Genomic DNA, 57,671 nt, shown 5'->3' on the forward strand with positions numbered 1-57,671 from the left:
CACCGTGCCAGCGCCACCCGCTGGCGTTGTCCGCCGGAAAGTTCCGCCGGTTTGCGCTGGCCGTAAGGTGTCAGGGCAACCGTTTCCAGACACTCCGCCACACGGGCGGCCACAGCGCCCCGCTTTCCGCCTGCCGTCTCCAGCGGAAAGGCGACATTGCCGGCAACATTCATATGCGGCCACAGCGCATAGGACTGAAACACCACCCCTACCTGGCGCTGCTCGGGTGGCAGATGCAGGCCCTTGCCGGCAACAGCCTGCCCACCGAGCGTGATCTCACCCGCATCGACAGGCTCCAGTCCGGCAATGGCACGCAGCAAGGTCGACTTGCCGCAGCCGGAGGGGCCAAGCACGACGAAGAACGTGCCGTCCTCAATGGAAAGCGACACATTGTTCAGCGCCTTATGCGCACCGAAGGACTTGGAAACGGAAGCAAGCTGGATGGACATGCCTCCCGTTAGCGCTCTCCCATGACAGATTGATTACAAGCGCTGCGAACGCGCGTCATCGTCCGCGCAAACGCAACAGCAGGTCGACTTCCTCTTCCAGCGCACGGCCATAGGCGCGTGCAGCCGGAGCGTTGGAATGCATCAGGGTTTCATGCCGGAACAGGCAATAGGCCGCCAGGCACCAGTGATAGGCGCTGCGTTCCTTCAGGAAATGCTCGACCGTCTCCTGAACCGGGTAGCGCATCAGAAACATTTCTTCTGCATGGGCAACCAGCGGATGAAGGCCATAGAGCGTTGCAAGACCGGGCGAGACGAAACAGGCGATATCCTCCACCGGATCGCCAAGACCGGCAAATTGCCAGTCGATCAGCCGCGCACCGTCTCCTGTCGCCAGGATCGTGCCGAGACAAAAACTGCGATGAACGAGCGACCGCTTGATCTCGCGTTTTTCGACCGCCGCGTCGGCAGGGCGCAGGCGTTTCAGGTTGGCTGCCTTGCGGCTATCGGGAATGAGCGCCAGCATGGCATCGCCCCGCGCCAGCACTTCATGATACCCGGCCGGAAAGGTCTGGTGTCCCGCAATCGGTTCGCCTAATGCGGCAAACCGCCCAATCAGTTCAGCCGCCTCGCCGACATCGATCTCATTGTCGACCGGGGTCGGATAGCCATAGATCAAGAGCGGTGTATTCGCCGGGCTGCTGGTGAAAGCTTCCAGTTCCGGCGAAAGGCGATGGCGGAACAACACGGCAAGGGCATCAGCCTCCTGACGCGGCAAGGTCGGATAAAGCGGGTTGTCCTCGTTTTCGGGAAAAAACTCCTTGATGACGTAGCTTCGCCCCGGCGTGTCGAGGCGCCAGAACCGAGAGGTATAGGCAACCGGCAACGGCCGCAGCCGCGCCGCCGCCCAGTCCTTCACCGGCAGCAGCGTTTTCAAATAGGCCAGAAGGTCTGTATCCGACAGCGACAGGTGCACGAAGGGGTCCCTTCAAAAAATCTCCTTGTTCTGATCGCCGTGAAGGCCCTTTGCGTCAAGCCCCGTTTGATCCGCAAGGGCTGATGAGCCAGACACCGGACGCCGATGTCGGAGTTGTAGCACTGGCCGTCGTTCTGAGACCGCCCGCCGAAAGCGCCGTCTCAAGTAACGTCGGATGGAATGGCACCGGACCGCACTCCGGCTTTCAGGAACAGGGGCGGACGACATGACGCATGACATCGAAACGGCCCCGCTTGCCGAGACGACCCCGGCACGGCGTGGGCGGCGGCGCAGGGGCGGCGACAAGGCCGGACCGGATCTCTTCCCGCAAAAGCCGTTCAAGCAGCCCCGGCATATCTTCAAGCCACTGGAAGCCGTCTCCGCTGACGAACTGGAGGCGATCCACGACGCATCCATGCGCGTTCTGGAAGAGATCGGGATCGACTTCCTGCACGAGGAAGCCAGACAGATCCTGAAAGACGCCGGGGCCGACATCACGCCGGGTGCGGACCGTGTGCGCATGGACCGTGCGATGGTGGAAGAGCTTGTTTCAAAGGCGCCGGCCGAATTCACGATCCGCGCCCGCAACCGGGCGCATGATCTGCACGTGGGCGGCGATGCCCTTGCCTTTTCCTGCGTTGCCAGCGCGCCCAACGCCGTCGACCGCGACCATGGCCGCCGCCCTGGCAACCAGGAGGACTACCGCAACTTCCTGAAGCTGTCGCAGTTCTTCAACATCATTCACTGCATCATGGGTTATCCGGTCGAACCGGTCGATATCCACGCCTCGGTGCGCCATCTCGACTGCGTTGCCGACATGCTGCGGCTGACCGACAAGGTCTATCACATCTATTCTCTGGGCAAGGAGCGCAACCTAGACGGACTGGAGCTGACCCGGATCGGCTATGGCCTCACGCGGGAGGAATTCGTCGAGACCCCATGCGTGGCAACGGTCATCAACACCTCCTCGCCGCTGCGGCTCGACACGCCGATGCTGCAGGGCCTGATCGAAATGGCCAGGGCCGGCCAGGTCTCCATCGTCACGCCCTTCACCCTCGCCGGAGCCATGGCGCCCGTAACAGTGGCCGGTGCACTGACCTTGCAGAACGCAGAAGCTCTTGCCGGGATCGCCTTCGCCCAGCTTGTCCGGGCAGGCGCACCAGTGGTCTATGGCGGCTTTACCTCCAACGTCGACATGAAATCCGGCGCGCCCGCCTTCGGCACACCGGAATACATGAAAGCGGCAATCGTCGGCGGCCAGCTTGCCCGGCGTTACCATCTTCCCTACCGCTCGTCAGGTGTTTGCGCCGCCAACACCGTCGACTATCAGGCGGCGCTGGAAACCACCCTGTCGGAATGGGGCGCGATCAATGGCGGTGCCCATATCATCAAACATGCCGCCGGCTGGCTGGAAGGCGGATTGAGCGCCGGGTTCGAGAAATTCATCACCGACATCGACCTGCTGCAGAAGATCGCCGAATACCTGACGCCGCTTGACGTCTCCGAAGCCGCCCTCGCGGTCGATGCGATCCGCGAGGTCGGGCCTGCGGGACACTTCTTCGGCACCCAGCACACCCAGGACCGCTACAAGGACGCTTTCTACGCCCCCATCGTTTCCGACTGGCGCAATTACGAGACCTGGGCAGAAGCCGGCAGTCCGACCGCCTACGACAAGGCGAACAGGCTCTACAAGAAGGCTCTGGAAGCCTACGAGCCACCGCCGCTCGATCCCGCCATCGACGAGGAAATCACTGCCTTTGTCGAAAGGCGAAAGGCCGAGGGCGGCGCCCCCACCGACTTCTGATCATTTCATGTCCAACGATTGAACACGGCCTGCCGTGCAAGAGCAGGCGCTTCCGGAGCAGATTGCATGAATACCCACACTCAGGTTGTTGTCGTTGGCGGTGGCGTTGTCGGCTGCAGCGTTCTGTATCACCTGACCAAGCTCGGCTGGAAAGACGTGACGCTAATCGAACGTGACGAACTGACTTCCGGGTCGTCCTGGCACGCGGCCGGCGGTTTTCACACCCTCAACGGCGACCCAAACGTTGCCCAGCTGCAGAGCTACACCGTCGATCTCTACAAGGAGCTGGAGGAAATCTCGGGCCAGTCCTGCAGCCTGCATCTGACCGGCGGCGTCATGCTGGCCGACACGCCCGAGCGCATGGACTTCCTGCGTCTTGCCCAGGCCAAAGGACGCTATCTCGGCATGGATCTGGAGCTGATTTCCGTAGCCGAAGCCAAGAAGATGTTCCCACTTCTGGACGAGAAACACTTCATCGGCGCGCTCTGGGACCCGATCGAAGGCCATCTCGACCCCTCCGGCACCACCCATGCCTATGCCAAGGCCGCCCGCATCAATGGCGCGACCGTCCTGCGCCACACCAAAGTGGAAGACCTGGTGCAAACGCCGGATGGCACCTGGGATGTCATCACCAACAAGGGCACCATCCATGCCGAACATGTGGTCAACGCCGGTGGCCTGTGGGCGCGCGAATGCGGCCGCATGGTCGGTTTGGAGTTACCGGTGCTCGCCATGGAACACATGTACCTCCTGACCGATGAAATGGAGGAAGTGACGTCCCACAACGAAGCCACCGGCAAGGAACTGATCGGCGTGCTGGATTTCGGCGGCGAGATCTACACCCGCCAGGAAGGCAAGGGCGTGCTGCTCGGCACCTATGAGCAGAACTGCCGCCCGTGGAGCCCGCGCCAGACCCCCTGGGACTTCGGCCATGAACTGCTGGCGCCGGATCTCGACCGGATCGCGCCTGAACTGGAAGTCGGCTTCGAGCATTTCCCAGCCCTGCAGAAAGCCGGCATCAAGCAGATCATCAACGGCCCCTTCACCTTCGCCCCGGACGGTAACCCGCTGGTCGGCCCTGTGCGCGGCCTGCGGAACTACTGGGTCGCCTGTGGTGTCATGGCCGGGTTCAGCCAGGGCGGCGGTGTCGGCCTGACGCTGGCCAACTGGATGATCAACGGCGACCCCGGCTACGACATCTGGGGCATGGATGTTGCCCGCTATGGCACCTGGGCAACGCTCTCCTATACCAATGCCAAGGTGCAGGAGAACTACCGCCGCCGGTTCCGGATCCGGTTCCCGAACGAGGAGCTGCCCGCAGGACGCCCGCACCAGACCACACCGCTTTACGACAGGATGCTGGCGCAAGGCGCCGTCATGGGCGACAGCTGGGGCCTGGAAACCCCGCTGTGGTTCGCTCCGGATGGCGTGGAAGCCAGCGACGTCGTTTCCTATCACCGCTCCAACGATTTTGAGCACATCGGTGCCGAGTGCCGCGCCGTGCGCGAGAGTGTCGGCGTGACCGAAACCGCCAACTTCGCCAAATATGAGATTACCGGGTCAGGCGCGGAAAGCTTCCTGTCGCTTTTGATGACCAACACCATGCCGAAGATCGGCCGCATCGTTCTGACGCCGATGCTGAACGAGAACGGCAAGCTGATCGGTGACTTCACCATCGCCCGGGCCAGCGAGCAGACGTTCTACATGTGGGGCTCGTCCCAGGCAGAGATCTATCACATGCGCTGGTTCGAGAAACACCTACCCGAGGATGGCTCGGTGACGATCCGTGCGATCAATCTCGGCTGGGTTGGTCTGTCCATCGCCGGCCCGAATTCACGCAAGGTTCTTGAGAAGGTTACCGGCGAGGATGTCTCGGGCGAAGCCTTCCGCTTCATGGACTTCCGCGAAATGGACGTCGCCAATGCGCCCTGCAAGGTCAACCGCATCACCTACACGGGCGACCTCGGCTACGAGATCTGGATGGCACCGGAGTATCAACGCCAGGTCTATGATGCCCTGATGACGGCAGGGGCCGAATTCAACATCGTCAACTTCGGCATGCGCGCTCTGCTCTGTCTCAGGCTGGAAAAGAACTTCGGCACCTGGTTCCGCGAATTCCGCCCGATCTACGGTCCATTCGAAGCCGATCTCGGCCGTTTCGTGAAACTGTCCAAGGACGCTTTCATCGGCAAGGACGCAGCCCAGAAGGAATTCGACGAAGGACCGAAGCGCCTGCGCGTCAGCTTCGTGGTCGACGCTTCGGACGCCGACGTCATGGGCGATGAGCCTGTCTGGCACGACGGCAAGGTGATCGGCTGGGTGACTTCCGGCGGCTATGCCCATTACCTGCGCAAATCCCTTGCCCAAGGGTATATTCCGGCGGACCTGGCAACAAACACACAGGAAAGTGCTTTCGAGATCGAAATCCTCGGCGAGCGCCGCAAGGCCATCATCATCAGCGAACCGCTGTTCGACCCGAAAGCCGAACGCATGCGCATGTGAGCGCTTGGTCTGGCCGGGCAACCCTGCCCTGCCTCACTCCGCCCCGGGGTAACTCCTGCCGGAACACAGGCTGAAGTCTGTCATTGATTTGCGTGCTGGGGGCTATCCAAACACGTCCTGAGCCTCGTCCTCACGATCTCATCGCGTGGAGGCGCATTGCGCCATATCGAAGGATAGGCGGCGACCTCCGAAGCAAGCGGCCCATCCGTCGAGACGCGCGCAAGCGCGCTCCTCAGGATGAGGCTGAGGCGGTGGTCTTGGATTGGGACTATCGAGTGTCGGAAGATGGATTTCCGGCAGGATCGCTCGGATAAACCGGTCCATCGCTCGCTCAGAACCTGCGTATCACAAGCCTAACGGTTCAACAGGCTAAAACCGGGAACACGCTCACCCGACAAGGATGCGCGCCGTCCTTTCCTCATCCCAATCTGAATTCCGCTCCCCGCGACCTCATCCTGAGGAGGTGCGAAGCGCCGTCTCGAAGACAATCTCAACAGATAAGGATAGGTGGCGACCTCCAGAGCAAGCGGCCTGTCCTTCGAGACGCGCGCAAGCGCGCTCCTCAGGATGAGGCGGAGGTCTTGGATAGGGAGTATCGAGTGTCCGAAGATGGGTTGCGGGCAGGAACGCTCGGATCAACCGGTCCATCGCTCGCTCAGAACCTGCGTGTCACAAGCCTAACGGTTCAACAGGCTAAAACCGGGAACACCCTCACCCGACAAGGATGCGCGCCGTCCTTTCCTCATCCCAATCTGAATTCCGCCCCCCACGACCTCATCCTGAGGAGGTGCGAAGCGCCGTCTCGAAGGATGGGCGGCAAGCGCCAGTGCAATTGGTCCATCCTTGGAGTCGGGCTTCCAGCCCTCTTCAGGATGAGGCTTTCAGGGGATGGTGCAGACCTGTCGTGTGGCAGCGGCAAACCGACGGGACGAGCCTAACAGACCACACTCACAGACCGGCTCTCGACGTTTACTTCAGCCGAATGATTTTCGCACCGAGCGCCCGCGCGTAGTCGCTCTGGTTGGCGAACATCATCACGTTGGTTTCGGTCACTTCGGTCTGCTTCAGTTCCAGCGGCGTCTTGCCGCCCGGATTGACGATCACCTTGCGGGTCGGCGGCAGGCCGCGGAAGACCAGCACACCGGCTTCCTTGGTGACGATGGCGCCGTAGGGTTCGTCATGGACAATGCGCGTCGTGCCGCTTTCGGCCTGTGCCGCGGCCCCAAGGGCGATGCTCATGCCGGCCGCGGCCAGCAGGGTTTTGCAGAAAGAATGCATGACACGTCTCGCTGTTAACGCTTCATTTACCATGAATCGTAACCGCTCGTTAACTTTTGCGCCAGAGCTTCTGCGGGTTTGTCCCGTAAAACGGCATTTATGGTTAACGCACGCGACGACCGTCAGGCAGAGACGCCGTGGCTGAGATCCTTGAAGCTATCGGCGACATGTTTGGCAAAAGCGTGTGTGGCCTTTCCCGCGTGGGCTCGCTCGGCCATAAGGATGTGGTAGTCGCCGATCTCCGGCAGGCCATGCCGTTCGTCCAGCGCCATCAAGGGGGCTTCAACAACGCTTGCCGGAAAGGGAGCTACCGCAAGGTCTGCCAGCAGCGCGGCTTCCTGACCGGCGCTGTGAAAGCTTGTGTAGGACACACGATAGGGCTTCTGGGCATCGTCCAGCGCAACCCGTGCGGCCCTGCGCCAGGGGCACCCGGGCGTGGAAACGGCAAGCGGCAGCGGATCGCGCTCGTAGGCGATACCGCCTTCCAGCCCCACCCAGACCAGAGGCTCGGTAAAGACGATTTCCCCGCCCCGCGCCAGCGCAGTGCCTGGACGGGCGGTAAAGAGCGCCAGGTCCAGCTCTCCTTTTTTCACCTTCTCATCCAGCATCGGACTGCCTTCCAGATGCACATCCACATTCACACCGGGGTGGGAGCGCGCAAAGCGCGACAGGATGTTGGGCAGAAACCTTGTGCCGAAATCCGACGGCGCCCCGAACCGCACCTCACCTTCCACCTCTGGAGATAGAAACAGGGAGACAGCTTCCTCGTTCAGCATCAGGATTCGCCGGGCATATCCCAGCAAAGCCTCGCCCTCCGGAGTCATACGTACTGTGCGCCCTTCGCGTGCAAAAACCGCGACACCGAGCATCGTTTCAAGTTTTTTGATCTGCATTGACACTGCCGAAGGCGTGCGCCCTACAAGCTCGGAAGCCTTTGAAAAACTTGACGTTTCTGCAATCACCAGAAAGGTCCGGTAAAGGTCCAGGTCGATAAGTGGCATGCCGCTGCCGGGCAGCTTTTCCATAGCGTTGGTATTCCGGTGCTTCAGATCAATTTTTTTGAACGAATGGATGAATACTATTCGATTGATTGAACCGCAAGACCCGCCCATACAGCAAGCAAGCGGCCTCGTCTTCAGGCAGTGGCCCGCGCTTTCTTGATACAACCGAACCAACTCAGGATTGGCAACGCCATGACCTATCTCGCACAAGCCCTCGGCGCTACTCTCATGGGTGTCGTCCATGGACTCTCCCCGGCAGAACTGGCTCGCATGAACCGAGCCCTGCAACAGCGCGAAGCCCAGAAGCCGAAGACACGCTGATCTGACGATCGGATTGAGTGTCGTTTGTCGGCCAAAGGCCGGCAATCAGGCATCGGTCCCAGGTATCGGAAACCAGCGTCAAGCCAGCTCGGGATAGCCGCGTTCGGTTGCCTCGGCTTCCATGTGCAAGATCACCGAATAATCGTCCGCAGACAGTTTTGAAAAGCCGTGAATGCCAAGGCGTTCGCGGCTTTTTTGCGTTTCAGGTGCGGTGAACACCTCGGCAACGGCCTCGGCAATACCGCCGTGTTCCGCATCGCTGAAGCGGCGGGACGTGATCAGCGGCAATCCCGGTGCGGATGCGGTTCGTGCTAGCGGGCGAACTTGCGCTGCCAATTCTGGCACCTCCCGGCAAGACAGATCCCAGCAGATTGCGTCGATGGAGGCAATGTCGGCCTTGCCGTCTGCAACAGCCTTCAACGATGCCAGATGGCTGCCGCTCTCACTCACATCTGAAAAGAAGCATCCGCCGTTTTCAATCTGCGCCACCGCATGACGAAAGGCGTTCATGCCCGACTGACTGTCCGGACCGTTGAAGACCGCCCGCTTTCCGCGCAAGTCTTCCAGGGTCTGATGGGCGCTGTCGCGCTTGACGATAAGCTGGCTGCAATAGCGCGGGCCATCACATCCTTCGGCATCATAATGCGGCGTCCCAACCAGCCTGACCTTGCCTGAAAGCGCATGGGTCAACGGGTAGCCGCAGGTTTGCGACAGGAGAAGTTCCGGATCTGTCCAGGCCTCCACAAGGCTCTTCCCCTCCGGCCAGGGCCGGATGTTGTGCTCGGTAAGATTCAATGCACGGCAAAGCGCGTTCTGAAGCGCACCTTCAAGATCCCGCGTCGCGTCGCGCACTTCCGGCCAGTCATACATCGGCAGCCGGACTGCGAGAAAAGAACGCTCGCTCAAGACACCGCCTTTTCCGCGACGGGAAAGGCGCTTGTTTCCTTGTGTTTGATCGGGTGCACGACGGGCTCCTTCACCTTGAAAAGATATTGTCTGGCCAACTGGAAGTAGCTGGAAAAGACATAGCCGCCGTTCCGCTCGTGCCATTGGGTTCGCGCAGCCCGATAAAGCGACGGCAGACGATACCAGGGCGCGCGCGGGTTGGCATGGTGAACGACATGGAGATTATTGTTCAAAAACAGCAGCGAGAACACCGGGCAGAACTCGACGATGATGGATCGCGCTTCGGCCTTCTCATGCGCCCGGTGCTCCGCATAGGTGCGCAGCATCAAGAGGCTCATCCCCGGATAGGCGACACCGAGGGCGTAAAGCCAGAACGGCATGCCGCCGACCAGAGTGACAAAGGCGACCACCGGCACCAGACCGGCGGCATGATGCGCCCAGGCCCGCATGACCGCCCTGTCCCCCGCCAGCATCATCCGGATTTCCGCCCCGACGAAACCGGTCACGGAAACCGCCGGACCGATCAGCAACCTGCCGATCAGCGTGTTGTTGATCGTCAGCACCAGTTGGATCGGACGCGGGAGCTTCTGCCAGTCAGCCCAGGCAAGATAGAAGCTTTCCGGGTCGTCATAGGGGTCCGTCAGCCGGTCGTTGTTGTGATGGCGAAGGTGAAGAGACTTGAAGCGGCGATACGGCACGCACAGGCCGAAGGAACAGTAGACAAGGGCCTCGTTGAGCCCTGGCCTGCGCGTTGGGTGTCCGTGCAGCACCTCATGCTGCAAAGAGGATTGCAGAGTGACCAGGATCGCCCCCAGGGGGCAGACCACCAAAGGACCAAGCTCGGAATAGAACCCGATCACCAAAACCCAGGCCAACGAGGTGGCCAGAACAAGGGCCAGTGTCGGCCACTCGCAGAATGTCGCGCGCGGCAAGGAAATCTCCAAATGTTTGAAAAATCGGCGCAAACCGAATCGAACAACTCAACTGTGCGCGCTGGGTATCGTCAGAACAATTTGAGACTTGGGAACAAATTCTACGTTATTTCTCAAATTCATCATCATGTTCTTAATTATAAACATATGATGATTTTCCAAAAGAGATTGTTGCCTTTCCGGCAAACTGGATGACCGGTTCGGAACATCAATTGGCGGTTTTGCTGCTAGACAAGAAAGCGGCTGTCCTCTGTTCTGGACGAAACGCCGGAAGGAAGGACAGTCATGCCAACACCGAACGAAACGCCGAACCATCATGACGTGATTATCATCGGCGCCGGCATTATCGGCTGCGCGATTGCCCTGTCGCTTACGCGCAAGGGCTACAAGACGCTGAATGTCGACGCGTTACCGGCCGCCGGCTATGGCTCCACCTCCAGCTCTGCCGCGGTGGTCCGCACCTATTATTCCACACGCGATGGCACCGCCATGGCCCTTGAAGGCTATCACGACTGGAAGAACTGGCAGGACTATCTGGGGGCCGAAGACGCCGGTGCTCTGGCCCATTTCATCGAAACCGGAACCCTGGTGATGAAAACGGCGTCCGATAACTACCAGAAACATGTTCTGGAACATGCCGATGCGCTTGGCATCCCCTATGAGCACTGGTCGGCTGACCGCATCACGCAGGAACTTCCAGGCTACAATCTGAATTGCTTCGCCCCGGCCAAGACCATGGCAGACGACGACTTCGGCATGCCGACCGGCGGCGCGCTTCAGGGCGGTGTCTTCTTTCCGGCAAGCGGTTATATCGACGATCCGCAGATTGCCGCCCGCAATCTGAAGGACGCGGCTGCGAAGCTTGGCGCCCAGTTCCGCTTCAAGACCAAAATCGTCAAGATCCCCGTGGAGAACAACCGTGTTACCGGCGTGGTTTGTGAAAGCGGAGAACACCTTCCGGCAGGGATCGTCATCAATGTGGCCGGTCCGCATTCCGGCAAGGTGAATCTGCTTCTCGAAGGGGAAACCGGGCTCAGGATCGGCCATCGTCCGCTGCGCCAGGAAGTGGTCCAGATCGCTCCGCCGGAAAGCCTCAAATACTCCCGCGAAGGCCTGATTGTTTCCGACAACGACATCTCGGTCTACGTCAAACCGGGCGGTGGCGGCCAGTTGATGATCGGCAGCCAGAACCCGACCTGCGATCCGCATCTTGAAGAAGATCCTGACGATTTTGCCATGGACCTCACCGACCGCGGCCTCACCTATGCTTACCGCTACTCCCAGCGCGTTCCGGAACTGGGCGTCTCCCAGCACCCGGTTGGCGTGGCAGCGCTCTATGACGCCACGGACGACTGGCTGCCGGTCTACGACCGGACCGACGTCGACGGCTATTACCTGGCCATCGGCACCAGCGGCAACCAGTTCAAGAACGCAACCGTTGCCGGACGCCTGATGGCCGACCTGATCGGCTACTGCGAAGCCGGCAACGACCACGACGCCCAGCCACTGCAATTCAAGCTGCAGCATGTCGCCCACACGCTCAACACGGCCACATTCTCCCGCAAGCGCGCGCTGACGAAGGAAAGTTCATTCTCGGTGTTGGGGTAGAGTTTCCGATTATCAAACCTCACTCAGGCCACTCATCCCAATCAACCTCATCCTGAGGAGCGTACGAACGTACGCGTCTCGAAGGATGGGCCAATTGCTCCGTCGCCTGCAGCCCATTCTTCGAGACGGACCTGAAGGTCCTCCTCAGAATGAGGTGGGGGTTGAGGCAAGTTTTCTTGTGACTGAGGTGAAAGTCCGGCAGATGCGCTCCAACAGCCGGCACCACACCTGAACTCTCGAACCACAAGCAAATCCGCCAGGAGACAAACCTGTCGATTTCCGCCGTGGTCGAATCGCCCGTTTCGGGGTAAGCAACCGGGTCTGATCCTGAAGGAGCATTTCCGTGGCCTGGTCCCCACAACAAGACGAAGCCCTGAAAGAAGCCGCTGCCTGGCTGAAGCGTGGCGACCGGCAGGTGTTCCGCCTGTTTGGCTTTGCCGGCACGGGCAAGACAACACTTGCCCGGCATCTGGCGGAAGGCATCGATGGCGATGTCTGTTTTGGTGCCTTCACCGGTAAGGCTGCGCATGTGCTGCGCCAGAAAGGCTGCGAGGATGCGGGGACGATCCATTCGCTGATCTACCGTCCACGCTCGGCCAAGGAAGAAGAAGATAACGACGACGACGAAGACGACACTGGTCCGCAGTTCGCCATCAAGAGAGACAGCCAGGCCGCGACAGCAAGCCTGATCGTCATCGACGAATGCTCCATGGTGGACGAAGACCTGGGAAAGGATCTCCTGTCCTTCGGCACGCCTGTTCTGGTGCTCGGCGACCCGGCGCAGTTGCCCCCGGTGAAGGGCGGCGGTTTTTTCACGGAAGCCGAACCCGATATGATGCTGACCGAGGTTCACCGGCAGGCGCAGGACAATCCCATCGTTCGCATGTCGATGACCATTCGCGACGGCGGCCAGCTCGACTACGGCACCTTTGGCGAAAGCCGGGTGATCCACCGGCGCGACATCGACAAGGACCAGATTCTTGCCGCCGATCAGGTGCTGGTCGGCACCAACAAGACGCGCAGACTCTATAACGCCCGCATTCGCGAGCTCAAGGATTTCTCCACCCCCATGCCCGCTGTCGGCGACAAGCTGGTGTGCCTGCGGAACGACAAGACCAAAGGGCTTCTGAATGGCGGTCTGTGGACTGTGAAACGCCTCCGGCAGCCCCGTGGCAACACGTTGCGGTTCGACGTCGTGTCCGAGGACGAACTCGCGAGAAACGCCGTCAAGGTGAAGGTGTTGCCGGCCATGTTCGAAGACGGCGCGGAAAGCATTCCCTATGCCATCCGGCGCAAGGCGGACGAATTCGACTACGGCTATGCCCTGACCGTGCACAAGGCCCAGGGCTCGCAGTGGGACAATGTGGTGCTGTTTGATGAAAGCTGGGCTTTTCGAGAGCACAAGAGCCGCTGGCTCTATACGGCCGTCACCCGCGCTGCCGAGCAGATCACTGTTGTAAGATAGGCGCGTTTCCCGGGACGCCGGAAAACTCCTGCATGCCACCGGTTCCGGGAAGGGCCTGAAGACCTGTTTCGACAAAGGTTTTCAGATCGGCCTCGCTGCTACCGCTGCGCCCGAGCAGGGCAATCGCCGAAAACTGTCCGTCGATGAAGGTTGCCATACGGTCAATATCCGTACCTTCGGATAACTCGCCGGCTGCAACCGCCTTCAGGAGCCGATCCCTGATGGCATGGAACCGGGCAGCCCGCAGGTTCAGGACAACCTCCTGATGCCGCTGCGCGCCGTAGGTGCAATCGACAAGGGCATTGACCAGAAAGCATCCCGCAGGCGTTTCCTTGTCCAGCGTCAGATCGGCGATTGCGCCGAGGAACTCCCGAAAGTCCTGTACGAAGTGTTTTTCGGCCCGTTTCAATTTGTCGAAAACCGGCCCGCCATAGGTCTCGAAATAGTGCATCAGCGCTTTTTCAAACAGCGCTTCCTTATCTCCAAATGCGGCGTACAGGCCCGGTTTGGCCATGCCCGAAGCTTCGGCAAGATCGGTCATCGACGTTCCGGTGTAGCCGTTTTGCCAAAAAGCGATCATCACGGAATGAAGAGCGTCTTTGGTATTTACTTTTCTTGGCCGTCCGCGTGCCATCGGTCTGCACTCCTCATAACAAACCGTGTTATCTGGTTATAAAAGCTCGAGAAACCCGAGCACCGGCAGGTAATACGCTCTTGCAACAGTGCGCGCGCCGCCAACCAACCACGATATCTTGTGCAAAAATACCTGCTCGTTTCTAACGTAGAATACGCAATTTCCTGCAATTCGTACAGCAATTGCCTAGAACTCAACCTAGGAGTGTATATGAATTGTATCTCATTGCAATGCCTGCCTGGCAGCCAAATTTCCTTTGAGGCAAGACGGAGTATCCAGTCGCTTCCCTAATGACCTGATCCCGCCATTTCACAGTGGACGGAGCCCTCTTGTCCCTTTTCCGCCCGATTGTGGGAGCTTATCGTCTGCGGCTCAGTTTTTTCGACGGAAAGTACCTTTCGCAAATGGCAAGCGTAACGATTACCGACCCGGCGGCGCCCTCTTCCAAGGCTGCCCAATCCGCCCAGAGCGCTCAGACCGCCCTGCGTATCGCGCAGAGGATCGCGGATGAGATCGGCTGCAAGGCCGGCCAGGTGAATGCCGCCGTCCAGATGCTGGACGAAGGTTCCACGGTGCCTTTCATCGCCCGTTACCGTAAGGAAGCCACAGGCGGGCTCGATGACACCCAGCTTCGCAAGCTGGAAGAACGACTGATCTATCTGCGCGAGATGGAAGACCGGCGCACCGCCATCACCAAATCCATCGAGGAGCAGGGCAAGCTCACCGACGATCTTGCCGCCAGCATCCAGGCAGCCGATACCAAGTCCCAGCTTGAGGACATCTACCTGCCGTTCAAGAAAAAGCGCCGCACCAAGGCGCAGATTGCCCGCGAAGCCGGTCTGGAACCTCTGGCGGACACGCTTTTGGGCGATGCGTCTCGCGACCCCGAAGCCGAAGCGGCCGCTTATGTCGATGAAGGCAAGGGCGTTGCCGACACCAAGGCGGCGCTTGACGGAGCACGCCAGATCCTGATGGAGCGCTTTGCCGAAAATGCCGAACTGGTCGGCCGCTTGCGCCGCCATGTCGAGGAACGCGGGGTCGTTCAATCGAAACTCATCGACGGCATGGCGGAAAAGGGGGCGAAATTCGCCGACTACTTCGACTACTCCGAAAAATGGTCGAAGATCCCCAGCCACCGTGCCCTCGCGCTGTTCCGCGGCCGCAACGAAGGCATCCTGTCCGTCGACCTGACAGTCGATGCGGACGACGTCTCCCCCGTCCTGCCGGCCGTGAAGATGGTTGCCGACACCTATGGCATCGCCGACCGGGGCCGGGCCGCCGACAAATGGCTGATGGAAGCGGCCCGTTTCGCCTGGAAGGTGAAGCTCGCCCTGCACCTGGAACTCGACCTGATGGGTGTTCTGCGCGACAAGGCGGAAGAAGAGGCCATCCAGGTGTTTGCCCGCAACCTGAAGGATCTGCTGCTGGCAGCCCCAGCCGGCTCCAGAACGACGCTCGGCCTCGATCCGGGCATCCGGACCGGCGTGAAGGTTGCTGTTGTCGATGCGACGGGCAAACTGGTCGACACGGCCACCATCTATCCGTTCCAGCCGCGCAATGATGTCTCCGGCTCCCGCGCCGCCCTGCTTGCCCTGATCGCCAAACACAAGGTCGGTCTGATTGCCATCGGCAACGGCACGGCCAGCCGTGAAACCGACAAGCTGGCGGGTGACGTTCTGGCGGACATTCCAGCTGCCCAGCGCCCGGTCAAGGTCATCGTCAACGAGGCTGGCGCTTCGGTCTACTCGGCCTCGGAACTGGCGGCAAAGGAAATGCCCGACGTCGACGTTTCCCTGCGCGGCGCGGCCTCTATCGCCCGCCGTCTGCAGGACCCGCTGGCCGAACTGGTGAAGATCGAACCGAAATCCATCGGCGTCGGTCAGTATCAGCATGACGTCAACCAGACCAAGCTGGCCCGTGCGCTGGATGCGGTTGTTGAAGATGCGGTGAATGCTGTCGGCGTCGATCTCAACACCGCTTCGCCTGCCCTTCTGTCGCGCATTTCCGGCCTGTCGGACAGTCTGGCGAAGGCTGTTGTCGAGCACCGTGAAGCCATCGGCCGGTTCGACAACCGGAAGCAGCTCAAGGAGGTGCCGCGCCTCGGCGCCAAGGCCTTTGAACTCTGTGCCGGCTTCCTGCGCATCAACGAAGGCAAGGAGCCGCTGGACGCCTCCTCCGTTCATCCGGAAGCCTACCCGCTGGCCAAACGGATCGTGAAGGCCTGTGGCCGCGACCTGCGCCAGATCATGGGTGACGCCTCCCTGCTTAAGGGCCTCGAACCGTCTGAATTCACCGACGAGAAGTTCGGCTTGCCGACCGTGAAGGATATCCTGGCAGAACTGGAAAAGCCGGGCCGCGACCCGCGACCGGAATTCAAGACCGCCACCCTTCAGGACGGCATCGAGGAAATATCCGACCTGAAACCCGGCATGAAACTGGAAGGCACGGTGACCAACGTGACCAACTTCGGTGCCTTCGTCGATGTCGGCGTCCACCAGGACGGGCTGGTACATGTCTCCCAGTTGGCCGACCGTTTCGTCGACGATCCCCACAAGGTCGTGAAGGCCGGGGACATCGTGAAAGTGACGATCCTGGAAGTGGATGTTCCGCGCAAGCGCATCTCCATGACCATGAAGTCCCAGGCCGATTATCAGGGCCAGCGCGAGCGCGGCGGCCAGGACAGGGGCGGCCAGGATCGCGGTGGTCAGCATCGGGGTGGCCCGTCAGGCAGAGGCCCCGGCGGAAAAGGTCCCGGCGGTGGCAACGGCCCGCGCGGAAATGGCCCGCGTGGCGGCGGTAGCCCGAAATCCTCTGGCGGAGACAGCGGGAACAACGCGTTGGCCGCGGCCCTCGCCGCAGCCATGAACAAGAAGAAATAATCTCCTGATCCAGCGGTGTTTATACGCGCCGCTGGATCAGCTCACTATTGGTTCTGACGACAGGTGTCGCTTCCATAGGGCGCTTCATGGACAAGGTCCGGACCCTTGCTGTGGATCGTATAACTTCCATCCGAGTAACGTGCCCCTGAACCGGAGACAACCTGCTCCAACCGTCTCGGTGGAGAACCGTCAAACGTATAGGTCACGTATCCGTTGCCACTTCTCACGTAGGTGACCGTCATCGGCAATCCTTCGGTGCACGTGTATTGGACAGTGACCGTGTCTCCGCCAACCGGCTGAGCCACGTTGCCGCCTGATACCGGCTGTTGGCCACGCATCGGAAAGGCGTCCGTGATGGCGTAAAGGTCAGACCGTGGGGCATCCCCTTGTGCGTAAAGGATCATGCGCCGATAGAGATCCAGTTGCAGCGTCACATTCCGCGAGGAGTCATGGAGATACACCGACCACTCGTCCCGGCCGAATTCCTGAAAGTTGAAATTCACCGTGCCGTAGACGTCTGCTTCCTGCCACTGGCCATTCCCGACGTGTGTGAATGAGCCACCGGAATGCCGGACGACACCCACATTTCTGCCGTTCACGCCGGAAGCTGTTGATGGTTGACCCGTAGGTTGCTGCGGTACGGGATTTTGGACCTGAGGGCGACCTGCGCAGACCTCATAGATCCCGGGATAGGGACGTTCCGAGCAGAACAACCCACCCCAGTGATAGCCCGTCTGCCCGTTCCGGTACCTGATCTGGAACCATTCGTACCCATTCATCATGACCCCGGTTCCGGACAGGATCAAAATCGGATCTCCCTGAAAGAGACTGCCGCTCTGCCCGTACTGCATACCCGGCCCACTGCGAACCTTGCCACCGTAGGATGCCCCGTTCTGCGGAAAGTCGACATCCGGTGAGGCGAAAGCGAAATTCGCCGGCAAAACAATGGCTGCCAGCAAGAGACAAGATGAAAACCTGTTCATCAAAAACCCTGTTCTATTGAAACTTCTTCAGTTGAAATGCGGCTTGGTCGCCAGGAACCACTGAACTTATCGAGTGACGTTAGGTTATATAAACGGGAAATGAAACCTCGATCCGCCTCCGCATGCGCGCAAATGGCTCACATGGCAGCGGCATGTCGAAATCGCGTGCCTGAGACAAGGGCAGCCAACCCGACAACACTTCTCTTGGCAGGTAGAAATTTCATCTCGAAAATCCATTTGATTTCTTAAGACAACCGATTGGGCGCCTTGCAAACAAATGGTGGCTTTGCCTGTGTTTACAAATACAAAGTCAGGCTGATTTTACTTGGCAATATTGACAGACCTCGACCCTTCATTTCTGAGGCTTTAAGCTTTCGAAACCCCCAAATGCGAGGCTGAGGGCATGACGGAGGAAGACGCCCAAAGAGAATGGCCGAAGCAGGACATGGAGTCCGGTACGCTCGCCGCGCTTGCGCACCTTTACCGCGCCGAGGTGTTTCGCAGCACCCATTGGCGCACGCGCCTCGACAACACCACCAACTGGGCCGTAGTCACCACTGGCATCGCCCTGTCGGCGACATTTTCCAACAAGGATGCCTCGCCCCTGCCCATGGTGCTGGTCGGCCTGCTGGTGACCGTGTTTCTGATTTTTGAAGCCCGCCGCTATCGCTACTACAACATGTTTCGCGCCCGGGCGCGGCTGATGGAGACTGACTTTTACGCCCCCATTCTGGCCGGACGGAAGGTTCCGATGCAGGGGGGCTGGGCCACCATGCTGGCCGACGACTATGAGATGCCGCATTATCACATCTCTCTCGTCAGGGCGGCAGGGCGGCGGCTGCGCAGCAATTATTCCTGGATCCTGGCGATCCAGGCAGTCGCCTACTACGGCAAACTGGCCATTCATCCCGTGCCGTTGAGCAGCCTTGCCGATGTGTTTCACCGGGCTGCCATCGGCCCAATCCCTGGATGGGCAGTCATACTGGCAGGCCTTGTGTTTCATACAAGCTGGGTAGTGTTTGCCATCGTGACCTATCGACTGGACAAGCTCCACCGGGAAAAACGCCACTCTCCCATGCAGGCGATCTGACGGAGGAAAGGTTGGGGCAGACGCCCCGTTCTGTTTTCCCGGGGCTGCCGTGTGTGATAGGGGACATCCCATTCAAAGCGGAGATTTTATGTCCTGACCTGTCGGGCACCCGTCAGTGCCCATTTGCAAACAACCTCCCCCGGCATTGCGGGCAGTGTTTGCCGAACCTCACGTGAGACAATACCCGGTCATGACCTCATGATCGGAACAGGACAATAGTATCCAGATGATCAGACCCTATGTCAGCCAGGACGCTGAACGGATTATCCATATATGGCGCAAGGCCAGTGAATACGGGCACCCGTTTCTGAGCGACGACTTTCACGACATGGCAGCCACCCTCATCCGCGACGTTTATCTGCCGAAGGCGGAAACCCATGTCACGGAGATCAACGGCACTGCCGTTGGTTTCATATCGCTGCTGGACAGCCACATAGGCGGCTTGTTTCTCGACCCGCAATTTCACGGACAGGGCCTTGGAAGGGCCCTTGTGGAGCATGCGGTGAAACGGAAGGGAGCGCTCACCGTCGAAGTCTTCAAGGAAAATGCACGCGCCCGGCGCTTTTATGCCGCCTGCGGCTTTGAGCCGACCGGAGAATACTACCACGATATGGCGCAGCAGATCAGCATTAAAATGGCCATGAAATCCTGAAACGACTGCGGCGGCTTCCGGGCCGCCGCAACTGTTCCTCAAAAGCAAGGACGGGCTTTGGCTTAGAACCGGCTTGCCGCGAAGGGAGCCGGATCGATAGTCGGTCGCGCGCCCTCTATCATGTCCGCAATCATCTCACCTGTGACAGCGGACTGGGTCAGACCGTGATGGGCGTGGCCAAAAGCATAAAAGACACGGCTGTGCCCAGTTGCCGGCGAAATCACCGGCAGGCTGTCCGGAATGGACGGGCGGAAGCCCATCCAGCGCTTGCCGCCCTCCGACCGGAGCTCGGGGAAAAACAGCTTTGCCTTGGCCAGCATGGCGTCCACCCGGCGCCAGTTCGCCGGCAGATCGAGACCGCCGAATTCAACAGCTCCGCCCACGCGCAAGCCGCTGGACAATCGCGACATCGCGAACCCGTGCCCGGACAGCATGATCATGCGGTTCACGGTCACACCGGGTTCCGGGATGGTAATGTTGTAGCCGCGTTCCGTATCGAGAGGGATGCTGTCTCCCATCTGTGCGGCAAGAGCTTTCGACCATGCTCCGCAGGCAATCACCAGCCGTTCGGCTGAAATCTTGCGGCCATCTTTCAGAACCACATCACAGCCACTGTCGTTGGGCTGCAGGCGGCTGACCTCGCCAACCTCGAATGAGACGCCTTGCGAGGACAGCCACTCGGCCACCGAAAGGCAGAGCACCTTCGGCTCGTCCATCTGAACCCAGTCCGGCACGAGCGCCCCGCCGACGACACGGGCAGAAAGGTCCGGCTCCAGGTCGCGGACCGCAGATGCGTCCAGCTCTTCCACCTTGATGCCATAGTCGCGCTGTTCGGCCCAGCCTGCGCGCGAGGCTTCAAGCGACTGCACCGTGTCGAACAGTTCCAGGCAACCGTCCCGGCGCACCTGGTTGTGGGTTCCCGTCACCCGCCAGAGCGCCTCCCAGGCCGGAAGCGCCCCACCGTTCAGCTCTGCCAGCGCCTTTGTACTTTGCTGAACCTTTTTGGGATTGGAAGCCGCCATGAACCGCAGCATCCAGGGCAGGATCTTGAGCGCATAGGCCGGGCGCACCGACAAGGGCCCCAGCGGATCCAGCATCCATTTGAAGGCTTGCTTCCACAGCCCCGGCGATGCCAGCGGTGCGACATCCGTCCAGGCGATGGCGGCCGCGTTGCCCTGGCTTGCGCCTGCCGCCGGGCCTTCTCGGTCCAGCACCGTAACGCCGTAGCCCCGCTGCACCAGGGCAGCGGCGGTCGCCAGACCGACAATGCCGGCGCCTATCACATGGACATGTCCCTTGCTCATTCGGCCTGTCTTTTCTCGTATGTCATCAATCGCCCGCACTGCCGGATCGGACAGCAGCCGCTCACTGCAGTCAGCAGAACCTGGCACTTGTTTTCAGGGTTCAAGTCCTGCCAGACCAGGCATGCCTCGTCTACCGCTTCGCCGTGTGATATATCATAAATACACTTGGAACATACAAAGGTCTTCTCCTTCATGTCCGCAGAGTCCAGCCGATCCGCACAGGCTTATCGCCTGCTGGAAGAAGAGATCGTCACCTTGAAGCTGAAACCCGGCAGCACGGTAACCGAAGTTGCCCTCACCGAAAGACTGGGCCTTGGGCGGACCCCCATCAGGGAGGCTATCCAGCGCCTGTCCTGGGAAGGCCTTCTCAACATCCGGCCGCGTCTCGGCATTGTCGTCGCCGAAATGAACCCGTCCGATTTTCTGAAAGTCCTCGAGGCCCGCCATGCGCTGGAACGCCTGGTGGCCGGTTTGGCTGCACGGCTTGCCAGCAAGGACGAGAGAAGAACCCTGGAAGCGATTGCGGAAGACATGCGCGAAGCTGCCGCAAAACCGGATGTCGAGGATTACCTGCGCCAGGACAAGGCCTTCGACGAAGCCGTTTCGGCTGCCGCCTGCAATCCCTTTGCCGCCAAGGCTCTTGCTCCCTTGCAGACGCAAAGCCGCCGGTTCTGGTATCGTCATTTCGGCGAGGAAGACCTGACCCCGGCGGCCTGGAGCCATATGGAAGTCATGCGCGCCATTGCCGCGGGGGACAAGGCCGCCGCAATGGATCACGCTGAAAACCTGATGCTCTATCTGCGTCGCCAGGCAACGACGCTGGTCAGCGGCTCCGGCTAGGCACTTTCAGGCTTTCGCAAAGCTGAGGAAGGCCAAGCCTAGGCAGACACCGGAAAATGAGACCGCGTCCTGTTGGCAAAAGCGACCAGGGACAGCATCACCGGCACCTCCACAAGAACACCGACAACCGTCGCAAGGGCGGCACCGGAGTTCAGGCCGAACAGGCTGATGGCAACGGCAACCGCAAGTTCGAAGAAGTTGGACGTCCCGATCAGCGCTGCCGGGGCGGCGGTGTTGAACGGCACACGCCACAAGTATCCCCAGGCGTACGCCACGAAGAAAATACCGTAGCTCTGGATCAGCAGAGGCACGGCGATCAGCACGATCACCAGCGGCTTCTCCAGAATGGTCTGCGCCTGAAATCCGAACAGCAGCACAACGGTCGCCAGAAGGCCCATGACCGAGAAGGGTTTTACCTTTGCCGTAAATTCGGCGATGCGCTCGTCATTGCCTGATCCATCCAGCGCCTTGCGGGTGAAATACCCGGCCACCAGCGGAATGATCACATAGAGGATCACCGAAAGAAGGAGGGTCTGCCACGGCACGACGATATCGGTGACACCAAGCAGCAGCGCCGCGATGGGGGCAAAGGCGAACACCATGATGATGTCGTTGATGGAGACCTGCACAAGCGTGTAATTGGCATCGCCCCGCACCAACTGGCTCCAGACGAAGACCATGGCCGTACACGGCGCGACCCCGAGCAGGATCATGCCGGCGATATATTCCTTCGCGGTCTGCGGATCCACAAGCCCGGCAAACACGTGCTCAAAGAACAGGATCCCGAGAGCGGCCATCGTGAACGGCTTGATCAGCCAGTTGACCACGATCGTGATGCAGAGCCCCTTGGGCTTGCGGCCCACATCCTTGAGAGAGGCAAAGTCGACGTTGACCATCATCGGATAGATCATCACCCAGATAAGCACGGCAACGACCAGATTGACGCTGGCATATTCCAGCGATGCGATCGCCTCGAAGACACCGGGATAGAGCGCCCCGAGACCAACCCCGGCAGCAATGCACAAGGCAACCCAGAGCGACAGGAAGCGCTCGAAGATCCCCATAGGTGACGTTTCCTGTGTCATTCCAACTCTTTCTCAACTCGGATTTTCACTAAACCGGATGCAAGGTCGCCCCGGCGTGTCAGCAGGCTCCACCTGGTTCACAACCGCCACCGGCGACAAGGGACACAATCGGTGCGCAGAGTTCCGGATTGCCGCCGCAGCAGTCCTGCAGCAGATACGTCACGAGACCCTGCATCGCTTCCAGGCTTGCGCGATAACAGATCGAGCGCCCGTCCCGTTCGGCTTGCACAAGCCCGGAACGGGACAGGACACCCAGGTGGGTCGACAGGGTATTCGGACGCACGCTGAGGTCATCTGAAATGGCACCGGCGGTCATTCCTTCTTTTCCGGCCTTCACCAGCAGGCGAAAGACGTCGAGGCGGGTTTCCTGGCCAAGCGCTGCCAATGCATTCAGGGCATCTTCTTTTTCCATATTTCGAGAATACTCGAAATAACGAAGCATGCAAGCGCAATTTACCGGCTTTGCAGTTTGGCTGAGCAATTCCCCGGAAGCCGGCGGAACGATCCACCGGACAAAATGTGCGTTACTTCCAACTCCGTTTCCAGCCGAAACCAACCACCCAGAGCACAGCAAAACACGCCAGGGTGAGAAGGATGCTCAGCACAAACGAGTCGAGATGGAGGAATTTCTTGAGCGGGTAGGATGCGAAAATCGCCAGGCCGACAAGGGCCCCTGTCGCGAGGTTTGATTGCGGTATTCGATGAATGGCAACCGGTGAGAGCGCCACGGCGACAACTCCAAACAGGATCGATGAGTGGAGGTAACTCAAGCCCAGAAAAGCGGCGCAGAAAACAACCGCCAGAACAATTGCCAATATGATGATGAAATAGGAATTCAAGTCAGTTCCCTCCAACGAAAAGAACCCTGCCCGGTCTGGGCAAGGTTCTGTTATTCGAGTCGACGGACTGCAATCTTGCGCTGGCTCAGGCCGCTTTTGCTGCCAGGCGTTTCCTGATGCTGTCCACATCCGCCCGCGGCGTCGCGGCGAACAGTGTCTTGGTATAGTCGTGCTGCGGGTTTTCAAACACTTCATCCCGCGTGCCGTATTCCACCACTTCACCGAAGTACATCACCATCACCTTGTCGGCGATGTAGCGCACCACTGACAGGTCGTGAGAGATGAAAACATAGGTGAGACCCATCTCTTCCTGCAGATCGGCAAGCAGGTTCAGGATCTGGGCCTGGACCGACAGATCCAGCGCGGAAACTGGCTCATCGAGCACCAGCAGCTTCGGCTTCATCATGATTGCCCGCGCAATCGCGATGCGCTGACGCTGTCCGCCGGAGAACATATGCGGATAGCGGCCGTAGTGTTCCGGCTGCAGACCAACCTTCTCCAGCATCTGAAGAGCCAGATCGCGGCGCTCTGCCGACGGCATGTCGGTGTTGAGCAGCAGCGGCTCTTCCAACACATGACCGATCTTCTGACGCGGGTTCAGCGACCCATAGGGGTTCTGGAACACGATCTGCACCTTCTGGCGCATTTCCTTCGAAATCCCGGTCTGCGAGATATCGATCGGCAACCCGTCGATCTCGATCAGGCCGGAGGTCTGCGCGTCGATCATGGTGAGCATCCGGGCAAGGGTCGACTTGCCACAGCCGCTTTCACCGACCACCGCCAGGGTGCTTCCGCGTTCCACGTCCAGGCTCACACCCTTGACGGCCGTCAGGGTCGACGCCTTCTTGAACATGCCGCCCTTGATGTCGTAGGTCCGGTAGAGATCGCGGACCTTGAGGATCACATCGCCAGCCATCTCAGAAACCTCCTGCTTCAGCAAAGTCACTCACCGTCGGCAAGCGGTCGCCCGTGGCATTTTCCGGCAGGGCCGACAGCAATGCCTTCGTGTACGGGTTCTTGGGATTTTCGAAGAGGGTCAGCACGTCGGCCTCCTCCATCTTGCGGCCCTTGTACTGCACGATGACACGGTCGGCGGTTTCGGCAACCACACCCATGTCGTGGGTGATCATGATCAGCCCCATGCCGCTGTCCTGCTGAAGCTGGACCAGAAGATCCAGGATCTGCTTCTGGATCGTGACATCCAGGGCTGTCGTCGGCTCATCGGCAATCAGCAGCTTCGGGGCGCAGGCAATCGCCATGGCGATCATCACGCGCTGGCACTGGCCGCCGGACATCTGGTGCGGAAAGGCGGACAGACGCTCGCCCGGGTTCGGAATGCCGACGGAGGTCAGAATTTCCACCACCCGGTCCCGGGCCTGACGGCCCTTCAGCCCCATGTGGGTCTTCAGCGTTTCGCCAAGCTGAAAGCCTACGGTGAAACACGGGTTGAGACTGGCGATCGGCTCCTGGAAGATCATCGAGATGTCCTTGCCGATCACCCGGCGCCGATCCCTGGACGACAGGGTCCGTAGGTCAAGACCCTCGAATTCCATCTTGTCGGCGGTGATCGTTGCCGTATCCGGCAACAGACCCATGGTTGCCAGCATTGCAACGGATTTTCCGGACCCGGACTCGCCGACGATGGCCAGAACCTCACCCCCATCGACCGTATAATCGACCCCGTCCAGAGCCTTGAACGGGCCCTTGGCGGTGTCGAACTCGACCTTCAGGTTTCTGATTTCAAGAAGCGGCATCGCTTAGCTCCTCTTCAGCTTCGGATCGAGCGCATCACGCAGGCCATCGCCGACCAGGTTGATGGCAAGAACGGTGACCAGGATCGCAAGGCCCGGGAAGGTGACCACCCACCAGGCGCGCAGGATGAATTCGCGCGCCTCGGCCAGCATGGTGCCCCATTCCGGGGTCGGCGGCTGCGCTCCCATGCCCAGAAAGCCAAGCGCGGCCGCATCCAGGATCGCGTTGGAAAAGGACAGCGTGGCCTGAACGATCAGCGGTGCCAGGCAGTTCGGCAAGATCGTCTTGAACATCAGCCGTATGTGACCGGCTCCAGCCACCTTGGCCGCGACGACATAGTCTCGCGTGCGTTCGGACAGAACAGCCGCACGGGTCAGCCGCACGAAATGCGGCTGCAGCACGATGGCAATCGCGATCATGGCGTTGATCAGCCCCGGCCCCAGGATGGCGACGAGCACCAGAGCCAGCAGGAGCGACGGGAATGCCAGAATGATGTCCATCACACGCATGATCAGCGTGTCGGTCATGCCGCGCACGTAGCCCGCAACAAGGCCGATCACGACACCGCCCACAAGGGCGATGGTGACCACGACGACACCGATGAACAGCGAGAAGCGCGCACCGAAGATGAGACGCGACAGCATATCGCGGCCGACGGCATCCGTTCCCAGCAGGAATGCGGCCTTGCCGCCCTCCTCCCAGAAGGGAGGAACGAGGAAACTGTCGCGGTACTGGAAGTCGGGGTCATGCGGCGCGATCAACGGTGCCAGGAGGGCCATGAGGACCAGAAGCACGAAGATCACGAGACCGATCACGGCGCCCTTGTTCTGCGAGAAGTAGTACCAGAACTCCAGAAGCTGCGCCTTGGTGGCGTTGCGGCTCTCGGCCTGGAGCTTGGTCGGATCGGCTTTCGAAGCCGGCGAGGTATTTGTCATTTTCCTTGTCCCCGGCTCAGTTGTAACGAATTCGCGGATTGATCAGGCCGTAGAGCACGTCAACGATCAGGTTGACCAGCATGATGATCCCGGCGATCAGCAGCAGACCGCCCTGGACCACGAAGTAGTCGCGGCGGGAGATACTGTCGACAAGCCACTTGCCGATGCCCGGCCAGGAGAAAATTGTCTCTGTCAGGATGGCGCCTGCGAGAAGCACCCCGACCTGCAGACCGATGGTGGTCACCACCGGGATCAGGGCATTGCGCAGCGCATGCAGACCGATGACCGCACGCGGCGGCAGACCCTTTGCCCGGGCGGTGCGCACATAGTCTTCTCCCAGAACCTCGAGCATGGCGGACCGGGTCTGTCGCGCGATGACGGCCATCGGAATGGTCGCCAGCACGATGGAAGGCAGGATCAGGTGACTGACGGCCGATAGGAACGCCCCCTTCTCGCCGGACAGCAGACTGTCGATCAGCATGAACCCGGTGACCTGCGGGAAGAAGAACATCAGTGATATGCGCCCGGAGACCGGTGTCCAGCCGAGCGTACCGGAAAACAGGATGATCAGCAGCAGGCCCCACCAGAAGATCGGCATCGAGTAGCCGACCAGGGCTGTTCCCATGATGGCCTGATCGGCGATCGATCCGCGCTTCACGGCCGCGAAGATGCCGGCGGGAATGCCAAGGCAGATGGCGATGATGATGGCGCAAAGAGCCAGCTCGGCAGTTGCCGGAAACAGCGTCAGGAATTCATCGAGCACAGGTTTCTTCGACACGAAGGAGATGCCCAGATCTCCGTGGAAGATGCCGGTGATGTAGTCGAGATATTGATGCCAAAGCGGTTTGTCGAACCCAAGCTGGCCAAGGACCTGAGCCCTCCGCTCATCAGATATACCGCGCTCGCCGGCGAGCAGCTCGGCGGGATCGCCCGGCAGCATGCGAATAAACGAAAAGGCGACGAGAGTGACACCAAAGAATGTCGGTATCAACAAACCGAGACGGCCTAGAAGAAAGCGAAGCATGTCAGGTTCCAGATACAAAGAGCCAGCGGAAGCGACCTGATGTCAGGAGGGCATCCGCCGGCCAGAATGTCTGAAGGCGCCGGCATTGCTGCCAGCGCCTCCTTCGACTTGGGCGGACTTATTCCGCGACGTCCACACCTTCAAAGTTGTGACCGCCAAGCGGGTCCATGACGTATCCGGTGACCTTGGAGGACATCGGCATGAAGACGACCGAGTGGGCGATGGTTGCCCACGGAGCCTGCTCCTTGAACACGACCTGCGCTTCTTCGTAGAGCTTGGTGCGCTCTTCCTTGCTGGTCACGGACTTTGCCTTCATGATCAAGGCGTCGAACTCTTCATTGCACCACTGGGCGCGGTTGGAGCCGCCGACACCGTCACAGCCGAGCAGAACAGCCAGGAAGTTGTCCGGATCGCCGTTGTCACCGGTCCAGCCGAGAAGCACGGCACCGTCACGATCTTCAGCCTTGGAACGGGACAGGTATTCACCCCATTCGTAGGAAACGATCTCGACGTTCACACCGACGTTCGCGAAATCGGCCTGCATGACTTCAGCCATACGGCGGGCGTTCGGGTTGTACGGACGCTGTACCGGCATTGCCCAGATCTTCATGGAAAGATCGGAGACACCGGCGGCTTCCAGCATTTCCTTGGCCAGTTCCGGATTGTAGTCGTCGTCTTCAACGGCGTCGTTGTAGGACCACATGGTCGGCGGGATCGGGTTCTTCGCAGCCTGGCCGGAGCCCTGGAAAACTGCGTCGAGGATCGCCTGCTTGTTGATCGCGTGGTTCAGCGCCTTGCGGACTTCCGGCTTGTCAAACGGTGCCTGCTTGGTGTTGTAGGCAAGGTAGCCCACGTTCAGGCCTTGCTGTTCCAGCAGGGTCAGATTGCCATCATCCCTGATATCGGCGATGTCGGCCGGTGCCGGATACGGCATGATATGACATTCACCGGCCTTCAGCTTCTGAAGGCGTACGGCTGCATCCGGAGTGATCGCGAAGATCAGGTTGTCGACCGGCTGCTTGCCACGCCAGTAATCCGGGTTGGCCGCATAACGGATCACGGCGTCTTTCTGATAACCCACGAAAGAGAACGGACCGGTGCCGACCGGCTGCTGGTTGAGCAGTTCCTTGGTGCCGGCAGCTTCGAGCTGATCAGCATATTCGGCGGAGACGATGGAAGCGAAGTCCATCGCCAGGTTGGCGATCATCGGAGCTTCCGGGCGGTTCAAGACGAATTTGACCGTGTAATCGTCAACCTTGACGATTTCCTTGATCAGATCCGGCATGGACATGCCGTCGAAATACTCCCACGAGCTGCCGGCGGTGTATTCGTGCCACGGATTGTCCTTCTTGAGCTGACGCTCAAAGGTGAAGACCACGTCGTCTGCATTGAATTCACGGGTCGGCGTGAAGAAGCTGGTGGTGTGGAACTTTACACCCTTACGCAGCTTGAAAGTGTATTCCAGGCCATCTTCGGAAACTTCCCAGCTCTCAGCCAGGCCCGGCTGTACTTCGGTCGTACCGGGCTTGAACTCGACAAGACGGTTGTAGACCGGCTTGGAGGAAGCGTCGAACGTCGTACCAGCGGTGTAAAGTGCAGCATCAAAGCCTTCAGGTGACCCTTCTGAGCAATAAACCAGGTTTTTTGCAGAAGCACCGGTTGCTGCAATCACAGCAAGGCTTACGCCAAGAAGGGATGCCTTCAAGGTTTTTTGGAAATTCATCAAACTGTTCTCCCCTTGATGAAGTGCAAGGGCCTTGCGTCGTTGAATCGCGCAATGGAGTTAAGCCCAAGCCAGCGCAAACTAAGGCGTTTTTTTGTTAGAAAATCAACTACCAACATATTTCTAATTTGACGACCTTATTGAAATTATTTTGCTAGGTAAGAGTTACTGCCGTAAATTTTTAACACGCTCCTGCGAGCAAAGGAGAAACAAATACCGCCTTGGCAGTTTTTTCACCTATCTGCTAACCGACTGAAAATTATAGGCTCCCGCGACATCAGGAGCCTACGGAATTGTCAGTCCTGCGTGGAACGCGTTCGTTTGACGGCATCCTGCCATCCGGCAAGCAATCTTGTCCGCTCACTTTCCTGTAACTGTGGTTCGAAGCGCTTTTCCAGCTTCCACTCCGCCGAAAAAGCCTCGGCACCGGGCCAGATTCCCGCCTTTGACCCGGCAAGCCACGCCGCGCCGAGGGCGGTTGTTTCCGGCACCGTAGGCCGGTCGACCGGCGCTCCAAGAATATCAGCCAGAAATTGCATCGTCCAATCGGATGCCGTCATGCCGCCATCGACACGCAGAACCGGCTGCTCGGCTTCCGGCCAGTCCGCCCGCATGGCCTCGATCAGATCGCTTGTCTGATAGCCAACGCTCTGCAGCACAGCGCGGGCAATTTCCTTCGGACCCGTGTTGCGGGTCAGACCGAACAGCGCCCCTCGCGCATCCGCATCCCAGTAAGGCGCTCCCAGACCGACAAAGGCGGGCACGAGATAGACGTCCTGGCTCGGATCCGCCTGCTCGGCAAGCGACTGGGAGTCGCCGGCGTTTTCGATGAGCCCCAGACCATCCCGCAGCCACTGGACAGCAGCACCGGCAATGAAGATGGATCCTTCCAGCGCATAAGTGGTTTCGCCGTTCAGCCTGTAAGCAATGGTCGTCAGCATGCGGTTGCTGGACTGGACCGGCTTGGAGCCGGTGTTCATCAGCGCAAAGCAGCCAGTGCCGTAAGTGGACTTGACCATACCTGGCTCGAAGCAGGCCTGCCCGACCGTTGCGGCCTGCTGGTCGCCGGCAACACCCAGGATCGGTATCGCCCGGCCAAACAACTCGGTATCGGTGACGCCGAATTCATCAGCGCTGTCCTTGACCTCAGGCAGCAGGCCATGCGGGATATTGAGAAGCTTGCAGAGCTCCTCGTCCCACGTGTTGTCGTGAATGTTGTAGATCAGTGTCCGTGAGGCGTTGGTGGCATCTGTTGCATGCACCTTTCCGCCCGTAAGCTGCCAGATCAGCCAGGTATCGACGGTTCCGAAAGCAAGCTCTCCACGCTCGGCGCGCTCACGCACACCATCGACGTTGTCGAGGATCCAGGCGATCTTGGTTCCGGAAAAATAAGGGTCGAGCAGCAGGCCGGTCTTGGCCGCGAAGGTGTCTTCCCGGCCGTCAGCCCGCAATTTCGCACAGAAATCCGCGGTGCGCCGGTCTTGCCAGACAATGGCGTTGTAGACGGGCTCGCCTGTTGACCGGTCCCAGACAAGCGTGGTTTCGCGCTGGTTGGTGATCCCGATCGCGGCAACGTCCGCTCCGCCGGAGGGCGCTTTTTCCAGGGCTTCGCGGCACACGCGCAGCGTGCTCGCCCAAATGTCGGCCGGGGAATGTTCCACCCATCCCGACTTCGGGAAATGTTGCGGAAATTCCTGCTGCCCCACACTGACTGGTTGGAAATCGTCGCCGAAGACAATTGCCCGGCTCGACGTCGTGCCCTGGTCTATTGTCAAAACACATCCGGCCATGGCGCACCTCCCGTTTTCTTCTTGTCATGAAAACTGCCGGCAAGGCCGGCAGGTCCCCTGGTTCCCTTTGACGAAACTATGCCGCAGCGCCGGCCTGCTCTGCAAGATACGCCGACAGATAGGTATCCAGCTCAGCCGCTTCCTCCCGGTTGAGCCGCAACCCCAGCTTCGTCCGGCGCCACAGAATGTCCTGCGCGGTGCGAGCCCATTCGCGGCGGACCAGCCACTTCACTTCCGCTTCATGGAGATTGTAGCCAAAGCAGCGGCCGAGATCTTCGAGCGTCTTCGCCTCTCCCAGGATGAAGCGTGCATCCGTGCCGTAGTGACGGATCAGACGGGTGGCGAAAACCTTGTCCAGGAACGGAAAATCAGCCTCAAGTCGAGCGACCTCGGCCTCAAAGTCGCTCACCTTGAAATCACCGCCCGGCAGGGGCGCATAGGCGGTCCACACCCCGCGCTTCAACGGCAGATACGGCTCCAGCTTCTCCAGAACATGCTCGGCCAGCTTGCGATAGGTCGTGATCTTGCCACCGAAGACGGACAGGATCGCCGGTTTGGCGTCGCCGACATCCAGTTCCAGCACATAGTCGCGCGTTGCCGCCTTGGCGTCCTTCGCGCCATCGTCGTAAAGCGGGCGGACGCCGGAATAGGTATGGACCACATCTTCGGGTGTGATCGCGTTTTCCAGATACTCACTCGCCGCCTTGCACAGATAGGCAATCTCGTCCTTCGAGATCTCCACCTTGCCCAGATCGTCGTGAAAATCGACATCGGTCGTGCCGATCAGCGTGAAGTCGTTTTCGTAAGGAATGGCGAAGACAATCCGGCCATCGCCGTTCTGGAAGATAAAGCAGCGGTCATGCTCGAACTGGCGCTTGACGATGATGTGGCTGCCCTTCACCAGGCGAACGCTGGAACTGTTGTTCGCGCCGGTCACACCGTTCAGCATGTCGGCAACCCAGGGGCCCGCCGCATTGACCAGCACGTTGGCGGTAACGGTCTTCTCCTCGCCGCTTGCCAGGTCCTTCAGCACGACCTGCCAGAGATCTCCCTCCCGCCGCGCGCTGATGCATTTGGTCCGGGTCAGGATGTCCGCTCCTCGATCGGCCGCATCCCGTGCATTGAGAACGACGAGACGGGCGTCGTCCACCCAGCAGTCCGAATATTCGAACCCCTTTTTGAAGAGCTTCTTCAACCCCTGCGAGAACGGTGCCTGATCAAGACGAACGGTCCTGGTGGCCGGCAACAGTTCGCGGCCACCCAGATGGTCATAGAGAAACAAGCCAAGCCGCAGGAGCCATGCCGGGCGCAGGTCCTTGTGGTGCGGCAGGATGAACCGCAGAGGCCAGGCGATATGGGGCGCGGCCCGCCACAAGACTTCTCGCTCTTTCAGCGCTTTGCGCACCAGGCCGAACTCATAATATTCCAGATAGCGCAGGCCGCCGTGGATGAGTTTGGTCGAGGCCGATGACGTGGCGCCGGCAAGGTCACCCATTTCGACCAGAAGAACCGAAGCCCCCCGGCCGACCGCGTCGCGGGCGACGCCCGTTCCGTTGATGCCCCCACCGATGATCAAAAGATCGTAATCCGCAGCCATAACTATTCCCGGCCTGTGTTTTTGCGTCTCAGGATTGAAAATGAAAATAAAACGAAACTTCTCGAAATTCAATCAACAATTTATCGCACCAAGACGAAAGACCCCGGCAAGAGGCTTGCACCTCCGCCGGGGTCAGACAATCTACCTGGAATACGCAAGGCATTGAATCAACGACTATTCTCAGTCTTCAGCCGGTGCATCGTCCTCAAGCGGACCCGATGACACGTCAACCTTCTTGCTCTGTTTCGATTTGCTGCCGTCCTCGACGAAAGGCGGCGTCGCCGAATGGTAGGTAACCTGCGGGAACGGAATTTCGATATCCCGCTCATCGAACACCTGTTTGATGAATTCGTTATACGCCCGCCCGACGCTCCACTGATCTCCGGGAAGGGTCTTGATACGGCCACGGATATCGATGGAGCTGGCACCAAAATTGGTGACGCCGTGCATTTCGAAATCACCGATGATGCTGGATCCGAGATCCGATTTCTGCAGCCTGCGGAAAGCTTCCAGCATGGCCTCCTTGGCGTCGGTGATATTCGTGTCGTAGGAAACACCGATCAGCGCGACATAATAGGCGAAGCCGCGCATGAAGTTGGACACCATGTCGACGGAAGAAAACGGAATGATATGGGTCGTTCCGTCAAGGTCGCGCATGCGCACGGACCGGACGGTGAGCCCTTCGACTGTGCCCGTTATTCCGGCAACGGTGACAACGTCGCCTTCGTTGATGGCATTCTCGATCTGGATGAAGGCACCGGTGATGATGTCCTTGACCAGGGTCTGCGCACCGAAGGAAATCGCCAGACCGACAACACCGGCACCGGCGATCAGCGGGCCGATATCAACGCCGACTTCCGACAGGGACAAAAGCAGCGCCATCACGACGATGACGACCGTCGACGCGTTCCGGAACAACTGAAACAGTGTGCGCTCGCGGGCGGTCACGATGTGTCCGGAACGCGATTGCAGCCTGAGATCCACCCAGGACATGACAGCCAGCCAGATCAGGAAGGCGACGAGTAGGACCAGGAAGGCGGATCCGTAGCTGCTGAGAAGCTGCACACCGGCTTCGCTTACCAGCCACTCGGCTATTGTCAACACACCCCAGATTTCCAGAAGCAACAGCACGGTTGCCAGGAACACGGCAAACCGGATGAACTTCAACAGACGCGGCACGAAAGCGTTCAGCCGGCTCTGAAGCGCCGGAAGGGTCCGGTTCAGATCGTCCGGCAGGCGGATCCCGCCCTTGATGGCCTTGGTAACGACCAGCGAAATGGCCATGCCTGCCATGATGGTCAGGATCGACAGCCCCGTCGCTCGCAAGATGATGGTCGTGGCGTCGAACGGCCGGGTGATCCAGATGATGAAGACCGCCGCGATATATCCAAAGGCAGCCAGATGCCAGAGCTTGCCGACCAGAACGAGCGCGCGCTTGGCAAGAACGCTCTGCATGTGTTCGGCGTAATCCCGGGCACCCGCGTTAACGCGCTGCCTGTTCCGGTACACCAGAACCAGCAGATAGACCATGCCAAGAAGCACGACGATAAACCGCAAGGCGTTGCCCAGAACGAAGGAGACGGCAACATTGGCAATCGGCACCGCCAGAAACACACCGTAGATCATCCAGTACATGAACAGCCGCAGACGGCCGTACCAGTAAAGCGAACTCTCATCGGTGAACGGCAGAAGACGCAGCTCCGGACGGCCCGGCGCAAAGATGAAGCGCAGCGAGACATTGGCCATTCCGAGAATGAAGAATGCGTTCAGCGCCAAGCTTTCCTGCAACGTGACACCGGCCTTTATTTCACCCAGATTCGCCAGTGCGGCCGCGTTGCCGACCGCCCAACCGATCCCGACCGTAATCGCATCGACAACCGACGTCAGAACCAGAACGAAAGTCCGGGTCAGCCCGCCGCCGTAGCGCGCATAAACCGACATGCGCGGATAGAGCCGTTTGGCAATCAACTGACTGACAAGAAAACCGGCATAGGCAGCGAAAAGAACGACGACCACCTGAAGCGCAATATCCTTCACCCGGTCCCATTTGACGGGGATGTCACCACGCGCAACAAGCACCAGTCCATTCAACGAACGCACGGCCTGTTGCAGCAGATAGCTCGCATCGTCCACGAGCGAGCGCGTGTATTCGCCGATCCGCAAGGCGAAATTATCCTGCTGCAGGGGCGGCGAGGCTCCCTCTGCGGGAGTTGCGGCTTCGCTTCCGGGAACCTGCCTGTCACCATCGGCGGGCGGTTTGCTGCCGGCATTCTTTTTCAACAGGTCAATCAGCTCGGCCCGGCTTTTGGGGTCGTTCAGGACTTTTATCAGCGCCTGGTTCGCCTGTTCGACATCAGCGGGTGAGGACTGCTCCTGCGCCGCGGACTTGCCTCCGCTTTCTTGAGCCAGAACAGGAGCCATTCCGGCGAAGATCATCATCAGTGCAAAGAGGCAGCAGCGCAAAATCGTCATTTCCAACCCTTGTTATTTTCCAAAAGGCCAGTGGGCATCCGGCCATGGCAGGGACAATATGGAGGAACGACGCGCGATGAAAAGGCTCAGTCTGCAGCCTGTGGAAATTTTTAATTATTATTACGGAATGCAAGTTGACCGAGTAGTAAGCGGTCAGCCAATTCCAGCAGAAGTAGAGTTTCACTGGAAATCTGGAAAAGATCTCGCACTAACGCAAGGTAATATGCCACGCTCGGACTATCGGGTAACGTAATAATAACGATGTGGGCGCCAATCTGGCCGTGGAGGAGGAAGGATGCCCAGGTCCTTGATCAAGCTCGCCCTGGAAGGCACCGAGGACGCGCGGCGAAGGCTGTTCGCGCAGGTGAGCGAACTCGTGATCTCGAACCTGGAAGAGCGGACTGATCGGGAACTTGCGATCTTCTCCGAAGTGATCATCAAGCTCTACAGCGTCGGCACCCCGAAAGACCGGGCACAACTGGCGCACAAACTGGCGTCACACGTCAACACGCCGCCGGAACTTGCCCGCAAGATCGCTGAAGACGATGTCAATGTGTGCATGCCGCTGCTCGCCCAAAGCCCGGCGCTGACCCAGGACGACCTGATCGATTTCGTTGAACGGCTGAGCAACGCCCACCTGCAGGTGATCGCGCGCCGCACGGACCTCTCCACTGAGGTTTCCGATGCCATTGCCGAAAAAGGCGACCGCCCGGTACACCGTATTCTGGTTGGCAACCGCGAGATCAAGCTGTCACGGGATACGATGCTCTCTTTCGTCAAATATGCGACGGAAGATGTGGTCCTGCGTGAAGACCTTTGCCTGCGCTCCGATCTTTCCCCGGCGGTTTGCCGGGCCCTGCTGCCACTCGTGAACGACGAAACCAAGAAGCGGCTGCGCAGCATTATCGAAGGCTCCCTGTCGCAGGAACAACTCGACCAGATCGCAAGGCTGAAAGTGCTGCGCCGGGAGTTCGGCGACACGCTGAACAATCCCGATATGGCCTTGCTGTGGCGGGAAGCCGAGCGCGCGGACATCACCATGAATGAACTGATGATCCTGCTTTTGCAGGATGGCCGCTTCAATCACGCGATCGAACTGCTCAGCGCACGCGGGCGAACAGCCCAGAAGGCTCTCAAGGATGCAGTCTTCAACGGCAAGAAGGATGTCGTTTTGAGAACAGCTGCGAAAGCCGGCCTCGACACCCCGACCTTTGCCCTGTTCGCCAAGGTCCGCTGCGACCACATGAAGATCCCGGCGGCACAGGCGTCCGAATGGACCGTGAACTACAAGAAACATCTCGAAAGCGCGGCGCAAGACAGACAGTCGCGCTGCGGTGACTTTCAGGCAAACCGGCGGGACAAAAAAACAAAACCCGCAATTGACCGGTCAGCGAGCACTGCGGCCTTGTAGTGATAATGCGGCTGTCGGACAGCAGCACAGCAGACTGGGGTGGCCACCCAGTTTCTCCGGACTGAACACCGGCCATGACGACACCAGCCTCAAGAAGCCGCGCTTTTCAGAGCGCTCACACCGATGGGCGCCACCCCGCCGCCTCCCGGAGGATTCGGATCGGGTGGGATCTCAGCTTCTTGAGCAAAGCGTCGCGGCAATTGCCGTCGACAGGGTCGCGACGGCATAGAACCACAGTCCCGGCAAAATGGCGGCCGCAGCCAACCCGCTTGTCTTGGCCGCGAACAGGACCAGCGCCACCAGCATGACATCCAGCATAGACCACTTGCTGACCATCGACAGCAGAGCCAGCGACCGGGTCTTTGCGCCGCTGAGCACAGCCACATGGATCAACAGGATCTTCAGTGCGGGAAATCCGATCGAGAACAGCGCCACGATCGCTGCAAGAACGGCATCGCCCTCATAGTAGAGGCTCGTCACCATTTCGATCAGCGTGGGACGGTCTTCCAGAAAATAGAGACGTTCGAACCGCATCAGCGGCTGGGTCAGTCCGAGAGCAAACGAAAATGTGGAAACCGGAAGCAGGAAAGCCAGAAATAATCGCATAGAACCTGCCGTACCCTGGCTTTGGCGTGAACTTGAAAGGGCACCTGCGCCCGGCAAGGCCGGGAGGAGCTGTATTCCCTATATCACCCGGATCGGAAAGCACAAAACCTGACCGCCGCAAGCAACGATCAGGTATATAAGAACATCCATCCAAAGCCGCCAGCCCCCTGTTGGGGACCAGCCGTTGCAGGGGAAGGTTTGAGGGCCTTTAGCGCCCGCGTGCCCGCGCGGCGACCTCGTCAAGCAGATCCTGCTCCGCCATTTCCTGGGCGGTGCGTTCGCGCTGCTGGTCCCGCTCTTCAAGCTGCTCGAACTTTTTCAGTTCTTCAATCGCCTCGCTAAGCTCGTCCCGGGCGCGTTGAAGCTGATCGTCCAGTTCATGCGCGGAATTGCGCAGATTGTCGCGCCGGTCCGCGGCCGCCTTGGCGAACGTCGGATAGGCAAAATGTGTGACATCCGTAATACCCACCCGTTCCTGCTCCGACCGAATCTGGTCGTCGAGCTCATCGGCCATACGGTTGAACTCGGCGATCATGCTCTCGATCTGAGCAAGCTGTCGCCGCTTTTCGTCAACCTGAAACCGCTTCAAACGGATCAAACTGTCTCGGGTTTTCATTACTCAATACTCCCCTAACTTGGGCAGTTTACCCCTGAGTCATTTCCAAAAGGTTGGCAAGTTGCTCATACCCGTCAGAAAGTGATGTCGCTTCGTCTTTTCCCTGATTGAGAAATTCGTCGATCATGTCGAACCTGTAAATGGCCTCATCCACAGTCGGGTCCGATCCCTTTCGGTAAGCGCCAAGCCGGATCAGTTCTTCCATGTCGGTATAGGTCGACAGAAGCTGGCGGGCCCGACGCAAGATCGGAAGCTGCTCCGGCGGCACACAGCGCGGCATGGTCCGGGAGACGGATTTCAGCACGTTGATCGCCGGATAGCGGCCGCGCTCGGCGATACCGCGTTCCATCACCACGTGACCATCCAGAATACCGCGAACCGCATCGGCCACGGGCTCGTTGTGATTGTCCCCTTCCACCAGGACGGTAAAGAGACCGGTGATCGATCCGCTGTTCTCCTTGCCGGGGCCGGCCCGCTCCAGAAGGCGCGGAAGTTCGGTGAACACCGTTGGCGTATATCCCTTGGAGGTCGGCGGCTCGCCGATAGACAGGCCGATCTCGCGCTGCGCCATTGCGAATCGGGTCACCGAATCCATCATGCACAGAACGTTCTTGCCTTCATCGCGAAAATGCTCTGCCACCGTCATGGTCAGATAAGCAGCCTGCCGGCGCATCAGAACACTTTCGTCGGAGGTCGCAACCACCACGACGGATCGCTCCAGCCCCGCCTCGCCCAGATCGTCCTCGATGAACTCCTGAACCTCGCGGCCGCGCTCCCCGATAAGACCGATCACCGCGACATCGCATTTGGTATTGCGTGCCAGCATGGACATCAGCACGGACTTGCCGACGCCCGACCCGGCGAAAATGCCCATCCGCTGCCCCTCACAACACGTTACGAATGTATTAAGCGCGCGGACGCCGAGATCCAGAGGGGGCCCAACTCGTTTACGTTCTGAGGCCGGCGGAGGCGAACTTCGCAATTTGCGAGGCACTCCGCCATGAACAAGGCCTCCTTTACCATCAATCGGTTCACCAAGTGCGTTAATGACTCGGCCCAGCCACGCATTGGCCGGATGCACCACGCTGTCGCGCGCCTGAATCACCGCTTTGCAGCCCATTCGCACACCTTCCAGCCCGGAAAACGGCATGCAAAGTGCGTGTCCTTCGCGAAAACCAACAACTTCCGCGGGAACTTTCGGGTTATCCTCACCGTTATCGATTAATAATCTCGAGCCGACACTCATTTCGTGAATAGGCCCTGCGATCTCGACGAGAAGCCCCTGAACCGCAGTAACCCGGCCATAAATCTCGGTCGGCATGAGCGAATCAATCTCGGCGAAAAGCGCCTTCACGTAAGATTCCTTTCCTCGTTAACGGATTTGGTAACCGATCGTTTACGACTCTGGTTAATCTTAACCTTTGGAAGGCTGACAAGCGAGAGCCATTTCGAAGTCAAAACGGCTTTGTTGAAAGGAATCTGAACGGAATCGGTTAGCGCCGGTTCTTAAAGTTCAACATTAAGATTTATGAATCCGGATTTTTTTTGGGGATTCAATAAGTTGACTGTTGTTCACAGTTTCCTCTCTCCAGAGCTTGCCGTTACGAATCATATTTTGTTAACCATTAACCGGTAGCTTTGAGTCGGGGTTAACATCAGTCCTTCGTAGCAGGCACCGACAGAGCCGTTGCGACTTGCCCAGGAAAGGCAGAACAAGGGGATTGGCATGCGTGTATTGTTGATTGAGGATGATAGCGCCACGGCGCAGAGCATCGAGTTGATGCTGAAGTCCGAGAACTTCAACGTCTACACGACAGATCTTGGCGAGGAAGGTATCGACCTCGGCAAACTGTACGATTATGACATCATAATGTTGGATTTGAACCTGCCGGACATGTCCGGTTACGAGGTTCTCCGGACGCTCCGCGTTTCAAAGGTCAAGACACCGATCCTGATCCTTTCCGGCAACGCGGGCATTGAAGACAAGGTTCGTGGCCTCGGCTTCGGCGCAGACGATTACATGACCAAGCCGTTCCACAAGGATGAGCTTGTCGCGCGTATCCACGCAATCGTCCGCCGCTCCAAGGGCCATGCGCAATCGGTGATTGTCACCGGTGACCTGAAGGTCAACCTGGACACCAAGACCGTCGAAGTCGGCGGCCAGCGCGTCCATCTGACCGGCAAGGAATACCAGATGCTGGAGCTTCTCTCCCTTCGCAAGGGAACGACGCTCACCAAGGAGATGTTCCTGAACCATCTCTACGGCGGCATGGACGAGCCGGAACTGAAGATCATCGACGTGTTCATCTGTAAGCTTCGCAAGAAGCTGGCAGCTGCAACTTCCGGCAAGAACTACATCGAAACGGTGTGGGGCCGTGGCTACGTGCTGCGCGAGCCGGATGTCGAAGTAGCCGCCTGATCTGACATCGAATGTAGACGTTTTAAAGCCCCGGCCTTTGTGCTGGGGCTTTTGTTTTGACCGCAAGACGTTGGGCAGCAAGACAGCCGGTGCTGGCCGGCGCCGGCACCCCGCCGGGGCTCTCCTCCAAAGTGATCCGCCCCTGACGGTTACCCATCCGCATGTGATGCACCGTTGCCCGTGCCGCCGGCACTGTCACGACAGCTCCGGTGACCAGGAGGGATTGGACCATCCGGCTTACGCGCCGGCTACATCTCCCTCCTGAGATCGCCTGAACGGGATCAGAGCTGCAACTGATAGGACGCCGGAACGTAGCGGAACCCGCTGCCGTTGGTCTCCACATATCCGACGGCCGGGAACGGCATGTGATATCCGACAAAGGGGATCTTGTCGGCGGCCAGCATACCGAAGACGGACTTGCGGGTCGCGGCCGCGCCTTCCTTGTCCATGTCGAAGCGAACTTCCCATTCCGGATGCGCAAGAGACCACACATAGTGGTTGGCCGTGTCCGCTGTCACGGCAAGCTGTTTGCCGTCGCTCTCCAGCATGTAGATCATGTGACCGGGCGTGTGCCCTGGGGCAGCCATGGCGGTGACACCGCTTGCCGCGCTGCCACCATCGTCAAGGAAGGTCATCTTTTCCGCCAGCGGCTTGACATGACTTGCCATCAGCTTGGTGATGCCGTTGGCTTCGGCATCCATCGCTGCCCAGAAGTCATATTCCTTCTGCCCGGTGACGTAGCGCGCATTGGCAAAGGTTGGCGAACCGCCCTCCATCAGACCGCTGATATGATCGGGGTGCATATGTGTCAGCACCACCACATCCACCTGCTCCGGTGTGTATCCCGCATTTTCCAGCGCAGCGCGCATGTTGCCCCTGCCCGGACGAGCACCTTCGCCATTGCCGGTATCGAACAGGACCAGCTCGCTGCCCGTGTTGACGAGCGTAGGCGTGAAACTGATCTGGAAATTGTCGTCAGGCAGGAAATTTTCGGCATTGGTCTCGGAAAAGGTATCCGCATCCACATTCATGGCGAACGTCTTCTGCGGCTCAGCCAGAGTGACCGCCCCGTCGTGCAATGTCGTGACTTCGAAACCACCGACGGAATAGCGAGCAACCTTTGCCGGCAAAGCGGACTGCTTTTCGGCCGCAGCATGAACCACGCTCGTTCCGGCGAGGCTCGCTCCGGCAAGCACACCGCCAGCCCCCAGAAGCGCCGCGCGGCGCGTGAGTTCAACTTTGATCTCGGTCATATTCCCACTCCTTGCAATTCCGATGCATACAAAGTCGCCCTGCAATCGAACACGCCTGGTATCCGGCAGAACGCAAAGCTTACGTCGAAGAAGATGGAATGGTTTCAGGTCCAGACAAGACCCGGCCGGCATCAGTCGGACGCCCTGCAATATGGAAAAATATAGTATTATTTCAATTACTTATTCGGAAGCGCACAGCAGATCGACACCCCACGCACCTTCACGATGGCGTGAAGGAAAAAGGCGGCCCGTGGCCGCCTTCTGAATTGCATTGCTTTGTTGGGGCCTCATTGCCCTGCCCGCTTTAACGGGCAGACGGGCCTTTAACGCCGCAGCCCCAGACCGCCTCCGGCGGCGAGCCGCGGAGTTGCAGCCGATCCGGTCGTTGCCTGGGCCGCCTGCTTCTTCTGGAAGAGGCCCCGTTTTCCGGCAACAGGCTTGAAGGCATCTGTCAGACCGACCACGGTTTCGGCAGCGCCGAGAACGAGATAGCCGTCGTCCGGCAGGGCTTTTGCCATCCTTCCGAGAATTTCCGTCTTGGTGGCCTGATCGAAGTAGATCAAGACGTTACGGCAGAAGATGATGTCGAACTCACCGAGATGAGTGAAGCTTTCCAGAAGGTTCAGCTTCTTCCACTCGATCATGGCGCGCATGCCGGCATTGATCTGCCACATCTCGCCCTTCTGTTCGAAATACTTCAGCAGCAGCTGGATCGGCAGACCGCGCTGCACCTCGAACTGGCTGTAGAGACCGGCCTTGGCTTTTTCCAGCACTTCGTTGGAAAGGTCCGTCCCCAGGATCCGGGTACGCCAACCAGCCATTTTCGCGGCGTCTTCCTTCAGGCAGATCGCCAGGGAATAAGGCTCCTGACCAGTCGAAGCTGCCGCGCACCAGATCTTGATCTGCTTGCGGCTCGCGCGGCTTTCCAGCAGCGCCGGCAGCATCGTGTCCTTGAAGTGTTCGAACGGGGTCTTGTCGCGGAAGAAGAACGACTCGTTGGTCGTCATCGCTTCAACCACTTCGGTTTCCAGTGCCCGGTTGGTGCCGCGCTGAAGCTGCTGAATCACCGCGCTGAGGGTTTCCAGCTTGGAACTGCGTGCGACCGGCAGAAGACGGCTTTCAACCAGGTACTGCTTGTCGTTGGACAGAACCAGGCCGGAGCGTGTCTTCAGAAAGTTTTTCAGAAACTCGAACTCGCTCGGGGTCATCTCGTGTTCCCCTTCAGAACGCGCGAGATCTTCGGGCCGATCTCCTTCAAGGGTAGAATTTCGCTGCAAACGCCCGTTTGTGCAGCTGCGCCTGGCATACCCCAGACCACGCTGGTGGCTTCGTCCTGCGTAATCACGCTGCCGCCACCCGCTGCAATGGTTTTGACGCCGTCGGCACCGTCGTGTCCCATCCCGGTCAGGATGACGGCAAGACTTGCCGAACCGAACACCTTGGAGACACTGTCGAACAAGGGGTCGACGGCAGGCTTGCAGAAATTCACGGGAGGTCCGTCCGTCAGCCGGATTTTGGCTGCGCTGCCGTCCTTCTCCACGATCATGTGCTTGCCGCCAGGTGCGACATAGATATTGCCGGGCTTCAGCACTTCGCCATCCTCGCCTTCCTTGGCCGGACGCAGGGCAGCCTTGCCCATATGTTCAGCCAAAATGGCGGTAAAGGTTGGCGGCATGTGCTGGGTGATGACCACTGGCACATCGTTCATTGCCGTACCCACTTCACGCATGACTTCCTGCAGAGCCTGCGGACCGCCCGTGGACGAGCCGATAGCGAGGATGCGCGGACGCGCGGTTGAATACGGACGGGTCTGGTACCTGACCGCCCCGGCAGCAGCGCCCGCCGGTTGCCCGGCCCCTCGAAAGCTTGCCCGCGTATCGGTTGCAGGGCGCGCAGGGACAGGACTGGCCGACTGTGCGGTGCGGCCGGCGCTGGTTTCCGCACGCATGGTGCGTACCGGCCCGCGCATGCGCAGGGCACGCGCACCAAGCGCCTTGACCTTTTCAATCAGCTCGCGGCGGAAATCGACGGAAGTCGTGACCTCGGAGTTCGATTCCGGCTTCGGCACATAGTCCGCAGCCCCCAGCGACAGAGCCTTCAAGCTGATCTCCGCGTTGCGGCGGGTCAGCGTGGAAGCCATGATCACGATGAGATCGCGCTTCTTAGCCAGCATGAGCGGCAAGGCCGTCATGCCATCCATTTCCGGCATCTCGATATCGAGAACGACGACGTCAGGATTGCTTTTTTCGATATCTTCTACAGCAAGCTTGCCGTTGCGGTGCGAGCTGACGACTTTCAGACTTTTGTCTTCACCGAGCCAGCGTGTCAGAAGGCCGCGGATGACGACGGCGTCATCTACAACCATGACCTTGATGGGATCGCTGCCCGGACTCGTGCCCGCAGTTATGCTTCTTTGCGCAAACGCCATTTAGACTGCCCAACTCGAAACTAGATAAGACCGACTTCCTGAAACTTGGCTTCCACGATTTCGCGGTCGAACGGTTTCATGATGTACTCGTTGGCTCCGGCACGGATGGCCCGGGCAATGTGAGCGACATCGTTTTCAGTGGTACAGAATACGACAATCGGGTTTTCACCGCCCTCTTCCGCACGCAGGCTGGTCAGGAATTCAAGACCGTCCATGACGGGCATGTTCCAGTCCAGCAGGATTGCGTCCGGCATTGTCTTGCGACATTCGTCAAGCGCCTGCTGGCCGTCTTCCGCTTCGGTAATCTCGAAATTCATATCCTCGAGTATGCGGCGAGCCACCTTTCGGATGACACTTGAGTCATCGACTACGAGGCACTGTTTCATCAGGCTTAACTCCACTCAGTAGCCATTGTGGCCTTGTTACGCTGCAGCCATGGGTTCGGTGAACATCGCGCCAAGCAGACGGTCGACATCCAGAATGACCATCAGACGGCCGTCCAGGCGATGCACGCCTCCGGAAATCTCGGCCCAGCGGCGGTCCAGGTTCGACGGATTTGGCTCCGCAGATGCGGACGACAGCGTCAGAACCTCACCAACCGTGTCGATGACAAGGCCGTAGCTTTCGTGCTTGTACTCGATGCCAACGGCCATCATCTGACCCTCCTGCAAAGGAGGCAGATGCAGGCGGCGGCGCATGTTGATCGCGGTGACGATGCGTCCGCGAAGGTTCAGGACACCCTGAACCTCGGGAGCGGACATCGGCACGCGTGTCACGCTTTCCGGAACGAACACATCATGTACCTGGGAAATTGGCAGACCGAACAACTGGCCGCCGATGACCACGGTTACATACTGGATCATGTCACTTGCGGATTTTTGCTCCGCGTTGAGTTTGTGTTCCAGCACAGTCATGCTGCAGCTCCCATTTCACCGGAGAAGACGTCTTTCAGGGCGGCAATCAGGCCCGGACGGTCGAATTTGGCGACATAGTCGTCAAAGCCCGCCTGACGGCCGCGTTCGATCGAAGCCGGCGTCACCATGGACGACAGGGCCAGGATCGGAATGTTGCGGAACCGGGGATCGCGGCGCAGCGATTCACAGAACTCGAAACCGTTGATTTCCGGCATTTCGATGTCACTGACGATCGCATGGAACTTGTCGCCGTTTTCCAGAAGGTCGAACGCCTGATGCGGACCGGTACAGGTGGTCACATCATAGCCGGCCGCCTTCAGAACCGGTGACAGCATGTTGCGGAAGAAGGACGAGTCATCCACGAAGAGTACCTTCTTGGTGAGCGCCTCGATGTCCATTTCCTTGCGCATGAACCAGTCTTCAAAGGCCTGCGGCAGATAGTAGCCGAGGTCGATGATTTCGGTTGCACGTTCCTTGACCACGGCGGAGCCGAGGATGCCAGGACGTTCCGAACCGACTTCGATGTTCATGCGGTCCTCGACAATGTCGACGATCTCGTCGACCACGAGGCCCATGGAGCGGCCCGCATCGGAGAACACCAGCATCGGCTGGGTGCCTTCCGTCTTGTGGCAGTCGCCTTCGTTCAGATACACGAGCGGCATGAGAGAGCCGCGGTACTGGACCAGATCCCGGCCGTTTGACCGTTCGATCTTGGAGACTTCGAATTCCTCCAGGCGCGTGACCAGCGACAGTGGCACGGCCTTCGGTTCCGGCGCACCGGCACGGAACAGCAGCAGCGAGATCGAGCTCTGGCCCGAAACGGCGCGGCTCTGCAGGTCTTCGTGTTCGTCTTCCTGGTTCTCGGTAACCGCACTCGACGCATGGCTTGCCATGGCACCGGCGATCCCGTTCGGGTCGATGATCATGATCACCGAGCCGTCGCCCAGGATGGTGTTGCCGGAGAACATGCCGAGGTTGCGCAGCATGGTCGACATCGGCTTGACCACGATTTCCTCCGTATGGAAGACACCGTCGACAACCACGCCGAATGTCTGGCTGCCCACCTGCATGACAACGATGAAGCCGTTGTCCGCATCGATGGCCTCGTCCGCGTTTTCGCCCTCATAGATGCCGAGGAGCTGGGACAGATGCACCAGTGGCAGCAGCTTGTTGCGCAGGCGCAGAACCGGGGTGTCCTTGATACGCTCTATACGGTGTTCCGAATTGGTCTGTACGCGGACCAGTTCGACAACGGAAAGCTGCGGTATCGCAAACCGGTCGCCGCCGGCTTCGACGATCAGCGTCGAAACGATGGCAAGCGTCAGCGGGATCTTGATGATGAAGCTCGAGCCCTTGCCCTGTGTAGAGCGCAGGTCGACCGTACCGCCGATCAGTTCGATGTTGTTGCGAACCACGTCCATGCCGACACCGCGGCCGGACACGCTGGTGACCTTGGCAGCCGTGGAGAACCCGGCCGCGAAGATGAACTTGTGGATCTGGGCGTCCGTCATCTTGTCGACTTCGGCTTCCGACGCCAGGCCGCGTTCCACGACCTTTGCCTTCACCCTCTCGACGTCGATGCCCTTACCATCATCACGAACTTCGATGATGATGTGGCCGCCTTCATGATAGGCCGCCAGGGTAATGGTACCCTTTTCCGCCTTGCCTGCTGCACGGCGTTCGTCCGGACGCTCCAGACCATGGTCGGCCGAGTTGCGGACCATGTGCGTGAGCGGATCCTTGATCATCTCGAGAACCTGGCGGTCCAGTTCGGTATCCGCACCGATCATTTCCAGTTCGATCGGTTTTTCAAGTTCCTGGCTGAGATCGCGAACGATACGCGGCAGTTTCTGCCAGGCGTTGCCGATGGGCTGCATGCGCGTCGCCATGACGCCTTCCTGCAGTTCGGCAGTGACGTTCGACAGGCGCTGCAACGGCACCTTGAATTCGCTGTCCTCGTGGCGGCGCACGATTTCCAGAAGCTGGTTCCGGGTCAGCACCAGTTCGGACACCATGGTCATCAGGTGTTCGAGCGTGTCGACTGCTACGCGGATGCTCTGGTTGGAAACACCACCGCCGGAAGCTTTCTTTTCGCCGCCTTCGCCAGCTGCCTTCGCCTGTGGCTTGGCTGCCACCTTGGCTTCGGCCTTGACCGCAACGGGAGCGGGCTCGGGCTCTTCGACTTCGTCGACGATTTCTTCTGCTTCCGGGACTTCCGGCTCAACGACGTCGACTTCAACTTCGGTTTCGCGGAAGGCGCGCTCAAGTTCGTCCAGCGACACTTCGCCCGGACGGAGCGGACGCTCCAGAGCTTGCTCGGCCGAAGCGTCCTCTTCAGGCGCTTCCGGCTCGGCATCTGCCACCGGAGCTTCCTCGGCAGCCGCACCACCCTTCATGGCAGCGTCAGCTTTCGCGGACATTTCTTCCAGTTGGCCGATCAGCTCGCTGTCGTCGCCTTGCGGCTCTTCGCCTTCAGCAGCTTCCAGTTCTCCCAGAATGTCCTTGATCTGATCGATCGAGGTCAGAATGAGGGAAACGGCTTCTTGCGTGACAGGAGCACCGTCGCGGAATTTCCCCATGAGGGTTTCAGCCGCGTGCGCAATACCTTCAAGGCGGGGAAGGCCCAGGAAGCCACAGGTGCCCTTGATAGTGTGCACCAAGCGGAAAATGTTATCTAGGATAGTGGCGTTGTTCGGTTCCTGCTCGAACTTTACGAGCTCAACATCAACAACATCGAGACTCTCATTGGTCTCTGTAATGAATTCCCTGAGGAGGTCGTCCATGGCCTGCTCTCACCCGACTTGTTACTGGTTCCGCACCCCAAAAGGGATGTCTGGACCGAGAAGTCCATGAGAGCTAGGTTGACGGCAAACAGTTAAGATACGCTGAAGCGGATGGAGTCTTTTGAAGGGCTTTTTTATTCTGCCAGAAGAGCCGTTATTTTTACCAACTCTTCTTGTTTATCTATCGTTAATACCATTCCGCATTCGCGGGCCAGCAGCAACGTGTAGATTGGCTGTACGGAATGCGCATCAACCCGCTCGGGCTCTTCGCCACTAAGGGTTTCCTTCATTCCGAGAGGAATGCGCGGATTGAGACCGCTGGCCTGGAGCGTGAAGGTGGGCGATTGCGGGTCGCCTTCCATTTCAACCTTGATTTCGCCACCACGCGGAACGCACTGGTTGGCGATAAGGATCAAATTAAGAAGTAGTTTTACGTAATTTTTCGGCATCAGGTGCCGGGACAATTGCCAATTTAAGTCGGATTTTTCATTTTCCATGAACCCGCTCGCAACGACCTGAGCATCCCCGAGGTCGATTTCGGCACCTGCGGAGCCGGCTGCCCCGAAGGCAAGACGGGCGAACTGCAGTTTGGCCGAAGCCTGGCGCGCGCTTTTGCGGATGAGGTCCATGGCGAATTCGCGCATGTCCTCCGACCCTTCCTCGTCCAGCACTTCCAACCCGTTGGTTATCGCACCGACAGGCGAAATGATGTCATGGCAGACGCGGCTGGCCACCAAGGCGGCAAGATCAAGAGAGGAAAGCTCTTTAAGTGCAGACATGGCGTTTTGAGGCTCTTCTTGAGGAGGCTGCGGAAACTGATTCGACATAGTGGACGCAAGCGTTACACATCCTCGCGGCGGCTGCCAAGACAACGGTGGGCCGCAATCCGTATCATCCAGATGAAAATTTGCCCCGAAATCCGCCTTTTCCGGCCCCTGCATGCGGTTTGACCGAGCGCCTGTCTACCGCAGGGGTACGCAACCGACCCGTTCGGCATTGTCCTGCGCTGCCGTCATCAACTGGCTGCCGTTGACGACGAACAGGAACCGGTTGACCACCGAATGGAAAAACACCAGGCGGCGGTCGACAATGGCATAGATGAACGGATTGCCAGCTGTTGCAAAGCCTTCGGACAGCGCGTGCGCGCCACAGCCGGCAAACAGCGGCGCATAGGCGTCAGGATCGCGCTTGAAAGCGGCAAGATTGCCTTGATTGACGAAGATCCATTCGGTGCCGCCCCATTTGAGGGTGTGCTCCCGCTTGCCCTTGCGCGGATACCCGTCAACGAAATAACTCACAGGGTCATGGCCGCCCAGGGCGTATCCGGTGATCGGATCTGGAACAAAAACCTGGGGACGTGCCAAGGCTTTCCCCGCAAATTGACAGAAGAGCAGGATCAATACAGCGCAAAGACATAACCTTGTCTTTTTTTGAGGCCAGCTTTCCATCGATTCGGCTTATGTAGGGTGCACCATCTCATGCGAATCAGCATGATATCGCATCAGTTTAACATTGCGGCCTGACCGAACGGCAACAATCGGCGCGGCCAAGAAACTTTGGGAGAATATCGAATGGCACAAAGTTCCCAGCGAGTTGTATCCCTGATATCGGCTGCGTTCCTGGCCTTGTGCGCATTTGCGTTTTCCAACCCGGCGCTCTCCCAGACATCCGGCAACGAGCCCATTCCATCAAGCCAGACCTACCAGCAGGACGAAATCCTTCAGGCAGGTCACCAGTTCTTCGGCTCCGTTTCCGGTGGCCTGGCGTCTGTGGTCGAGAAAGCCTTTTCCAGTTACGGCGAGCCGAACGGATATGTGCTGGGGGAAGAAGGCTCTGGCGCACTCATCGCCGGTGCGCGCTATGGCGAAGGCAGCCTCTACACGCGCAACGCCGGCAACCACAAACTGTTCTGGCAAGGCCCCTCCGTCGGCTGGGACTTCGGCGCCGACGGCGCCCGGGTCATGATGCTTGTCTATAACCTGCCCACCGTGAACTCCATCTACACCCGCTTTGCCGGTGTCAACGGATCCGCCTACCTGGTTGGCGGCGTCGGCATGACGGTGCTCTTGAACAATGAAATCGTGCTTGTGCCCGTTCGTGCAGGTGTTGGCGCCCGTCTCGGGCTGAACATGGGCTATCTGAAGTTCACCCAGAAGCCGACATGGAACCCGTTCTGAGCAAACAATAAAACGCGGCCACCGCAGCCTGGCGACAAAGCCGGGTTGGATTCGTACTCCGTAGAAGACTTGGCGGCGGTGCTCCTGTCGTTTATTGATGGAGATGTGGGCGTTTTTTGAAGACGTAACCGGGAGCCGGACTTGATTGAAGCAGCGATGTATGTGGCGCTGGGGTTTTGCACCGCCGGCCTGATCGGACTGGCAATCCTGCCCGCATTTTATCGCCGGGCCGCCCGGCTGACCGAAGAAGCCCTGCGCGCCGTCAATCCGACCAGCTATGCCGAAGTCCGCGCCGCCCAGGATCAGGAGCGGGCGCGCCATGCCGTTGAACTGCGGCGGGTCGAAAAACGGCTCGACATCGAGCGCGAGAAGGCAGCCAAATTTCAGCTCGAAACCTCGCGGACGCGGGCCGAAATCGAAGCGCTGAAAAAATCTCATCAGGACACGATCTCCGGACTTGAAGCCAAGATCGCCGCCGAGGCGAGCGATCAGCACGCCGTCGACATGCTGTCGGCTGAAGTGACCAACCTGAAAAAGAAACTGTCGGAAGCAGAACGGGCTCTTGCGGAAAGCTGGACCAGGTCTGCGGAAGACGAACCGGCCCCCAAGCCCGCCGACACAGAAGAAGACGACAGCGGCTGGCTGCCCGCTTCCGGCACCATGGCACTTGCCACCATTACCGGGCTGGAGGCGGAAGTTGCCACGCTCAAAGCCAAACTGGCCCGGTATGAGCCCACGGTCGCGGGCCAGATGGACGCGGTGCGCAGCGAAACCGCCAAGACCAGACTTGCCGAACTGGAAGCCCAGCTGGTCGATACGGAATCCAATTATGTTGCGGCCCAGGCGGAAGTCACGCGTCTGTCCCTGATGCTGGATGCCGCCAGTTTCCCTGAGAGCGAGCGCGAGAAACATCTTGATGCCAAGCTGGAGAAGCTTTCCGGCGACGCTGCACGCTATCAGGCGGACGCGGCCGAAAAGGACCGCGCCCTTCAGCGGATCACCGCTCAGATGGCGAAGCTGCAAAAGGACCTTACCTCGGTACCCGCCCTTGTGGACCTGCGCCGCGATTTCCGCGCGCTTGCAGAAAAGCTGACCGGTGAGGAAGCACCGGATCTCAAGTCTTCCGGAACAAAGGCACCGGCAGCGCCCCTCGCCCCGAACAGCGCATCGGATGCTCAGGGGTCCGGCGACACTGCATCGTCAGATAAGGTTCAGTCGGAGGGGTCTTCCGACAAAGCTCCTGCTTCGGAAGATGCAAGGGATGAAGAAAAGGCCTCGCCGAAAGACCAGGCTCAGGGTCAAGCTCAGTCCAAATCCGCGCATATCGCCAACGCCGCAGAAGCTCTGGTGAGCAGGGTTGTCGCCTCCAACCGGGCCAAGTCCAAACCGGCAGCTGAAAAAGCACCGGCTGGCACCGGCTCCGCGCAAAACAGCGAGCGGAAAACGAAAGCCACGAAACAAAAAAAGAAAGATGTGGCTTGATCTGACAAGGCCGCTCCGGTCATCTAGTCCCATGGACAGTCATCTGACAAACCACCAAAGCTGATCTGCTGTCCCCTCACCTGCGTTTGCAGCTTGCCGAGGCAGGGTGGGCCAGCGGTCGTGCACTAAATCGAGTCTGCGGTACATGTTGATCGAACGCCACAACGCCATTCTGGAACTCGCCCGGCAAATGGGCCGCGTCAGCGTCGACGATCTCGCCAGACGCTTCGACGTCAGTCCGCAGACCATCCGCAAGGACCTGAACGAGCTGTGCGACCGGCGCCTGCTGGCACGCACACATGGCGGGGCCCTGCTGTCATCCGGCATCGAGAACGTCGGCTATGAGGCCCGCAGGATCATCTCCAGCCGGGAAAAGGCGGACATAGGCGAAGAGGTGGCCTCTCTCATTCCCGACAATGCGTCGATCTTCATCAATATCGGCACCACCACCGAAGCCGTTGCGCAGGCGCTGTTGCAGCATCGCGGTCTGATGGTGATCACCAACAACATCAACGTTGCCAGCCTGATGCGCGGCTATTCGCAGATCGAGGTGGTGATCGCTGGTGGTGTGCTGCGCCACTCCGATGGCGGCATCGTTGGCGAGGCAGCTGTGGACTTCATGCGCCAGTTCAAGGTGGATTTCGCGGTCATCGGTGCCTCCGCGATCGATCCGGACGGCTCCCTGCTTGATTACGACTATCGGGAAGTGAAAGTCACCAAGACCATCATGGACAATGCACGGCATGTCATTCTTGCCGCCGACAGCACCAAGTTCGAGCGCACCGCCCCGGTTCGTGTCGGGCATTTGCGCCAGGTCAGCACATTCGTGACGGATTATTGCCCCTCACCGAACTTCGCAAAAATTGCGCAGGAGGCCGAGGTCAAGCTGATCGAGACAGGACAGCAGGAAGAGACCGCCATCGGCTGATCAGCCGCCACAGCGCGCAAAACCGGTGCACAAACGGGTGGAGAACCCTGTGCGAAACCATGTGCGCAAGGTGTGCATATGCTGTGTGTGCCTTGGGGAAAAATGGCACGCCCAACGGGACTCGAACCCGTGTTTCCGCCGTGAAAGGGCGGCGTCCTAGACCGCTAGACGATGGGCGCGCGGGGCTTGAAAAGCTCAGTGCCTCAAGCCGAGGACCGTGCGTATACGGCTGCATGACAAAAGACGCAAGCCCTAATTTTCATTTTTATGTCACATGCCTGTTCATAACCCGGCCGCTCAGGCTCGACGCGACGTCAGCGCGCAACAAAATCCGTACGGCCCAACTGTTTTCCCGTGACAGGATCGAAGCGTAGCAAGGCGGTCTTGCTGCCTTCGCGCACCAGAACCATCAGCAATCCGTCCGAGATGTTTGCCTGCAGGATCTCCGCGTCAGCGCCAACCGCCACCGTCGCGGCATATTGATCGGCGGAAACATCGGTCTTATTGGTGTTGATCTTGTAGAGAATTGCTGCAAAGACAGCGATAAAGCCGGCGATCATGACGAGGGACGAGCCCAGCAGCAGACGCTTCAGCTTGGCCTGGATGCGTTCGGCCGCAGGATCAAGCGGCTTTTCACCCGGTCCCTCATCCCGATAATCAGGTTGTGACATGACAGACAATTCCCTCGAGTATCCGGCCGGTCTGGACCAGGATTTCAGTTTAACAGTTGATGCAGCCGATGCCGGGAAACGGCTGGATGCGGTGCTGGCGGCTCATCTGGAAGCCCTTAGCCGCAACAGGATCCAGTCCCTGATCAAGTCCGGGGACGTCACCGTCGGCGGCGCGAAAATAGTGGAGCCGAAATTCCGGGTCAATGAAGGCGATGCTCTGATCCTCACTTTGCCGCAGGCCGAGGACCCCGAACCCAAGGGCGAGGACATCCCGGTCACGGTTGTGTATGAGGACGAACATCTCATCGTTGTCGACAAACCGGCCGGTCTTGTCGTTCATCCGGGCGCAGGCAACTGGACCGGAACGCTCGTCAATGCGCTGATCCACCATTGCGGTGACAGCCTGTCGGGCATTGGCGGCGTCAAGCGTCCCGGCATCGTCCACCGGATCGACAAGGACACATCCGGCCTGCTGGTCGTCGCCAAAACCGACCAGGCGCACAAAGGTCTTGCCGCCCAGTTCGCCGACCACGGCCGCACCGGTCCGCTGGAACGCGCCTATGCGGCTCTGGTCTGGGGCGCTCCCTCCGGCCTCAAAGGCACGATCAACGCCAATCTGGCGCGGTCACAGGCGAACCGGCAGAAGATTGCCGTTGTCAAGACCTCCGGCCGCCACGCCATCACCCACTGGCAGGTGAAGGAACGGTTCGGCAATGCCGAGCAGCCCGCCCTCGCCTCGCTGCTGGAATGCCGCCTTGAAACCGGGCGCACCCACCAGATCCGCGTACACATGGCACACATCGGCCATCCGCTGATCGGTGACGATGATTACGGGTCGGGTTTCAAGACCAAGGCCAACCGTCTGGAAGATCCGCTCAAAAGCCTCGTGAACGGTTTTCACCGACAGGCGCTGCATGCCGGCCTGCTGGCTTTCGAACACCCGGCAAATGGCAAAACCTTGCGTTTTGAGAGCCCTTACCCGGTGGATTTCGCAAATCTGTTGTCAGGATTACAAAAATTTTAGGATTCGTTTTCGTTTTCTGACCATGCATTCGCCGAATTTGAACCTATATTAGTCTATCTTGTGTGCCTGTATGGACACGATTGTGCGTCCGCCTTCCCTTCGAAATGGCTTGCTTGCGTATCACTGCGGGGCAGCGGGAGGAAGGAGACGCAAACTTGACGAAAGGGGGTGCATGATATGGCCCAAAACGTTCCGACGCTTACAGCAGGGGAAGGCGGCCTCAGCCGGTATCTCGACGAGATCCGCAAGTTTCCGATGCTTCAGCCGCAGGAAGAGTACATGCTCGCCAAGCGCTACAAAGAGCATGAGGATCCTGAAGCAGCCGAACGCCTAGTCAATTCCCATCTACGCCTCGTCGCCAAGATTGCCATGGGTTACCGCGGCTACGGCCTGCCGATCGGAGAAGTCGTTTCCGAAGGCAACGTCGGCCTGATGCAAGCGGTCAAGCGCTTTGAACCGGACAAGGGTTTCCGGCTCGCGACCTATGCCATGTGGTGGATCAAGGCAGCTATCCAGGAGTACATCCTGCGCTCATGGTCCCTCGTGAAAATGGGGACCACGGCCAACCAGAAACGCCTGTTCTTCAACCTGCGTCGCCTCAAGGGCAAGATCCAGGCATTGGACGAAGGCGATCTGAAGCCGCATCAGGTTTCGGAAATTGCCACGAAACTCGGCGTGTCCGAGGAGGAAGTGGTGTCCATGAACCGCCGCCTGGGCGGCGATGCCAGCCTGAACGCGCCTGTGCGTGCGGAAGCGGACGCAGGTGAATGGCAGGACTGGCTCGTTGATGAAAGCGAAAGCCAGGAAACCTTGCTCGCGAACCAGGAAGAGCTGGACATGCGGCGCAAGATGCTGACTGACGCGATGGACGTGCTCAACGAGCGCGAACGGCGCATCTTCGAAGCACGCCGTCTCTCGGAAGATCCGATGACGCTGGAAGACCTGTCCGGCGAATTTGGTGTCAGCCGTGAACGTGTCCGCCAGATCGAGGTTCGCGCCTTCGAAAAGGTTCAAAAGGCCGTGCGCAACAGCGCCCGCACCATGGACCAGCCGGCCGCCTGAGGCAGGCGAAAATAGAGAAACGAAAAAGCGCCAGAGCGATGCTCCGGCGCTTTTATTTTGCCCAGGCCGGGTAATTTACCGGATCTCGGCCGTATAGCTCTCCACCGGCACGACCTTGCTGATCAGGCCGGCTTCAGCCATGAACTCCGCAAAACGCTGATAGCGGCCCGCGTCGAGTGCAGCCGGGCGCTTGGCGAAGCGTGGCAGCGTGTCGAACCAGGCCCGTCTGTTCAGCTCGTCATTGAGGTTCGGATACGCCTCTATGAAGGCATTCCAGGCTTCTTCCGGGTGATTGGTCAGATAGATGGTTGCCGCTTCCACAGCCGCCAGAAACTTTTGAAAGCGCGGATCGTCCGTCTTGTCCTTGTTGACCACATAGATCAGCTCGTCAAAGATCGGCACATCGTTTTCTTCCGGAAAGAAGGCCTTGCCCGGTTTGCCTTCGATCTCGAGCTGGGTCAGCTCGAAATTGCGGTAGCCGCCAATCACAGCGTCCACCTGTCCGGCAAGCAGCGATCCCGACAATGCGAAATTGACGTTGACCAGCTCCACATCATCGATGGTCAATCCTGCCGATTGCAGCATCTGTCCCAGCATCGCATCCTCAAATCCGGACACGGAAAAACCGATGCTCTTGCCCTTCAGGTCCTTAAGCTCCTGAATGGGACCATCTTTCAGCACGATGAGCGAATTGAGCGGCGTTTCCACCAGCGTGCCGATCCACTTCAGTGGCAGTTCCTCTTCAATCTGCGCATGAAGCGTCGGCTGATAGGACACCGCAATATCGCCCTGCCCGGCAGCCACCAGCTTTGGCGGCATGGCCGGATCCGCAGGTTCGATGATCTCAACGTCCAGACCTTCAGCCTCGAAGAAGCCCTTTGTCTGCGCCGTGACCAGCGGCGCGTGGTCCGGATTTACGAACCAGTCGAGCAGCAAGGTCAGTTTCTCGCCGGCCTGCGCCGGTCCCGACGCCAGTAACCCGGCGGCAAGAACAAGAGACAGGAAGTGTTTTTTCATGAGGTCCTCCGTTGAGCGGCAGCTAGCTGAGCGTCTGCCAGGGAACAAGAATTCGGGTGAGATGGTTCACGGCAAAGCGCATGATCAGCACCATGGCCGCGAGAAGGATGAGCGCGGCGAACATCACGTCCGCCTGCATCCGGTTGCTGCTTTGAAGCATGATGAAGGCGAGGCCTCCCTTCGCCCCTGCCCACTCGCCGATGATCGCCCCCATGGGCGCAAACACGGCGGCAACCCGCAAGCCGGAGGCGAACGCCGGCAAGCCTGACGGCAGGCGGAAGAACCAGAGTTCCTTCAAACGAGACAGACGATAGAGCCGGGCGAGATCATGTAACCCCGGGTCCAGCCGCTGCAGGCCGTCGAAAAAGGTCGATGTGACGGTGAAAAAGATGACCAGGATGATGACGACGATCTTGGATGCCAGCCCGAACCCGAGCCAGAGCACCAGGATCGGAGCGATCGCGAAGACAGGCAGGGCCTGAGTGACCAGAATGGGCGGCATGGCCAGTCTGGCGGCAACCGGAAACAGCCACAACAGAATGGAAAGCAGCGCCCCGGCCGCAGCCCCCAGCACGAAGCCGAGCACGGTCTCGTAGGCGGTTATGCCTGCATGCTGCAGCAGAAAGCCGGCATGTTTGACAAAGGCGGCAAAGACCCGGTCCGGACCGGGCAGAATGTAATGCTGTGTGTCGAAGATATGGACGATGGCCGCCCAGATCGCCACGGTCACAAGCAGGCCGAACAAGGACCTGGCAACAGCTTTCAGGAAAACAATCATCCAACAGGCCCCGTTGCAATGCGCAAACAGGAACGCTCATGAGCCGATACCGGCAGTCGGATAAGCAGCCAAGGCTGCGGTCGCAGACACTTACGCATAGGATCTCCCGTCTTCGGACAAGCCGAAAATGACAATGGAGATCCGGGAATAGGCTAAGGATTCCGTCCCTTCGCCGGCATGACCCGGATCAGGTTCTAAGGGTTCGGCGTTGCGCCATCTCAGTTCCGGAAACCGGAACACCCCTCGGACCAAGTCGGAACATGCCCTGTGCGGCGAAAAAAGGCAAGTCGCCGTGAAGCGGTTTTAACCCCTCGCCAAAGACGGACGCCGATCACCCGGAGCGCCGCACTCGGGCAACCGCGCGGGCACGCAAGCAAGGCCCCAGGTCAGCAGCCTAGACAATAACAATAAGCCTACGGAGAAGATGAGATTTCTTGTCCTCGCCTGACTCGCAGTTCATTGAGCCAGGATGGCTATGGAATGAGCGTCCATGCGCAGTATCGCAGAAGCCGCAGCAAAGCGGCTTCTTCAGATGTTCAAGGCAGGCGAAGAGTGCTTACCCGGCCTGCCAGGCCGTGATCGCCTTTTCGACAGCGTCCGCACCGACGGTCCCTTTTTCAAGGGTCAGGATACCGCGCTTGCCGTTTTCATAAAGCATCGGAATGTCGATCCAGCCGCGTTCGCGCAGCAGAGCGAGATTGCGTTGCTGCTCGTTCGGCAGGCTGGACAGGGCAATCCAGAAAAAGCCCGGAGACACCTTCACCGAAGCACCGATCAGCGCATCGCCGCGGGCTTCTTCCGTAGGCTTCATGACGAGACCCGGAACGTTGACGACATCACCCGCAGCGAAGTTTTCCGGAAACTCGTACCTGATCTCGACGAGATGGCTGGCCGGCAGGGAGTTATCGTCATTCGGCTTGATACGAATGTCGACTTTCACATCGCGCTCGGGAATTTCGACGGACGCACTCAGAACCGCCAGAGCTTCACCGTCGAGGTTGGTTTCTTCCTCGACACTCCACACAACGGCACCTTGCGCCGCAGTGCCTGCGCCACCGGACTCTTCACCTTCTTCATAAAGGATCGAGCGCTGGACCGAAGAATCAGCCGCCGAGGCAGAGGGCGCAGGCGCGTTGTCATCGGGCGAAATCGCCGACAGATTGTCTGCCGGGACGGCAACCGGATTTTCGGGTGCCGCGGGCGTCTGATCGCTATCGGTGCTCGTCACGATGGATGGCTGAGCGGGCTCGGGGGTGGCCGGTGT

General features: G+C 59.3%; 51 protein-coding genes, 1 tRNA gene and 1 riboswitch (2 of these 53 running past the window's edge). Of the genes, 16 read left to right on the forward strand and 36 right to left on the reverse strand.

What is annotated here, in order from left to right; translation table 11 throughout:
• A protein-coding gene (locus FMN63_RS05100) for an ABC transporter ATP-binding protein (protein WP_148582873.1) crosses the window boundary here: on the reverse strand, window positions 1–449 show its 5' end (the start). It extends 598 nt beyond the left edge of the window; only the first 449 of its 1,047 coding nucleotides appear in the window; the start codon lies at window positions 447–449; the stop codon falls past the left edge of the window.
• A gap of 55 nt (window positions 450–504) precedes the next feature.
• Window positions 505–1,422, reverse strand: a complete 918-nt coding sequence (locus FMN63_RS05105) for a phosphotransferase (protein WP_148582874.1) — start codon at window positions 1,420–1,422, stop codon at window positions 505–507.
• Between the two features lie 226 nt (window positions 1,423–1,648).
• Between FMN63_RS05105 and FMN63_RS05110 the strand changes: the two genes are divergently transcribed.
• Window positions 1,649–3,226, forward strand: a complete 1,578-nt coding sequence (locus tag FMN63_RS05110) for a trimethylamine methyltransferase family protein (RefSeq protein ID WP_148582875.1) — start codon at window positions 1,649–1,651, stop codon at window positions 3,224–3,226.
• Window positions 3,227–3,292: 66 nt separating this feature from the next.
• Complete coding sequence (locus FMN63_RS05115; RefSeq protein ID WP_148582876.1) at window positions 3,293–5,728, forward strand: GcvT family protein; 2,436 nt, start codon at window positions 3,293–3,295, stop codon at window positions 5,726–5,728.
• 969 nt (window positions 5,729–6,697) lie between these two features.
• Here FMN63_RS05115 and FMN63_RS05120 read toward each other — a convergent pair.
• Together FMN63_RS05120 and FMN63_RS05125 are read right to left on the reverse strand one after the other, a co-directional pair.
• Window positions 6,698–7,006, reverse strand: coding sequence for a hypothetical protein (locus FMN63_RS05120; protein WP_148582877.1), 309 nt, complete (start codon window positions 7,004–7,006; stop codon window positions 6,698–6,700).
• 122 nt (window positions 7,007–7,128) lie between these two features.
• A complete protein-coding gene (locus tag FMN63_RS05125; RefSeq protein WP_148582878.1) occupies window positions 7,129–8,031 on the reverse strand; it encodes a LysR family transcriptional regulator in 903 nt (300 codons plus the stop codon).
• 168 nt (window positions 8,032–8,199) lie between these two features.
• Here FMN63_RS05125 and FMN63_RS29805 point away from each other — a divergent pair, with 168 nt between their 5' ends.
• Window positions 8,200–8,328, forward strand: coding sequence for a hypothetical protein (locus FMN63_RS29805; RefSeq protein ID WP_286192545.1), 129 nt, complete (start codon window positions 8,200–8,202; stop codon window positions 8,326–8,328).
• Between the two features lie 78 nt (window positions 8,329–8,406).
• Here the strand turns inward: FMN63_RS29805 and FMN63_RS05130 are convergent, their stop codons facing one another.
• Together FMN63_RS05130 and FMN63_RS05135 are read right to left on the reverse strand one after the other, a co-directional pair.
• Entirely contained in the window at window positions 8,407–9,234 is an 828-nt protein-coding gene (locus FMN63_RS05130; protein ID WP_209000947.1) for a phosphate/phosphite/phosphonate ABC transporter substrate-binding protein, read from the reverse strand.
• The gene (locus FMN63_RS05135) at window positions 9,231–10,166 is read right to left on the reverse strand and encodes a fatty acid desaturase (protein WP_148582879.1); all 936 of its coding nucleotides are present in this window, start codon (window positions 10,164–10,166) and stop codon (window positions 9,231–9,233) included. The genes FMN63_RS05130 and FMN63_RS05135 overlap by 4 nt, the downstream gene beginning before the upstream one ends.
• Window positions 10,167–10,451: 285 nt before the next feature.
• Between FMN63_RS05135 and FMN63_RS05140 the strand changes: the two genes are divergently transcribed.
• Together FMN63_RS05140 and FMN63_RS05145 are read left to right on the forward strand one after the other, a co-directional pair.
• Window positions 10,452–11,774 (forward strand): NAD(P)/FAD-dependent oxidoreductase, encoded by a 1,323-nt coding sequence (locus FMN63_RS05140; protein ID WP_148582880.1) that lies wholly within the window; start codon window positions 10,452–10,454, stop codon window positions 11,772–11,774.
• Between the two features lie 343 nt (window positions 11,775–12,117).
• Window positions 12,118–13,239 carry an ATP-dependent DNA helicase gene (locus FMN63_RS05145; RefSeq protein WP_148582881.1) on the forward strand — a complete coding sequence of 374 codons (1,122 nt, stop codon included), beginning with the start codon at window positions 12,118–12,120 and terminating at the stop codon, window positions 13,237–13,239.
• Here FMN63_RS05145 and FMN63_RS05150 read toward each other — a convergent pair.
• On the reverse strand, window positions 13,223–13,819 hold the full coding sequence (locus tag FMN63_RS05150) for a TetR/AcrR family transcriptional regulator (RefSeq protein WP_286192549.1): 597 nt from the start codon (window positions 13,817–13,819) through the stop codon (window positions 13,223–13,225). The two genes, FMN63_RS05145 and FMN63_RS05150, sit on opposite strands and share 17 nt — an antisense overlap.
• A gap of 458 nt (window positions 13,820–14,277) precedes the next feature.
• Between FMN63_RS05150 and FMN63_RS05155 the strand changes: the two genes are divergently transcribed.
• Complete coding sequence (locus FMN63_RS05155; RefSeq protein WP_162854992.1) at window positions 14,278–16,752, forward strand: Tex family protein; 2,475 nt, start codon at window positions 14,278–14,280, stop codon at window positions 16,750–16,752.
• A gap of 44 nt (window positions 16,753–16,796) precedes the next feature.
• Here FMN63_RS05155 and FMN63_RS05160 read toward each other — a convergent pair whose 3' ends face one another.
• A complete protein-coding gene (locus FMN63_RS05160; protein WP_148582884.1) occupies window positions 16,797–17,735 on the reverse strand; it encodes an MliC family protein in 939 nt (312 codons plus the stop codon).
• Window positions 17,736–18,138: 403 nt separating this feature from the next.
• Here FMN63_RS05160 and FMN63_RS05165 point away from each other — a divergent pair, with 403 nt between their 5' ends.
• A complete protein-coding gene (locus tag FMN63_RS05165; RefSeq protein WP_148582885.1) occupies window positions 18,139–18,825 on the forward strand; it encodes a DUF2270 domain-containing protein in 687 nt (228 codons plus the stop codon).
• Between the two features lie 226 nt (window positions 18,826–19,051).
• Window positions 19,052–19,477 (forward strand): GNAT family N-acetyltransferase, encoded by a 426-nt coding sequence (locus FMN63_RS05170; protein WP_148582886.1) that lies wholly within the window; start codon window positions 19,052–19,054, stop codon window positions 19,475–19,477.
• A 62-nt stretch (window positions 19,478–19,539) separates the two neighbouring features.
• On the opposite strand, the gene FMN63_RS05175 is transcribed toward FMN63_RS05170, so the two are convergent.
• Window positions 19,540–20,781 (reverse strand): NAD(P)/FAD-dependent oxidoreductase, encoded by a 1,242-nt coding sequence (locus tag FMN63_RS05175; protein WP_148582887.1) that lies wholly within the window; start codon window positions 20,779–20,781, stop codon window positions 19,540–19,542.
• A 192-nt stretch (window positions 20,782–20,973) separates the two neighbouring features.
• Between FMN63_RS05175 and FMN63_RS05180 the strand changes: the two genes are divergently transcribed.
• Window positions 20,974–21,621 (forward strand): GntR family transcriptional regulator, encoded by a 648-nt coding sequence (locus FMN63_RS05180; RefSeq protein ID WP_148582888.1) that lies wholly within the window; start codon window positions 20,974–20,976, stop codon window positions 21,619–21,621.
• A 38-nt stretch (window positions 21,622–21,659) separates the two neighbouring features.
• Here the strand turns inward: FMN63_RS05180 and arsB are convergent, their stop codons facing one another.
• The 11 genes from arsB to FMN63_RS05235 form a co-directional block, all read right to left on the reverse strand.
• Complete coding sequence (gene arsB, locus FMN63_RS05185; protein WP_148582889.1) at window positions 21,660–22,706, reverse strand: ACR3 family arsenite efflux transporter; 1,047 nt, start codon at window positions 22,704–22,706, stop codon at window positions 21,660–21,662.
• Window positions 22,707–22,764: 58 nt separating this feature from the next.
• Entirely contained in the window at window positions 22,765–23,118 is a 354-nt protein-coding gene (locus FMN63_RS05190; RefSeq protein WP_148582890.1) for an ArsR/SmtB family transcription factor, read from the reverse strand.
• A gap of 112 nt (window positions 23,119–23,230) precedes the next feature.
• Complete coding sequence (locus FMN63_RS05195; RefSeq protein WP_148582891.1) at window positions 23,231–23,545, reverse strand: hypothetical protein; 315 nt, start codon at window positions 23,543–23,545, stop codon at window positions 23,231–23,233.
• Between the two features lie 85 nt (window positions 23,546–23,630).
• Window positions 23,631–24,461, reverse strand: coding sequence for a dipeptide ABC transporter ATP-binding protein (locus tag FMN63_RS05200; protein WP_148582892.1), 831 nt, complete (start codon window positions 24,459–24,461; stop codon window positions 23,631–23,633).
• A 1-nt stretch (window position 24,462) separates the two neighbouring features.
• Window positions 24,463–25,299 (reverse strand): ABC transporter ATP-binding protein, encoded by an 837-nt coding sequence (locus tag FMN63_RS05205; RefSeq protein WP_148582893.1) that lies wholly within the window; start codon window positions 25,297–25,299, stop codon window positions 24,463–24,465.
• 3 nt (window positions 25,300–25,302) lie between these two features.
• The gene (locus FMN63_RS05210) at window positions 25,303–26,232 is read right to left on the reverse strand and encodes an ABC transporter permease subunit (protein WP_162854993.1); all 930 of its coding nucleotides are present in this window, start codon (window positions 26,230–26,232) and stop codon (window positions 25,303–25,305) included.
• 16 nt (window positions 26,233–26,248) lie between these two features.
• Entirely contained in the window at window positions 26,249–27,256 is a 1,008-nt protein-coding gene (locus FMN63_RS05215) for an ABC transporter permease subunit (RefSeq protein ID WP_148582894.1), read from the reverse strand.
• A gap of 118 nt (window positions 27,257–27,374) precedes the next feature.
• Complete coding sequence (locus FMN63_RS05220) at window positions 27,375–28,979, reverse strand: ABC transporter substrate-binding protein (RefSeq protein WP_148582895.1); 1,605 nt, start codon at window positions 28,977–28,979, stop codon at window positions 27,375–27,377.
• A gap of 296 nt (window positions 28,980–29,275) precedes the next feature.
• The gene (gene glpK, locus FMN63_RS05225; protein ID WP_148582896.1) at window positions 29,276–30,769 is read right to left on the reverse strand and encodes a glycerol kinase GlpK; all 1,494 of its coding nucleotides are present in this window, start codon (window positions 30,767–30,769) and stop codon (window positions 29,276–29,278) included.
• Between the two features lie 76 nt (window positions 30,770–30,845).
• On the reverse strand, window positions 30,846–32,366 hold the full coding sequence (gene glpD, locus FMN63_RS05230; RefSeq protein ID WP_148582897.1) for a glycerol-3-phosphate dehydrogenase: 1,521 nt from the start codon (window positions 32,364–32,366) through the stop codon (window positions 30,846–30,848).
• 180 nt (window positions 32,367–32,546) lie between these two features.
• Entirely contained in the window at window positions 32,547–34,838 is a 2,292-nt protein-coding gene (locus FMN63_RS05235; protein ID WP_209000949.1) for a mechanosensitive ion channel domain-containing protein, read from the reverse strand.
• A gap of 295 nt (window positions 34,839–35,133) precedes the next feature.
• Here FMN63_RS05235 and FMN63_RS05240 point away from each other — a divergent pair, with 295 nt between their 5' ends.
• Window positions 35,134–36,249 carry a DUF2336 domain-containing protein gene (locus FMN63_RS05240; RefSeq protein WP_148582898.1) on the forward strand — a complete coding sequence of 372 codons (1,116 nt, stop codon included), beginning with the start codon at window positions 35,134–35,136 and terminating at the stop codon, window positions 36,247–36,249.
• A gap of 171 nt (window positions 36,250–36,420) precedes the next feature.
• On the opposite strand, the gene FMN63_RS05245 is transcribed toward FMN63_RS05240, so the two are convergent.
• The 3 genes from FMN63_RS05245 to fliI all read right to left on the reverse strand — a co-directional run bounded on the left by FMN63_RS05245 (window position 36,421) and on the right by fliI (window position 38,825).
• Window positions 36,421–36,855, reverse strand: a complete 435-nt coding sequence (locus FMN63_RS05245; RefSeq protein WP_148582899.1) for a paraquat-inducible protein A — start codon at window positions 36,853–36,855, stop codon at window positions 36,421–36,423.
• Window positions 36,856–37,063: 208 nt separating this feature from the next.
• Complete coding sequence (fliJ, locus tag FMN63_RS05250) at window positions 37,064–37,471, reverse strand: flagellar export protein FliJ (protein ID WP_006932052.1); 408 nt, start codon at window positions 37,469–37,471, stop codon at window positions 37,064–37,066.
• 28 nt (window positions 37,472–37,499) lie between these two features.
• Window positions 37,500–38,825, reverse strand: a complete 1,326-nt coding sequence (fliI, locus tag FMN63_RS05255; RefSeq protein WP_148582900.1) for a flagellar protein export ATPase FliI — start codon at window positions 38,823–38,825, stop codon at window positions 37,500–37,502.
• A 372-nt stretch (window positions 38,826–39,197) separates the two neighbouring features.
• Between fliI and ctrA the strand changes: the two genes are divergently transcribed.
• Entirely contained in the window at window positions 39,198–39,890 is a 693-nt protein-coding gene (gene ctrA / locus FMN63_RS05260; protein WP_148582901.1) for a response regulator transcription factor CtrA, read from the forward strand.
• 281 nt (window positions 39,891–40,171) lie between these two features.
• On the opposite strand, the gene FMN63_RS05265 is transcribed toward ctrA, so the two are convergent.
• The 8 genes from FMN63_RS05265 to FMN63_RS05300 all read right to left on the reverse strand — a co-directional run bounded on the left by FMN63_RS05265 (window position 40,172) and on the right by FMN63_RS05300 (window position 48,632).
• The gene (locus FMN63_RS05265; protein ID WP_148582902.1) at window positions 40,172–41,143 is read right to left on the reverse strand and encodes an MBL fold metallo-hydrolase; all 972 of its coding nucleotides are present in this window, start codon (window positions 41,141–41,143) and stop codon (window positions 40,172–40,174) included.
• A 323-nt stretch (window positions 41,144–41,466) separates the two neighbouring features.
• Window positions 41,467–42,351, reverse strand: coding sequence for a CheR family methyltransferase (locus FMN63_RS05270; protein ID WP_148582903.1), 885 nt, complete (start codon window positions 42,349–42,351; stop codon window positions 41,467–41,469).
• Window positions 42,348–43,571 carry a protein-glutamate methylesterase/protein-glutamine glutaminase gene (locus tag FMN63_RS05275; RefSeq protein ID WP_148582904.1) on the reverse strand — a complete coding sequence of 408 codons (1,224 nt, stop codon included), beginning with the start codon at window positions 43,569–43,571 and terminating at the stop codon, window positions 42,348–42,350. Before FMN63_RS05275 ends, FMN63_RS05270 begins: the two co-directional genes overlap by 4 nt.
• A gap of 20 nt (window positions 43,572–43,591) precedes the next feature.
• A complete protein-coding gene (locus tag FMN63_RS05280) occupies window positions 43,592–43,957 on the reverse strand; it encodes a response regulator (protein ID WP_006932059.1) in 366 nt (121 codons plus the stop codon).
• Between the two features lie 36 nt (window positions 43,958–43,993).
• A complete protein-coding gene (locus FMN63_RS05285) occupies window positions 43,994–44,485 on the reverse strand; it encodes a chemotaxis protein CheW (protein ID WP_148582905.1) in 492 nt (163 codons plus the stop codon).
• Window positions 44,482–47,268: a hybrid sensor histidine kinase/response regulator gene (locus tag FMN63_RS05290; protein ID WP_148582906.1), complete on the reverse strand. Its 2,787-nt coding sequence runs from the start codon at window positions 47,266–47,268 to the stop codon at window positions 44,482–44,484. Before FMN63_RS05290 ends, FMN63_RS05285 begins: the two co-directional genes overlap by 4 nt.
• Window positions 47,269–47,402: 134 nt before the next feature.
• Window positions 47,403–48,047 carry a histidine phosphotransferase ChpT gene (gene chpT / locus FMN63_RS05295; protein ID WP_148583100.1) on the reverse strand — a complete coding sequence of 215 codons (645 nt, stop codon included), beginning with the start codon at window positions 48,045–48,047 and terminating at the stop codon, window positions 47,403–47,405.
• 183 nt (window positions 48,048–48,230) lie between these two features.
• Window positions 48,231–48,632 (reverse strand): YHS domain-containing (seleno)protein, encoded by a 402-nt coding sequence (locus tag FMN63_RS05300; protein ID WP_148582907.1) that lies wholly within the window; start codon window positions 48,630–48,632, stop codon window positions 48,231–48,233.
• 207 nt (window positions 48,633–48,839) lie between these two features.
• Here FMN63_RS05300 and FMN63_RS05305 point away from each other — a divergent pair, with 207 nt between their 5' ends.
• The 3 genes from FMN63_RS05305 to FMN63_RS05315 all read left to right on the forward strand — a co-directional run bounded on the left by FMN63_RS05305 (window position 48,840) and on the right by FMN63_RS05315 (window position 51,855).
• Window positions 48,840–49,445, forward strand: a complete 606-nt coding sequence (locus FMN63_RS05305) for a DUF1134 domain-containing protein (RefSeq protein WP_148582908.1) — start codon at window positions 48,840–48,842, stop codon at window positions 49,443–49,445.
• Between the two features lie 141 nt (window positions 49,446–49,586).
• The gene (locus tag FMN63_RS05310) at window positions 49,587–50,927 is read left to right on the forward strand and encodes a coiled-coil domain-containing protein (protein ID WP_209000950.1); all 1,341 of its coding nucleotides are present in this window, start codon (window positions 49,587–49,589) and stop codon (window positions 50,925–50,927) included.
• A gap of 145 nt (window positions 50,928–51,072) precedes the next feature.
• On the forward strand, window positions 51,073–51,855 hold the full coding sequence (locus tag FMN63_RS05315; RefSeq protein ID WP_148582909.1) for a DeoR/GlpR family DNA-binding transcription regulator: 783 nt from the start codon (window positions 51,073–51,075) through the stop codon (window positions 51,853–51,855).
• Between the two features lie 103 nt (window positions 51,856–51,958).
• On the opposite strand, the gene FMN63_RS05320 is transcribed toward FMN63_RS05315, so the two are convergent.
• Both FMN63_RS05320 and FMN63_RS05325 read right to left on the reverse strand, forming a co-directional pair.
• Window positions 51,959–52,034, reverse strand: a tRNA-Glu gene (locus FMN63_RS05320).
• Window positions 52,035–52,169: 135 nt separating this feature from the next.
• On the reverse strand, window positions 52,170–52,526 hold the full coding sequence (locus FMN63_RS05325) for a hypothetical protein (RefSeq protein WP_148582910.1): 357 nt from the start codon (window positions 52,524–52,526) through the stop codon (window positions 52,170–52,172).
• Between FMN63_RS05325 and FMN63_RS05330 the strand changes: the two genes are divergently transcribed.
• Window positions 52,525–53,550 carry an RluA family pseudouridine synthase gene (locus FMN63_RS05330; protein ID WP_148582911.1) on the forward strand — a complete coding sequence of 342 codons (1,026 nt, stop codon included), beginning with the start codon at window positions 52,525–52,527 and terminating at the stop codon, window positions 53,548–53,550. The two genes, FMN63_RS05325 and FMN63_RS05330, sit on opposite strands and share 2 nt — an antisense overlap.
• Window positions 53,551–53,727: 177 nt before the next feature.
• A complete protein-coding gene (gene rpoH / locus FMN63_RS05335) occupies window positions 53,728–54,612 on the forward strand; it encodes an RNA polymerase sigma factor RpoH (protein ID WP_148582912.1) in 885 nt (294 codons plus the stop codon).
• A gap of 75 nt (window positions 54,613–54,687) precedes the next feature.
• Here the strand turns inward: rpoH and FMN63_RS05340 are convergent, their stop codons facing one another.
• The 3 genes from FMN63_RS05340 to FMN63_RS05350 form a co-directional block, all read right to left on the reverse strand.
• Entirely contained in the window at window positions 54,688–55,629 is a 942-nt protein-coding gene (locus FMN63_RS05340) for an ABC transporter substrate-binding protein (protein WP_148582913.1), read from the reverse strand.
• A gap of 22 nt (window positions 55,630–55,651) precedes the next feature.
• Window positions 55,652–56,407 (reverse strand): ABC transporter permease, encoded by a 756-nt coding sequence (locus FMN63_RS05345; protein ID WP_148582914.1) that lies wholly within the window; start codon window positions 56,405–56,407, stop codon window positions 55,652–55,654.
• 147 nt (window positions 56,408–56,554) lie between these two features.
• Window positions 56,555–56,661: riboswitch (TPP riboswitch) on the reverse strand.
• Window positions 56,662–56,963: 302 nt separating this feature from the next.
• A protein-coding gene (locus tag FMN63_RS05350; RefSeq protein ID WP_148582915.1) for a hypothetical protein crosses the window boundary here: on the reverse strand, window positions 56,964–57,671 show its 3' portion. The gene runs 1,032 nt beyond the window's last position; only the last 708 of its 1,740 coding nucleotides appear in the window; its start codon lies beyond the right edge, outside the window — the gene reads right to left on this strand; it ends in the stop codon at window positions 56,964–56,966.

The organism is Stappia sp. BW2 (assembly GCF_008107695.1).
GTDB lineage: Bacteria > Pseudomonadota > Alphaproteobacteria > Rhizobiales > Stappiaceae > Roseibium.

Excerpts from the sequence above, each read along its gene's own strand:
- FMN63_RS05110 (WP_148582875.1), top strand. The coding sequence starts at position 1,649 with ATGACGCATGACATCGAAACGGCCCCGCTTGCCGAGACGACCCCGGCA.
- FMN63_RS05115 (WP_148582876.1), top strand. The coding sequence starts at position 3,293 with ATGAATACCCACACTCAGGTTGTTGTCGTTGGCGGTGGCGTTGTCGGC.
- FMN63_RS05120 (WP_148582877.1), bottom strand. The coding sequence starts at position 7,006 with ATGCATTCTTTCTGCAAAACCCTGCTGGCCGCGGCCGGCATGAGCATC.
- FMN63_RS05125 (WP_148582878.1), bottom strand. The coding sequence starts at position 8,031 with ATGGAAAAGCTGCCCGGCAGCGGCATGCCACTTATCGACCTGGACCTT.
- FMN63_RS29805 (WP_286192545.1), top strand. The coding sequence starts at position 8,200 with ATGACCTATCTCGCACAAGCCCTCGGCGCTACTCTCATGGGTGTCGTC.
- FMN63_RS05140 (WP_148582880.1), top strand. The coding sequence starts at position 10,452 with ATGCCAACACCGAACGAAACGCCGAACCATCATGACGTGATTATCATC.
- FMN63_RS05150 (WP_286192549.1), bottom strand. The coding sequence starts at position 13,819 with ATGATCGCTTTTTGGCAAAACGGCTACACCGGAACGTCGATGACCGAT.
- FMN63_RS05155 (WP_162854992.1), top strand. The coding sequence starts at position 14,278 with ATGGCAAGCGTAACGATTACCGACCCGGCGGCGCCCTCTTCCAAGGCT.
- FMN63_RS05160 (WP_148582884.1), bottom strand. The coding sequence starts at position 17,735 with ATGAACAGGTTTTCATCTTGTCTCTTGCTGGCAGCCATTGTTTTGCCG.
- FMN63_RS05165 (WP_148582885.1), top strand. The coding sequence starts at position 18,139 with ATGACGGAGGAAGACGCCCAAAGAGAATGGCCGAAGCAGGACATGGAG.
- FMN63_RS05170 (WP_148582886.1), top strand. The coding sequence starts at position 19,052 with ATGATCAGACCCTATGTCAGCCAGGACGCTGAACGGATTATCCATATA.
- FMN63_RS05175 (WP_148582887.1), bottom strand. The coding sequence starts at position 20,781 with ATGAGCAAGGGACATGTCCATGTGATAGGCGCCGGCATTGTCGGTCTG.
- FMN63_RS05180 (WP_148582888.1), top strand. The coding sequence starts at position 20,974 with ATGTCCGCAGAGTCCAGCCGATCCGCACAGGCTTATCGCCTGCTGGAA.
- arsB (WP_148582889.1), bottom strand. The coding sequence starts at position 22,706 with ATGACACAGGAAACGTCACCTATGGGGATCTTCGAGCGCTTCCTGTCG.
- FMN63_RS05190 (WP_148582890.1), bottom strand. The coding sequence starts at position 23,118 with ATGGAAAAAGAAGATGCCCTGAATGCATTGGCAGCGCTTGGCCAGGAA.
- FMN63_RS05200 (WP_148582892.1), bottom strand. The coding sequence starts at position 24,461 with ATGGCTGGCGATGTGATCCTCAAGGTCCGCGATCTCTACCGGACCTAC.
- FMN63_RS05205 (WP_148582893.1), bottom strand. The coding sequence starts at position 25,299 with ATGCCGCTTCTTGAAATCAGAAACCTGAAGGTCGAGTTCGACACCGCC.
- FMN63_RS05210 (WP_162854993.1), bottom strand. The coding sequence starts at position 26,232 with ATGACAAATACCTCGCCGGCTTCGAAAGCCGATCCGACCAAGCTCCAG.
- FMN63_RS05215 (WP_148582894.1), bottom strand. The coding sequence starts at position 27,256 with ATGCTTCGCTTTCTTCTAGGCCGTCTCGGTTTGTTGATACCGACATTC.
- FMN63_RS05220 (WP_148582895.1), bottom strand. The coding sequence starts at position 28,979 with ATGAATTTCCAAAAAACCTTGAAGGCATCCCTTCTTGGCGTAAGCCTT.
- glpK (WP_148582896.1), bottom strand. The coding sequence starts at position 30,769 with ATGGCCGGATGTGTTTTGACAATAGACCAGGGCACGACGTCGAGCCGG.
- glpD (WP_148582897.1), bottom strand. The coding sequence starts at position 32,366 with ATGGCTGCGGATTACGATCTTTTGATCATCGGTGGGGGCATCAACGGA.
- FMN63_RS05235 (WP_209000949.1), bottom strand. The coding sequence starts at position 34,838 with ATGACGATTTTGCGCTGCTGCCTCTTTGCACTGATGATGATCTTCGCC.
- FMN63_RS05240 (WP_148582898.1), top strand. The coding sequence starts at position 35,134 with ATGCCCAGGTCCTTGATCAAGCTCGCCCTGGAAGGCACCGAGGACGCG.
- FMN63_RS05245 (WP_148582899.1), bottom strand. The coding sequence starts at position 36,855 with ATGCGATTATTTCTGGCTTTCCTGCTTCCGGTTTCCACATTTTCGTTT.
- fliJ (WP_006932052.1), bottom strand. The coding sequence starts at position 37,471 with ATGAAAACCCGAGACAGTTTGATCCGTTTGAAGCGGTTTCAGGTTGAC.
- ctrA (WP_148582901.1), top strand. The coding sequence starts at position 39,198 with ATGCGTGTATTGTTGATTGAGGATGATAGCGCCACGGCGCAGAGCATC.
- FMN63_RS05265 (WP_148582902.1), bottom strand. The coding sequence starts at position 41,143 with ATGACCGAGATCAAAGTTGAACTCACGCGCCGCGCGGCGCTTCTGGGG.
- FMN63_RS05270 (WP_148582903.1), bottom strand. The coding sequence starts at position 42,351 with ATGACCCCGAGCGAGTTCGAGTTTCTGAAAAACTTTCTGAAGACACGC.
- FMN63_RS05275 (WP_148582904.1), bottom strand. The coding sequence starts at position 43,571 with ATGGCGTTTGCGCAAAGAAGCATAACTGCGGGCACGAGTCCGGGCAGC.
- FMN63_RS05280 (WP_006932059.1), bottom strand. The coding sequence starts at position 43,957 with ATGAAACAGTGCCTCGTAGTCGATGACTCAAGTGTCATCCGAAAGGTG.
- FMN63_RS05285 (WP_148582905.1), bottom strand. The coding sequence starts at position 44,485 with ATGACTGTGCTGGAACACAAACTCAACGCGGAGCAAAAATCCGCAAGT.
- FMN63_RS05290 (WP_148582906.1), bottom strand. The coding sequence starts at position 47,268 with ATGGACGACCTCCTCAGGGAATTCATTACAGAGACCAATGAGAGTCTC.
- chpT (WP_148583100.1), bottom strand. The coding sequence starts at position 48,047 with ATGTCTGCACTTAAAGAGCTTTCCTCTCTTGATCTTGCCGCCTTGGTG.
- FMN63_RS05305 (WP_148582908.1), top strand. The coding sequence starts at position 48,840 with ATGGCACAAAGTTCCCAGCGAGTTGTATCCCTGATATCGGCTGCGTTC.
- FMN63_RS05315 (WP_148582909.1), top strand. The coding sequence starts at position 51,073 with ATGTTGATCGAACGCCACAACGCCATTCTGGAACTCGCCCGGCAAATG.
- FMN63_RS05330 (WP_148582911.1), top strand. The coding sequence starts at position 52,525 with ATGACAGACAATTCCCTCGAGTATCCGGCCGGTCTGGACCAGGATTTC.
- FMN63_RS05325 (WP_148582910.1), bottom strand. The coding sequence starts at position 52,526 with ATGTCACAACCTGATTATCGGGATGAGGGACCGGGTGAAAAGCCGCTT.
- rpoH (WP_148582912.1), top strand. The coding sequence starts at position 53,728 with ATGGCCCAAAACGTTCCGACGCTTACAGCAGGGGAAGGCGGCCTCAGC.
- FMN63_RS05340 (WP_148582913.1), bottom strand. The coding sequence starts at position 55,629 with ATGAAAAAACACTTCCTGTCTCTTGTTCTTGCCGCCGGGTTACTGGCG.
- FMN63_RS05345 (WP_148582914.1), bottom strand. The coding sequence starts at position 56,407 with ATGATTGTTTTCCTGAAAGCTGTTGCCAGGTCCTTGTTCGGCCTGCTT.